The following is a 57,447-nucleotide window of genomic DNA, read 5'->3' on the forward strand; positions in this document are numbered from 1 at the left end:
GATCGGTCCTGACCTTCTTCCTGCTGACGCCCTACACAAAAATGGCACACGGCTTCTATCGGCTTGCGGCGCTGGTCCGGGACGCGCAACGGAAAAGAGAAGTGTCCGCAGTCCGTTAACAGCCCGTCGCGCCTGTGTGAGCAGAAAGAACATGCAATTGGACCAAAAATTATCTTGAAGATCTCTGCGCCGCAGAACTTCGAGTTGCGGACAACGTCCGGAATGGGCCGGTTGGTCTTGATATTTACTTAGCCGAGCTGCAGAAGCTGCAGCCGCCAATGACCTCAAGTTCCAAATGTTCTCGGGTTTTAGCAATAATAAGATTGGTCATTCTGTTTCTGACGACCTTGCCCATAAATTGATATCTTCTTCCGAACTGATTTCATCGATCTTTTTCAACTCGTCAGAACTGAAGTCGAGATTATCAACAACGCCTGCGCAGTCGACGATTTGTTCCGGCCGGGACGCACCAATCAGAGCGGTCGTCACCCGTCCGCCCCGAAGCACCCAGGCCAGAGCCATTTGCGCCAGAGTCTGACCACTTGCTTCGGCCATGTCGTTCAGAGCACGGACACTTGCCAAGGACCGCTCGTTGATCATGCCATCGAGCAACGACTTTCCTTGCGTGGCACGGCTGCCATTCGGAACATGGCGCAGATATTTTGACGTCAGAATGCCTTGTGCCAGTGGCGTGAATGCAATCGATCCTACCCCAAGATCATCCAGCGTATCGAGCAAACCGTCCCGCTCCACCCAACGGTTGAGCAGATTGTAAGAAGGCTGGTGAATCAGACAAGGTGTCCCAAGATCGTTGAGAATCTTCACCGCCTCGCGCGTGCGTTGGGAGTTGTAGCTCGAGATACCGGCGTAGAGCGCACGACCAGACCGTACGATACGATCCAACGCGCCCATCGTCTCTTCGAGCGGGGTGTCAGGGTCGAAGCGGTGGGAAAAAAGATGTCGACGTAATCAAGCCCCATGCGTGCGAGTGATTGGTCACAGGACGCGATTACATACTTGCGTGACCGCCATTCCTCGTAGGGTCCCGGCCACATGTCGTAGCCTGCTTTGGAGGAAATGATCAGCTCATCCCTGTAACTTGCGAAATCCGTTTTGAGGATCTCGCCAAATGCCTCTTCGGCTGAACCGGGAAGTGGACCGTAGTTGTTCGCCAGATCAAAGTGAGTGATCCCATGGTCGAACGCTGTACGACACATGGCGCGCTTGTTTTCGTGCGGTGAGTCTGCACCGAAATTGTGCCACAGCCCCAAGCTGACAACAGGGAGTTTAATACCGGACCGCCCACATCGCCGATACACCATCCGCTCGTAGCGGTCCGGCTCCGGGGTGTGCGGCATGGGTTTTGGCTTTGGCGGTCGTTGAGCTTTGGTCATGCGCACATATCCCGCGAAAGTCAGTCATATTGGCGGATTGAGAAATGGCGGCGGTCGTGAAACCGGCTGGGAAATCGAAACGGTAATCAATCATGCCCGGCGATTTGACCCATGCGTCAATGGTATCCCTAGTGTTTACCGAGAGTTCAAACTGAACGGGTCGCCGGGTTTGCTCTGGGTCACAGACACACTCTCGCGAACGCCGTCATCTCTGACCAAATCGCTGACGCACAGTTTCACCAAATCGCATCCGCGAAGCTTGCTGTCGATGGCCACGTTGGACAGCGCAAAGTCGCGCAGATTACGCGCCGGTTCGAGCCGCAAGTGGCTCGCCCAGACCTGTTTCGGCAGCAGCGACATTTTCTGGCCGACGGTCCGGGCCCTGTTCCAGGCTCTGCGTTTCGGGGTGACTGCGGGAAGTTGGCCTCTTGGCATATTATGTCCTCCAATCCTCCCTCCAAGCCCAGACATCAGCATCGCGCTGACACCTGACTCTAACTGGCGTTTAGAACGGCCGTTGTCCGGTTGCTTGTTCGTTGGGAAATGCCGTGGCGGCATTGGGCCGGTCTGATCCCTTATTCCCGAATGCCACACAACGTTCGAATGGCGGGTTTTTGAAAATTCTAGCAGAGCAGCGAAACGACTTGATCGGTTTCGGGCCTCCGCTTGCCAACATCAGGTAGTTGAGCGCACAGATGACGCCCGGTATTGCAGGTGCGTTCGCTGGCAGGTTTCAGCGCTCCGTTCGCCAGGGCGTCTTCAATCAGGCAAAGATGCCCGATCAAGACGCCGGCACCGGCTTTGGCCTCTTCTACCGCAAGGCTATAAAGGGAAAACCTCGGACCGCGCGTCGGATCGCTTGTGGGCGTGGCTGTTGCCTTTGACCAAACGGCCCAGTCATCTGCCCATGTCTGGTCGTGCAGAAGCACCGCTGTCTCGAACTCTGCGCCCCGTTCCAGAATCGCTGGTGCGCACACGGGAACAATCTCATCGGCACAAATCGCGACCTGATCGGGGGATCCATCCGGCACATCGAAGAAGATCGCCAGATCGAACAGTTCTCTCGACAGGCTCGGTGGGGCTTCCATGGCCGTGACCGAGAAGTTGATCATGGGGAAGTGTGCTCTGATCTTACTCAGTCTTTTCGGCAACCAAAGCTGAGCGACAGAGGGAAGGGCTGCGATGTGAAAATCCACGTCCGGTCCAAGGTTTCGCAAGGCGCGCGTTGCATCCGCCAAAGCGTCAAAGGCTGATGTGAACCTCGAGACCAGCGATGCTCCGGCCTTCGTTAGCACAACTCCTTGAGCGTTTCGGCGAAAGAGTGACGTGCCTGCCCAATCTTCAAGAGTCTTGATATGCTGAGAGATCGCACCGGGCGTGACGCAAAGCTCATCCGCAGCCGCGACAAAACTGACGTGCCGCGCAGCGGCTTCAAAAGCCCGCATGGCGTTCAGTGGTGGTCCTTTCGGACGTTTGGGGGCGACACTCATTTTTAACCTTAGTTTTTCTACGCCAAGAAATAGCAAATCTGCTTTGCGCTGTCACGCTTTGGGCGTCAGATTGGCGCAAACAGGAGGATGGTGGATGATACTTGCACAGCGAAACTGGGTTCCCGGAACGAGCGAAACTCTGGTTCAGGATATTGCCAACCAGACTGCGTCCAATACCTCGGCCGATCTTCTTGCCCGGGTTCAGGACCTCGCAGAACGGAACCGTGTGATCCACGAGGAGGAATGCTTCAACCTGAACCCGGCAACCAATGTCATGAACCCCAGGGCAGAGGCGCTCTTGTCGTCAGGTATCGGTTCGCGCCCGTCCTTGGGCTATCCCGGTGACAAGTATGAAATGGGATTGGAAGCGATCGAAGAGATCGAGGTCATCGCCGCCCAGCTGTCCGCCGAGGTGTTCGACGCCAGATTTTCTGAAGTCCGCGTGCCCTCTGGCGCGATCGCGAACCTTTACGGATTCATGGCGACGTGCAAACCGGGTGACACGATTATTGCGCCGCCTGCGTCGATTGGCGGGCATGTGACGCACCATATCGCGGGCTGTGCTGGGCTTTACGGCCTGCGAACGGTCGAGGCTCCGGTAAACGCAGATGGCTACACGGTCGATCTGGATCAGCTTCGAGTATTGGCCCGGGCCGAACGACCCAAGCTGATCACAATCGGCGGCAGTCTGAACCTGTTTGAACACCCAGTGGCCGACATCCGTACAATTGCGGACGAGGTCGATGCCAAGGTTATGTTCGACGCGGCCCATCAATGCGGGATCATCGCCGGGCGGGCATGGTCGAACCCGCTGAAGGAAGGGGCCCATTTCATGACGATGAGCACTTACAAAAGCCTTGGGGGGCCGGCTGGCGGACTGATCGTCACCAACGATGCCGAGATAGCAAAGGCGCTGGATGCCATCGCGTTTCCCGGGATGACTGCCAACTTCGATGCTGCGAAGACGGCTGCTCTGGCGGTGACCATGCTGGATTGGCGCGACTTCGGGGAAGCCTATGCCAAAGAGATGATCGCAATGTCACAAGCCTTGGCTGCGGCATTGGACTCTGAGGGGGTTTCGGTCTTCGTAGGGGCCGATGGATTTACGAACTCCCACCAGTTCGCCGTATTGGCCGAACCCTTTGGTGGCGGTCAGGCGGCGTCGAAGAAGCTGCGCCCGAATGGATTCCTTGCCTGCGGCATCGGACTGCCTGTGGCTGCGGTTGACGGCGATATGAACGGGTTGCGCATTGGCACGCCAGAACTGGTCCGTTGGGGCATGACGACGACCGATGCAAGTCAGCTTGCCGGGCTGATAAAGCGTGGCCTTAACGGCGACGATACGGGTCAGGAGGTGGCCTCATGGAGAAAAGACTTCGACACGCTCTGCTTTGTTCATTGAGACTGACAGCAGCCATTGGTGCCTTCCTGACGACAGGCGGCTTTGTCACGCATGTGAGAATTGCCGTCGAGATTTTCGCTGCGCCATGAACGAATGGCAGCGATCTCTTCCACCACGCGGCGTCCTAAACCGAGCACCTGCGGCGATTTTCGTGCTGCGCGCGCTCGCAGCGAAAATCTGAGAGATCTCCTATTGGCTCAACGCGGACCTTAGCCGCAGCGCTAGTGAATGGCCGTTGTCTATGTTGGGTCAGAATTGCTTGACGTTTGGGTCAGAATTGGATGACGCAGTTTATCCATTTGTTGAGGTTTTGGCAGTCGGTTGAGTCAGAAAACAGTGACGTTCCACAGCTTTGTCTGGCGACACATAGTTCTGCCACCAGCGACAGAACCTTGTCATTTTCGCCTCACTCCCTTTATCCAGCTTCCAGGCCGACATTATTGATCTGACTTCCTTTTGGGAAAATCAGGGCTGATTTGCAGATCAGACGCCAAAGGCGCCTGTTCCTGCTGATCTGCCACGTAGCGAACGCGGATGGGGGCGAGGCAATGCTATTCGACAATAGTGGTGCGGCCAGCAGATTATAGAAGCTGAGCTTCGTTGCGCTCTGCCTCATGAGCCAGTCGGGGTTAGTGTCGCCGTGCGCTCTTCGAATTGGAGACGCGAGAGCGCAATCCATACGGCCATGATTGGATTATGAAGTTCAGGTTTCGCGTCATAGGCCTAATATTCCCATTAGGATTGCAAATCTAACATTAATGTCAGATAATACTCTCGCCAAAAATTAAGACGCAGTGGGAGGAACTAAGACAATGCGCAGAAAGACACGACTGAAGCACCTCGCCGAAAAAGTACAAAAAGGCGAGCGTATCGTCGGCATGGAGTGCCATGACACGCCAAGTGCAGTCATGGCAGAAGAGCTCGGAATGGACCTTCTGTGCTGCGGCAGTCCAGGACCCATGGGACTTATGGGCCATCCGTCCATGGCAACGGTCGACTTCGAAGAACAACTCTACATGCTGGAAGGTGTTCTCAGAGGCGCGTCGTCCCCGTTCATCATTTGCAACATGCCGAACACAACGGCCTGTATCTCGATTGAAGAGTCAGTGCGCAACGCAGCAAAAGTCGTGAAACTTGGTGCTGACGGGGTCCACATCGAACCCTCTCTTGGAACTGTAGATCACATCCGAGCAATCGTAGATGCTGGGATACCTGTTGTTGGTCATTTTGGTGTTCAAGGTGAACGTGCTGTCATGAACTCTGGTCATTCTCCCGCAGGACGAACGGCCGAAGAAGCCGCCCAGATTGTCGAATTGGTGAAGGCTTCGATTGATGCTGGTATTTTCGCGGCGCTCTTCGAGCATACATCTGTTGAGCTTACGAAGTGGTGCTATGAAAACCTACCTGTGGCCGTGGCCAGCCTTGGATCTGGCCCTCACGCGCACGGGATTTTCCATGTATCGAGCGATATCATCGGGTGCTCGGTCTTTCCTATCCCGCCAAAGCGAGAGGTTTTCGGCGATGTATGGGGCGAGATGCAACGTGCCTACGGAGCCTACTTCGCTGCCGCAACGAACGGGCAGTTTCCTAAGCCTGATCAGAGTCATACGATGCATGAGGGCGAACATCAAAAGTTCCTCGCAATGATCAACTAGGATATGGATCACACAACGCAGCCAGGCCCCGCAGATTTCTTGCGGTGGCTTGCTGCTTTGCCCTTCAAACGAGACTTATGTGTGGAATGTGGAGCCGGTCGAGCCGAGTTTTCCGCATACTTGCAGCCAATGTTTAGCCGGGTCATCGCGACCGATTCCGCGCCGCCATGCAAGTCGTTGCAATACGTCCCCGTGCAAAAGTGCCGTGCAGAGGCGTTACCGTACTCGGCAAGCAGCGTAGATCTTCTATTTTCTATGCAAGCGGCTCACTACTTTGATCTTCAAAAACATACTCATGAGGTAAGAAGGGTCTTGCGGCCCGGCGGGATTTTCGCTGTCTTTTCATGGGGAGTGGCAGAGTTGCCAAATCAGGTAACTCAGGCCTATGCGCCCGTCTTTGAAGTGATTTCCCCATTTTGGGAGACGGAACGAAAGTGGGTTGTCAGCGGATATAAAGGTTTCAGGTTCCCGGGACTGCGCATTGAGATCCCACAGTTCCACCTCACAAAGTGGCTTACACCAGAGGGTCTTGAGACCGAAATGGCGTCATGGTCTGCGGTCCAAGCGGCCTCCAGGGGTGGCATCGAGTTTCCAGAACCACGCCTCGCGTCTTGCGGCTTGCACGAAAATACAAAATTTGAATGCAGGTGGCGTATTATCGGTCAGGTGTATCGTTACTGACTACTTCCAGACCATCGCGGCCACTGAATTGTGATGGACAACATCATTCATCGGGCAATCCGGGCAAGTCTCCGGAGCCGGAACGTTCTTGCAACCTTGGCACTTACTGACTGTCTTGGATGCTTCGACAATTTCAGACCTGAGTTCCAAAGCCTGTTGCGCTTTCTCAGAAAGCAACTCGGCAAGGTTATCCAACAACCCCCCAACAGATGATGCCGACTCATCACCGGTCTGATGTTTCAGGCGCTCTTGCGCTATTTCCGAGAGGCTGTCCAAACCGATATCCAGCAATCGCAACCGATGAATCAAGCGCGCAACCGACAAGTCGGAATCGCTGTATAGTCGCGTACCCCTTGCCGACTTTGTTGGTGCAATGATCCCAAGACTCTCGTAATGGCGCAGCATTCGCTCCGTCAAACCTGATTTTTCGACGATCTCACCGATTTTCATAGCAACGCTTCTCGTGAATGTGGGCTTGTTTATCTAACATAGTGTCAGAAAACCAGCGTTATTGCTGGTTCAATTGCTTCACCGCAGCACCGTCATGTTGTGCAAGCCTCTGCTCTGCAGACATCAGTTAAGCCCATTTCTCTCCATCGTTCGCCGCGCAGGTATTTGAGCTAAGCTCTTTATTTTGTTTGCTTCCGGCGGGAGTAGTTGCGGGAGGCTTTGGCTCTGTTTCCTCAGGTTTCCATGATGCACCACTTGCGCCGGGCGTTTTTGGTTTCGTCAAGAAACAGCCAGCCGCAATCGGAGCCGGGGCACGTCTTCACGCGAGTCAGTGCGCGCTTATCGCTCAATATCGACAACGCGGAGATTGCGATCAGCCGAATCAAAGGCCAGCGGCGCAGGCTTAATAAAGACCGGTTTGGCAAGGCTTCAAGCCTCTGCAATTGTATATCAATGTTCAGATCTATAAATTGTGCGGGGTTCAAAATTGCACTTCTCAGGTTTGATCTGAACGCACGAATTGTCTCGTTTGACGAAGAGTGAAGCGCATTGGGCAGCCCGAGTTTCTGAGCCAAAATGTCTAAATCAGCGGTCGTTCCAATTTTCTCGTTTAGGACCTGATTGTCGTTCGTCCAGTTTGCCGTGTTCAGGGAATCCAATGCCAGCCTGCCTGTAATCTGTCGAACAATGGTGTGTGTACTGTAGTTCGTGACGCTTTCTAACCACTATAAGGGTTGATCTGCATTGCGCTTTGAACCCTACCTTTACCATGGTTAGAAAAATGCTGCGCCCAAAATATGTTATGAAAACCGTAGGTTCGTCCAGACAAGGCGGGGAGTCCTGTGCGGAGCGCTGCGGTTGGCTCCAATAACCATCTTTGTAATTCCGTTTGGAGTGGGCTTTGGAGAACCGGCCATTGAAAATGGGCTAAGCGTCTTTCAGGCCGCGATGATGTAGAGATCGATGAATGGTGCGTTGATCTGATCACTATTTTGGCCGAGCGCGGGGCCCTGGACCATCTGAACCCCAAAGAACTCTCAAAGCTGAGCCAATATCCCGTTCAAGCCCATTGCTCCGTTTTCGGTTTGCGTCCGAACGACGGCCAACCGTGCATACTTAGTCAGTGAAGCAGACAGTTAGTTAAGAATATCTGCTATGGCACCTATCAGGTTCAACACCTCGTGTGTCTCTCGGTTCACCTGATACACATAGTCTCCGGCACGCACATAATAGCCGTTTCGCCGCAGTCCATATCGGCTGGGATTGTCGATACGCACATACCCATCATAGATGTAATCCCCAACCCGATACCGTTTGACTTGGCCTGGCGGTACGCATGGAACCGCTTTCTTGGCCAATCCCGGTGGGCAATGTTTTGCTTTGGATTTAACGAGAACGGGCTGCAGTGCCGTGTCTAAATCGATAATATGTTTAAGATTGTGAGAATGAGCGTCGAAGTTCGCGCTCGAAACAGGCGCGGTCTGAGCGATGAATAACGTCGCCGCGAATCCCAATGCCGTTTTCATCATTTTTTGCCTCCTTTGGCGTCATATCCCAGTTATGATCTCCGTCCGGATTTAACCAACCCATAGGCGGAGAATGGCTTGTCGATGGCAATTTGTGCTCTACCGCGTTGGTTTGTTTCGCACGACATTCTCACCTAACGACCTTCCAAATCGTCAAACCGGAAGGGGCAATAGCAAGGTCGCACGGCCAGACAATTCATTTGTTTTTGTCTCGTAAACAACATTAACCGAAGGTGAACAATGTATTCTCAATGCGTTCAACCAAGCTTGGGCATAGTGATCGAGTTGGATCGAACGACACCTAGTTCGTTTGGTGGAAACAAGGGGAATAAGATGGTCAAGCCTGCCTTTGTGACTGAGGACGACAGCAGAGCTGCTGCGATGCGAACCGCCGGTAAATCTGTTGAAGAGCGTCTGCAAACCACGATGAATTCGAGCAATGGTCGCTTCCCTCCTGTGGAAAATGCACTGACAGAGATTATTAAAAACAAGCGGCTATCCGAGGCTCACCAAAACGTCCTAAGGCGAGTAAGCTGACCCCCGAACAATTCTCGATTTCGTCCTAAATATCGGAATTGTACCTAAATCCCGTCCCATCTTGGGGCGGGATTTTCTTTGTGCGCGTCGCGATTGCCGAAAGCCAACACTTGAAGCGTCGAAAGGCCCTTGACCGTCCCGGCTTTCGGTACGCCCAAGAGTGGAGGTCAACAATGGGCAATCAGCTTCGGTTCATAGTCCAAGAAGCGATTTAACCTGCGCTTCAACCGTATCGGTGACCGGTTTGTTGGCGGCTGCTTCCAAGGCTTCACGTTCAGCCAGGTCCTGCTCTTCAACAAGCTCTGCTAGTTCTTCCACCTCTTCGACAGCTTCGTTGTAGTCAATGGCGGCTTGTCTTTCGTCATTTAGGTCCTGGGCTTCCTCGATCGAGTCGTCCAAAGCGGCCTGGGCTTCTGCCAGCTGTGCTTCGATGTCAGGATCTGTACCACCCGCGTCTTCCAAAGCCTGCTCAAGCTCTTCAACCTTGTCGCGGTTGGCTTGAACGTCGCCCAGCGCGGTTTCCAAATCATCCTCGATTTCTTGAACTGACCGGTCTGGTTGTTCCAGTCCTGCAAGAACCTCCAACTGTTCTTCCAGTTCCTCACGCAATGGCTCACCTGCCAGCACCGTGTCTCGGTACTTGGCTATTCTGCCAACCCGTGAATTGGGTGCGGCATTGGCCAGTGCAGTTGGGCTTGCATTGGCCGCGTTAAGCGCGCCCAGTTCCGAGGGATGAGCGCCAAGTAGCGCTGCAAGACGGTTGCCTTTGGTTCGGGAAACGGGGTGCTTCGACTCTTCCACAATTACAGCCTCGCGAACCGTTTTTTGCACCTTGGCCTTTTGCGCTCCACGTGTTGTCGTGGCGCCCTTGCGAGAGGAATCTGTTTTGCGGGCTTTGTTTTTCCCTTTGAACAAGTCCTTCAGAGAGAACCCTCCGCCTTTCTTCTGACCGGACCGAGCAGACTGAGACTTTGTTTTACTCTGACCGGATTTCCCGGCCTTGCTGCCGCCACGGCTTTTGTCGGCCCCTTTGCCGCTATTGCCAGCAGAGCTGCGATCTCCGCTGTCGCCCTTAGCGCCGTTGCCGTTTCCGCCCCCGTTGCCGTTTCCACCACCATTACCGTTGCCGCCGCCATTGCCATTGCCGCCGCCATTGCCGTTGCCTGGCTTGGCATAGGCAAAATCGGGAGTTGCGACAGTGGCGACAATGGCCGTTGAGCCCAACAAGGCGATTGCGATTGTCGAGGCTTTCAGCAGTCCGCAATTGGTGGTTTTCATCTCAATCTCCTCACAACTCACAGCAACGGCTGTCAGCATTCACAGCTTAGCCGCTGTATCCGGGCAGCATGATCCCTGGTCGAATCAACAAAGTTGGGCTGCATTAAACTTGAGGTCGCTTGAACGCAGGGCTAACTGCTTGTTCATCATCGGTTCATGTCCGGCCTTATAGTCTTCGTCGACTGTGTTTGAGGGTGTAATGCAAGCCAAAGTGTTATTTCTGGTTGTGGCTTTGCTGACCGTCTTGTCCGGAGGGCAAGCGGAGGCGGACGCACGTGAACTCAAACAGTCTGAACTGCGCATGGCGACGTTGTCCGGCAGCGCAATACGGCTGAACCGTGTCATCAAGGGCGTGGAAAAAGCCTTCGGTGGAACGCCAGTCGATGCGCGCGCATTCAAAACGGACAAGATTTACTATCGTATTCTGGTCAAAAAGCCGGGCGGAAAGATCGTCAGTGTGATCGTAAATGCCCAAACCGGCACAGTCGTCTCGAACCGTTCAAGTATCGGGCGCGAGATTTCCGAGGCCGCACGCAATTCAACCAAATCCAAAAGCAATAAGGGTCAGAGCGCTTCTGCCACCCGTGGAAACAGCGTAGGTCGCAGCAATGCCGGCGGCAACAGCAACGGTGGTGGCAACGGTAACAGCGGTGGCAATGGTAACGGTGGCGGCAATGGCGGTGGCAACGGTAACGGAGGCGGCAATGGCGGCGGAAACGGGGGCGGCAACGGCGGTGGAAATGGCAACGGTAATGGCGGCGGCAATGGTGGCGGAAAAGGCGGCGGTAAAAAATAGCGTGAAGCTGACGACCCTTTACCTATAGTCTCTCGATATGCGAATACTCCTTGCTGAAGACGAACCCCAGCTTTGCGAGCAAGTGAAAAAGCTGTTGGGTGCGGAAGGCCGCGTGGTCGACGTGGCAACTAATGGTACGGATGCCCTGCATCTGGGGTCGACTGAACCGTACGACATGATCATCCTCGATATTGGCCTGCCCGAGCGTGACGGTATCTCGGTCCTGCGTGAATGGCGCAACGCGGGCGTTAAAACCCCGGTTTTGATCCTGACTGCCCGAGACGGCTGGAGCGAACGTGTCGACGGCCTGGATGCCGGCGCGGATGACTATATGACCAAGCCGTTTCACATGCCCGAGCTGGCCGCGCGGGTTCGTGCCATCTTGCGACGCCAAAGCGGCCAGTTGAACCCCGTGATAGAAATGGGGGATGTCTCACTGGATACACGAAACGGTCGGGTCAGTGTAGGAGGCATTCCTGTCGATTTGACCGCGCAGGAGATCGCAGTTCTGACCTATCTGGCGCATAACATTGGTCGTATGGTGTCACGCACTGAGTTGTCCGAACATATCTACGAATATGACGGCGACAGAGATTCCAACACGATTGCCGTATTCGTTACACGCCTGCGCAAAAAACTGGGCTCCGATTTGATCACTACCGTCAGGGGGCGGGGCTACATGATCGATCCAACCTGATGCTCTCGTTGCGTCAACGGGCCTTACTCGGTGGTATCGCCTCGGGAGCTTTGTCGGTAGGCGTTGGTACGTTGGTGGTGTTTTCCTACATCAATACGCGCGTTCTGGATCAGTTCGACGGAGCGTTGCAGGACCGGCATACCCAACTTGTCGTTGGTCTCAGCGCCACCACGGATGACCCTGAAACCTTGCGACAATTGGTGTTCGACCCGGCCTATGGCACGCCTTACTCGGGACGCTATTGGCAAGTGACGGACAGTGCCGGGGCCATCTATACGTCTGCCTCGCTCTTCGATGAAACGATTGCCGAACCTCCAAGCGCAAGTGGCGAAACAACCGTTTGGAACACCATGGGCCCGGATGGTGAGGCCATTCGCAGCGTCTACCAGAAGATTACGTTCGAAGACGGGACGGAATGGGGCGTAACAGTCGCCGAAAGCAGAAGCGAACTGATCAACGAACGCAGCGCCGCACAAAGAAACTTGCTACCGGTCTTCGGCTTGGTCGGTTTGATCGGCGTGGCCAGTTCTCTTTTGCTGATGTCCGCCATTGTCGGCCCGCTCAGGAAATTGCGCGCCGATGTGGCCCATCGCTGGGATCAGGGCGATGATCTGGTTCCCAAAGACTACCCGGACGAGGTTTCCCCCTTGGTGGAAGATCTCAATAAATTGCTGCATCGAAATCGCGAAATTGTCGCCGGTTCGCGAAGGCAGGCGGCGGATCTGGCGCATGCGCTCAAAACACCGACGGCCATCTTGCGAAACGAATTGGCCGAACTGGCAGACGCCGGAGCACATACCGAGCCCGCGGAAGAGGCCCTGACCCGAATAGACGCGCAGCTTAGCCGTTCACTCGCGCGCATGCGTGCATCAAACACCGGAGAGCTGACGCATTCCAGGACAGACCTATCGAATTCGGTCGAACGGCTGTCCCGGCTGTTCTCGGTCATGGCAGAGCGCGAGGGGAAGACGCTTGTCTCGGATTGCGAGGCTGGTCTTCGCGTCCGAATGGACCCTCAGGACATCGAGGAAGTGATCGGAAACCTTCTCGACAACGCCCTTAAGTGGAGCCGGGCAACATTCCAAATCACCGCGAAACGCACGGACAGCGGTATCGAACTTTGCGTGGAAGATGACGGGCCCGGTATTCCGGAAAGTGCCCGAGATGAGGTCTTGCGTTCCGGCAGTCGGTTGGACACTTCTATAAGGGGGACAGGGTTGGGCCTGTCTATTTCCGTGGATTTGTTGGCTGCATATGGTGCGAAGCTAGAACTCGGAGCATCGAAACGTTTAGGCGGCTTGGCTTGTGAAGTGACGATTGATCTATGAGAAAAGCGTATCGTCAAATGTAGCTGGCGTCTCGGCTCTGTTCCCACACTACGCTAAAGTCTCTGGTTAATTCAAAAGTAGACCTTGTAGAAGTTGTAGGGAGAAGGGGCAACAAGGGACGCCCCTCAGTTCAAATTGGCCTGGACTATGGCTTCAGATATTTACTGATAGCCGCAATACCTGCTTCGGCGCAGATGTCTTCGAATTCCTTGCCATCTGCATCCTCACCAAGAGAACCGACAATTCCGATGCAACCGATGACGGCGCCTTCGTAAACGATCGGGATGTCCTCTGAGAGGGTAACCAGGCCGATTTAATTGAAGACAGCACCTAACGTAGGTTCATGCTCATTTTGGGCCTCAATCACCGAGGACGCTTCGCGGCGTGATGCGGCCGTGTTTGCTTTGCGGCTGTTGGTGTGAACGGTGTGGGGAAACGCGCCTTCGCGTATCAGTTGGACGCGGGGCTACGCGCGTTGGTTTGCGACCGTAACCGTGGTGGCAAATCCCATACCTGCGCAGCTTTGAGATGCGACTGTGGCCGCAGTTTGTGCCCATTCTAGGGGAATACTCATTTCCATGTACGGATCGGCCAGCGCAGCGCCGGTCAGCAAAGCCGAGGAGAAACAGGGTGTCTTGGCAAACATATTCATTTTGACGTCCTTTTCCGAGAGGTAGTTGGGCGAGTGGTTGAAAGGAAGGATCTGCACTGGCCGTCGTTTTGCAGTTTTAAACGTGGCTCTGCGAAACTAATTTGGACCAGCTCTACACACGCGTTGACGAGGTCGTGCGTTTATGCGGCGCACATCTTATGTCGCACGAACCGGCAGGTGTATTGGGGATGTTGGCAGGTCTCCTCAGCCAATGGGTAAGGCGACGCTCGGATTTGCTGGGGCTGCATTGAACAGCATGCTGGCAAGCTTTGACATGCGGCCTCAGCCCGTCGATGACTGGAGTGTACCGATCCTTGCAGCCGCCCAACAGATCGGGGTGTGAACCGTCGCTACTGCCTATCCACCCATCGGTCCCGTAGGACGCATCTGGACAGAGCCGAACCCAAATTGGCCGAGGCTGGTGTTTCGCTGCACCGGGTGAGGCGCAAGTACGATAGTGTCGCCTGGCCCCACGCAAAATCCGGCTTTTTCACTTTGAAAAAGAAAATCCCAACCATTCTGGCAAATCTGAACTTGTTGCGATGAATCGTTCCGGCGCGCGCAAACGGCGGCGACCGGGGCAAAAGAAGAACAATTATTTGCCAAAGGTACGGCGCGTCATATTTCGCTTCTAAACAGAACGTGCCGGAACGACCATGCCCATTGCCACAATCCTTCTGCCCAACCAGCTATTTACCGATCATCCGGGTTTTGCAGAGCCCCCGGAGCTGGTGGTTCTGTTCGAGGATCCATTGTTCTTTGGCGACGCGAGATATCCCGCGCGGATGCATAAGCAAAAGCTCTGGCTCCATCGGGCCAGCATGGCGCGTTACCAGCAGGATTTGATCGCCAAAGGTTTGAATGCCGAAATTTACCCTTATGAAATGCGGACAGATGCTTGCACACGTCTGTTTCAGCGGCTGGCAAGGACAGGGATTGATCGCGTCGTGATGGCGGATCTGGTGGATTTCATTGCGCGAAATCGAGTCGAAAAGGCCGCAGAGATTGTGGGTATCGCTCTGGAGATACGTCCATCGCCCGGCTTTCTGAACACAGGTGCAGATAACGCGGCGTGGATCACAGGCCGAAAACGTTGGTTCATGGCCGAGTTCTACAAAAGTCAGCGTCGTCGTCTGGATGTCTTGATGGACGGCGATCAACCAATGGGGGGCCGGTGGAGCTTTGACGGGGATAATCGCAAAAAGGTTCCAAAAGCGCTGCTTGGCAGTTTGCCGTGGATTGATTGGCCCACGCATGGCGCCGTTGACCAGACTGCAAAGGATAGCGTGATCTCTGAGTTTCCGGACGCGCCTGGGTCGCTGGACAGGCTTTACTATCCGACATCGCATGGGGCCGCAGCGGATTGGTTGCAACAATTCCTCGAACGCCGGTTTCGTCAGTTCGGCGATTTTGAAGATGCCATCGTTGAAGGGGAAGGCTGGCTTTGGCACGCTGTTCTGACACCCGCGCTGAACATCGGGCTGCTGACGCCCAAACAAGTGCTGGACGCGACGCTTGAACACGCGCAGACACGGGATATCCCCCTCAATTCGGTCGAGGGGTTTATCCGACAGATCATTGGCTGGCGAGAGTTCATGCGCGCCACCTATGAACATCTTGGCGTCGAGATGCGGACCACCAATCATTGGGGCCACAGCCGCAAGATGCCCGCCTCTTTCTACAATGGCACCACCGGCATCGACCCGATTGACGACACAATCGGGCGCATTCTGCAGACTGGCTATTGTCATCACATCGAACGGCTGATGGTTCTGGGTGGTTTTATGTTCCTGTGCGAGATCGACCCTGATGAAGTTTATCGCTGGTTCATGGAGATGTTCGTGGACAGCTATGACTGGGTCATGGTTCCAAACACCTATGCCATGAGCCAGCACGCCGATGGTGGGCTGATGACCACCAAACCCTATTTTTCGGGTTCAAACTATATCCGGAAGATGAGCCATTGGGGCAAAGGCCCTTGGGCAGAGGTTTGGGACGGCCTGTATTGGCGTTTCATTTTCAAACATCTGGACAGGCTTGCACAAAATCCGCGCTGGTCGATGATGTGTAAAACGGCAATACGGATGGATTCGGAGACCAAGAAAAAGCACCTGATCGTCGCCGAGGTTTTTCTGACTCGGCAGCAATGAAAGCGCTACCGGACATTGACCTGTTACCCGATAGAGTCTGTTACGAAGTCCGTTCCAGAATGGCCGAAACGGTGTTTCTGGCTTGTTTTCGCCAAACCAAAGAGGTTCAGGCTTTGGCTCAAGGATCTATTCGGCCACACATCCTCAGCATTTGCGGGTACGGTTGCCATCAACAGTGATATCCGGAGTAGTTGGGCAAAGGCGATCAACCTTGGCTTTAGTCAAGTTCTCGACAAGACGCATTTAGCGAAACCCATCTTCCCCGTCCGAGTGCAGTTTTGGACCGCGTTCTTCGATAGGTTCAATTGCGTTTTCAACCGTTCGATTGGGCGCCGCTTGGACATCGGTGATGCGTGTTGTGGATGGTTTTGCCCATTTCACCGCGTTGCGGAGAACCAGTCGAACAGTCTCGTCATGATACGTGGGATAGGTTTCGTGCCCTGGCCGGAAATAGAAGATGTTACCGGCCCCGCGGCGGTAGGTCAGGCCTGACCGGAAGACCTCGCCGCCCTGAAACCAACTGACAAAAACCGTTTCAAGCGGGTCCGGAACGCTGAAAGGCTCGCCGTACATTTCTTCATGCTCGAGTTCGAAATAGTTCGGCAGCCCTGACGTGATCGGGTGTCCGGGGGCTGTCACCCAAAGGCGTTCGCGCTCACCAGCTTCGCGCCAGGTTATTGAGCATGGCGTGCCCATGAGTTTTTTGAAGATTTTGGAAAAATGCGCCGAGTGTAACAGGATCAATCCCATCCCTCCCCAAACGGCATCTGAAATGCGATCTACAACCTGGTCCGAGACGCCGCCATGTGCGGCGTGCCCCCACCAAAGCAGCACGTCCGTTCCGTCCAGTCGGCTTTGGGGCAAACCATGTTCCGGTTCCTGCAAAGTTGCGGTTGTCGCTTCGATTTCCGGGTCTTGGTTGAGCGCGCCGGCGATACAGTCATGCATACCACGGGGGTAAATCGAGGCGACTACCTGATTGGTCTGTTCGTGGACGTTTTCGCCCCATACGACGGCGCGGATCATGATGAAAGGCTCCGATTAGCGGTTGTTTCGTGGCGCGGCGGTGCTTGCACGTGGGATTAGTTCGGGGGCGATAATGATCGGTTGGTCGGCCCCTTCTTCTTCGTTCAGGATCGACACGAGCTTTCGGCAAGCCAGACGTCCCCAGTCGCGGCGTGGCAGGCGTATGCTGGACAGGCCCGGGTTGAAAATGGCGGCATAGGGCATGTCATCATAGCCGATGACAGAAATATCTTCCGGCACCCGCACTCCGGCGCGCACCAGCCCGTGCAGCAATCCGGTGGCTGTTTCATCGTTGTGAACGAATACCGCAGTCGGCAGATTGCCCGATGCCAGCAATTGCTCGGCTGCCTCCAGACCATAATCGACCGAGAGCTGACCCATCAATTCACGGTCTTTTTGCAGTGGGATGCCCGCGTTTTTCAACGTCTGGTTAAAGCCGTGATAGCGGCGCTCGAACCCATTGGTGTGTAGCGGTCCACACACCTGAGCGATATCGCGGTGCCCAAGTTCTATGAGGTGCCCGGCGGCCAGACGCCCGCCTAAGACGTCATCCGTTCGCACTGTCGGCAGATCAATTTCTTTGTGCCCGCCGCAAGAAACGACCGGCGGGCCTGAATAAACGCCGTTGGCGTCGCTGGGCAACAAATCCTCGAGAAAGCCGTTTGTGTTCAGGATCAGCCCGCCAGCCTTGTTCATCAACAGCATGTCCGAGAACGCACGCTCGCTTTCGGCGTCTTCCGAGGTGTCGCCTATGAGAAGGACGTAACCATGCGCGCGCGCTTCTTCTTCGATGCCCTTGAAGAATTCGGCGAAAAAGGCATTCGTGATCTCAGAGACCAGAACGAGCAGGGTTTTACTGCGCCCACGCCGCAGGTCGCCTGCCGCCTGATTGGCCCGATAGCCCAGCCGTTTCATGATCTCGAACACGTGCTCGCGCGTTGCGGCTTTCACATCGTCCGGGCGCGACATGGCTCGACTGACGGTTGCGATCGAGACACCAGCCTCGCGAGCCACATCTTTGACGGTTGGACGCTTTGAACTCATATCTTCTTCCAACTTGATTCAGGCGGCGATCGGCCGCCCTTGGTCATTGAATTTATGGATGAATCCCGGTTGGGGTCGCAAGTGGATGGTGTCTCCTACATCTTGGTTCTGCTGACCATCAAGGCTTACGGTCAGAACACCTGCATCCGGAACCCGCACATATAGAATTGTGTCGTGGCCCAGCCGTTCCACCAGAGTCACTTTGCCTTCCCATGCGTCGTCAGCCTGACCGACGGCAAAATGCTCGGGCCGAATGCCCAAGGTTGAAGCACCTACGGCTTGAGCATAACGCCCCTTGACGAAGTTCATCTTGGGCGAACCGATGAACCCCGCGACAAACTCGGTGGCGGGGTGGTTGTACAGGTCCATTGGGCTGCCGACCTGTTCGATATAGCCGCCGTTCAGGACCACGATGCGATCCGCCATGGTCATCGCCTCGACCTGATCATGGGTGACGTAGATCATCGTTGTTGCCATACGCTGATGCAGTTCACTGATTTCCACCCGGGTTTCCGAACGAAGCGCCGCGTCAAGATTCGAAAGCGGTTCGTCCAGCAGAAAAACCTGCGGGTTGCGGACAATGGCGCGACCGATGGCCACGCGCTGCCTCTGACCACCGGATAGCTGGCCCGGTTTACGGTCAAGGAATGGGCCAAGTTTCAGCGCATCGGCTGCCTCTTGCACCTTGTTTTGGATTTCATCTTTCGAACGGCGCTCTAGATTGAGCGAGAACCCCATATTCTCGGCCACTGTCATTTGCGGGTAAAGCGCATAGGACTGGAACACCATGGCAATGTCGCGTTGGCGCGGCGACAGATCGTTGGCGCGTTTGCCGCCAATCATCAGATCGCCTCCGGTCACTTCTTCAAGGCCTGCAATCATCCTGAGCAGCGTAGATTTTCCGCATCCGGAAGGGCCGACAAAGACGATGAATTCCCCGTCTGCAATCGACAGGTTGATGTCGTGAAGCACTTCGACATTACCATAAGCCTTGGACAGGTTCCTGAGTTCAACTCCAGCCATCTCTTCCTCCCTTACCCGGCCGCCAATGGCGCACGGATGATGTTTCTTACGGTATCCAAAGACGCAGCTTGCAGCCGCCGTTCAGGGGCCCCTGACAAAATCGCTTTGACGTCATGCAGGATCATGTCTCCAATCGGGTGGCGGCCACCTTCCACGGCAGCTGCACGGTGCGGCGACCAGATGACATTGTCGACCTGTCGCAACGCGGCGCGCTTGGACACCGGTTCTTGTGGGAACACGTCGCTGGCGACGCGAATGCGGCCAGCGCTGGCGGCCTCAACAAGGGCGTCGAAATCGACGAGATGAGACCGGCTGATCACAACAACCAGCGTCCCGGGTTTCATCTTTTCGATAAGGGTTCGGGATACAAGCTGATAATTCTCGTCGGTGGGCGTTGCCGCGATGACGACAAGGCGGTTGTTGGTGGTCACTTGCTCCAAGTCGCAGAATTCGACACCGTCAAACGTTGTTCCGCTTGCTTTCAGCCACGGATCATAGGCTTCGATCTTTGGGGAAAATGGCGCAAGAAGGCGTACGCATTCCTGCGCGATGGACCCGAACCCGACAAACCCAATGCGTTGACCGTAAAGCGAGAAATCCGTGCCGATATTGTCGTTGAACCACCTTTCGGATCCGGCGCGGAAGCGTTCGTGCTCATCAACGATGCCGCGACCGCCTGCGATCATCAGACCAAGCGCCATTTCCGCGACCGAGCGTCGAAATCCCGGCGCGCAAGACAACACTTCGATACCGCGCTCGAAACACGCATCATAGTCGAGACCGGTTTGAAAGGTGCCCGAAACCTCGATCACCGCGCGTAGGTTTTTGGCAGCATCCAGGTCCTGCCGGTTCAACTCCGGCCTGGCGGCGGCGACAAACTCTGCGTCCGGCAGCCGTGCGAGAAAATCCGCCCGCGGCATCGCCCAGTTTACGCCACCATGAATGTCGCAAAGCTCGCCCAGGGCCGTGTAGGCAGACGGTCGGAATAATTCTTCCAACTGGCGAAAGTGTTGATCTAGAATGAGAAGGGGTTTCGACATGTTTCGCCTCACTTCACCGCGCCCGCGGTCATGCCGCGCACGAAGTGGCGTTGGAAGAACAGGAACAAAAGAACGACCGGGATCGCCATGATCACGGTACCGCTGGACAATCCGGTCACGTCGCGGGTCATGGTCCCCTGAAAGTTCAACAGACCCACCGACAGCGTGCGCATTTCGTCCTGGGTCAACAGAAGCAGTCGCAGCAACAGATCGTTCCAGCTCCAGAGAAACTCAAGCAGTGCGGTTGTGACCACTGCGGGTGTGGCAATCGGCATGACGACGCGGCGGTAAATCTGAAACTCGGTCGCACCGTCGATCCGGGCCGCTTCGTGCAGCGCCTTGGGGACGCCCTGAAAAAACGATGAGAACATGAAGACGAAAACCGACACGGCCAGGGCAAGGTCCGCGAAGATGACACCCAGATGGGTGTTGAGAAGGCCAAAGGACCGAACGATTTGAAAAAGCGGCAGGACAATGGCCGTCACAGGGATCATCAATCCAATCAGGAACAGGATTTGCAGCACCACCTTGCCGCGAAACTCCATGAAAACCATGGCATAGGCCGCAAGCGAGGCGATAAAGATCATGACGACAGCATCAACGACCGAGATGATCAGGGTGTTGAAGAAATACACGCTAAAGCCACCATCGGTCCAAACGCGCGCATAATGCTGGAAGGTCAGGCTGATCGGCGGATACCACGGCGGGTTCACCAATTCGGTCGTGGGCTTGAGCGATGTGAAGACCGTCAGAATGAGCGGAGAGACCATCACAACAGCGATGACGCCCAGAATGAACAGCAGAATCCAGCGTCCCATCACCGATCCTCTCTGTTCTGAATCTGCATGTAGATGATCGTTGCAATACTGACGATCACCAGCAGCGCGACGCCAATGGCCGACCCATAGCCATACTGGTTCTCCAGCGCCCCGCGTTTGTACATGTAGGTCGATAGAATTTCGCTGAACCGGATCGGGCCACCCTGAGTTGTGGCCCAGACGATGTCGAAGACCTTGAACGATTGCGTGAGTGTCAGAATAAAGACCACAGCCGTCACAGGCCTCAGGGCGGGCAAAGTGACATAGCGGAAGGATTGCAACGGATTTGCGCCATCGACCCGCGCGGCTTCGTACAGGTCCTCGTCAACGGCCTGAAGTCCGGCAAGGAAGATGATGACGCTCAACCCGATTGTCGACCAACTATGTGCCAAGGCCAGCGCGTATAACACCACATCGGGGCTGCCCAGCCAGGGGGTGGCGAAAGCCCCCAACCCGATATTCTCAAGCACCTGATTGATGACACCTGTCGGCTGATACATCCACCGCCAGATCGTGGCGACGGCCATCGGAGAGATCACGACCGGAAGAACGATGCATGTCTGGATCAGCAATCGCGCTTTCCAAACCCGCGCGAGCATAGCGGCAATCACCAGGCCAAGACCGACATTGATAACGATGATCACGCCGGACCAGACAAATGTATTCCGAAAAGCCTCCCAGAAGATCTTGTCAGAGAACAGTTTTTGATAGTTCTCCAACCCGACAAAATTCCGCTCGGGGCTGATTCCGTCCCAATCGGTAAAGGAATATTCCAGCACCGAATAGGTCGGGTAGATCGCAAAGACGATGTAGATCGTCAGCGCGGGCAGCAGAAACAGAACAGGGTTCAGGCGCTGCGCTAATTTGGAATCCGGGTCGAGAAACATGGCTCCACCTTCGACTAATGCGAGTGGTTCTTTGGGAGTGCGCCGGTCCACAGGCACGGCGCCCATGGACCGGCGTTTTGCCGAAAGGCCTTACCGTTCGGCGATGCCACCGGGCAGCATGATTTCACCGGCTTCCTTCGCGGCGGCCCATGCGGATTGCATTTCCGCAGTGAATTCTTCGGGCGTCATGACATCCAGAAGCAGGGCTTGCAGCCCATCATAAGAAACCGTGGTCAGGCTTCCCGGTGTGATGGTGTCCAGAAACGCCGGAACGGATCCGTTTGCCGCGTGATCGTCCGATGCTTTCCAGATGTCCACGGCCAACGCGGGCATCTGGGCCTCGCTCAGCGCCTGATCAAGTGGACCGACCGGAACTGTGCCGGCGTTCAGCAGCGCGACGCGACCTTCTTGCGACGCGAACATGTAGTTCATGAAGTCAATCGCGGCGTCTTTGTTGTCAGAGCTTTCGCGAATGTACCAGCCACTGCCGATAGAGTTGGTGGGGTGGATTATCTGGCCATCTTCAAGTGGCGGCACGGCGAAGACGCTAAAGTCGTCGATGCGATCACCTGCGGCCTCGGTTCCGCCTCCGATCACCCAAGGTCCGGTGAAGGTCATCGGCACTTCACCGGCCCAAAACCGGTCCATCAGTTCACCATATCCGATTGCAACCGGTGTCGGCCCGAACCAGCCCGCTTTGCCCATCTCTTGCAGTTTTGCCGAGGCAGCCACAAAGGGCTCGTCAGTCCATGCGCCGTCGCCAAATAGAACGTCCTCGATACCTTCGGGACCTGCATAGCGACCAAACATCATGGACTGCCAGTGCGACACGGGCCATTTGTCGGCAGCGCCGAGACCAATGGGTGTATCAAAGCCCGCCTCTTGCAGTTTTGCCACGGCGGCTTCCATGTCAGCCCATGTGGTGGGCACGGAAATTCCGTGTTCGTCAAAAATCGCCTTGTTGTAGAACATACCGGTCGTCTCGACCTCGTTCCCAAAGGCCCAAAGTTTACCGTCGCTTGATGTCTGCACCACGATGCCTTCGGGGATTGTCCTGCTCCAGTCATTTGCGAAATAGGCATCTGTCAGATCGGCAACGAGACCGCCTGCAATAAGGGCCGCCGGTTGACCCGGGCCGGTTCCAAACGAGAAAAGATCAGGCCCTTCGCCAGCCGAAAGGGCGGGGATCAAAGCAGGGTTAAACAGGTCGGAAGAGTTCTTGACGATTGCCACCGTAACATCCGAATTCTGCGCATTATAGGCTTCGGCGAGATCATCGTAGATATTTGTTTGCCCGGGTTCCCCGGCAACCCAAACAACCACTTCCGATTGTGCGTATGTCATTATTGGCACTAAAGAAATCGCGGTAGCGATCGCACTGGCTGTGACAAACCTTTTCATGTTTTTCCTCCCAGTTTCGATGATTCTTTGTTCAAAATGTATACGATTACATAAAAATGTAAACGAATACATTTTTGCGACACTGAAGGCCGGCTAAATGCAGGCCTTGAAATTTGAGATCGTCCGTTCTCAAACAATTGTCGGGAGTGGCGCTGAAACAGTGTGCACACACGTACTGTAAAGCGAGGCATCATCAACGTTGCTTGGATCGGCTTGGCGGTTCACAACCGCGGGGCAACGGTATCAAAACCTGCGATTCCGAGCGCCAGAAAACAAAGTTGTTTTAGCACTTATTTCGCGACGGTTTCGATGGCGAATCATTGCTTTCACGAAATGTTCGGAAAGTGCTTCTGTTGCCTTTCGGCTGCGGAAATCATCGTTGCGCTTCGGCGTTGGTCCCTGGTTCCGTCGTTTTTAGTCGTCATAAATCCGCTGCGTGGCGAACGGTCGGTAAGCAGTTGAAAATAATAAGGTAAATTTTCCAAAACGCGCGGAAAATGTTATCGGCGGGTCCTGAATATTAAATTATGAAACGTTTCATATTGACAGAAAAGCGATTCGATGGCTTCGTATAAAGACGGTGGATCGGCGTGAAAGATTGCCTTTCCGAACAAGCTGAAAACCTAGGGAGGCTCTTATGAAGCTCATGAAATTCGCTGCTGCGGCAGCGACCGGAATTCTATTGTCCGCAGGTATGGCGGCGGCTGACGATAAACCGGTCGTTGGCCTGATCATGAAGTCGCTGGCCAATGAGTTTTTTCAAAACATGCTGGTTGGGGCAGAGGCGCACGCTGTCGAGCGTGGCGACTATGAACTGATTGCCGTCGGGATGCAGAACGAGACGGATTTTGAATCCCAGATCAATGCGGTTGAGAACTTTATCACGCAGGGCGTCGATGCAATCGTCGTTGCCCCGGCAGATTCCAAGGCGATGGTCCGCCCGCTGAAACGCGCGATGGAAGCGGGAATCATTGTGGTCAATTTTGACGTCGCACTGGACGAAGGCGCAAAGGAACAGCAGGGCGTGGAACTGGCTTTTGTCGGCCCGGACAATCGCGGCGGGGCGAAACTGGCGGGTGATGCGTTGGGCAAAGCTCTGGGCGAGGGTGGCAAGGTCGTTATCATCGAAGGCAACCCCGGTGCAGACAATGCCAATCAGCGGCGCATGGGCTTCGAAGACTCGGTTGCGGAATACAAGCTTGACCTGCTCGACAGCCGCACTGCGCATTGGGAAACCGAAGAAGCCAACCAGGTTTTTTCGACCATGCTGACGGCAAACCCCGATATTCAGGGCGTGATGGCAGCCAATGACTCGATGGCCATCGGTGTGGTCAAGGCGCTGGAATCTGCGGGGCGTGACGACATTCTGGTGGTCGGATTTGACGCGATCCCGGCGGTTCTTCCGATGATCGAGGATGGTCGCTTGCTTGCGTCGGTGGATCAGTTTGGTGCCGATATGGCCGCGAACTCGATCGATCTGGCCCTCGAAGTCATCGCCGGTGGGCCGCAACTGGAAGGGTGGGTCAAGACACCTATCGAGCTGGTTACCAAATAAGGTGGAACTCTCGCGGATGCCCGTTACCCCTCCAATCGGGCATCCATCACTCTGGCTGAACAAGGTCGATCCAATGCGCGCTGATACCTCACTTCTGACTGTCAAAAACCTGAGAAAATCCTTTGGCGGCGTGCATGCTCTTGACGGGGTAAGTTTTGACCTGATCGCGGGCGAGGTCCACGCACTTGTCGGCGAGAATGGCGCCGGAAAATCGACCCTCATCAAGGTGCTTTCCGGCGTCCACCCCTTTGACGAAGGCACGGTGGAACTGGACGGGCAACCGTATAAGCCGTCAAACCCGCATGACGCAAAAGCAGCCGGAATTCAGGTGGTTCATCAGGAGTTCAATCTGCTCAACGATCTCAGCGTCGCAGAAAACATCTCGATCGAACATCTGCCGCGCAAACGGTTTGGCATTCTGGACCGGGGCGAAATGAAGCGCCGGGCTCGGCTGGCACTGGATGCAATCGGGCTAAGTGACATCGACGTTTCGACCCCCGTAAGAACACTTGGGATTGCGCATCGGCAGTTGGTTGAAATCGCCCGCGCCCTGCAAAGCGAAAGCCGCATCCTTATTCTGGACGAGCCGACAGCCACGCTCACCGAGCGCGAAACCGAGCGGTTGTTCGAGATCGTGGCCGGGATCAGGGCGAAGGGCGTAACCGTCGTGTTCGTATCGCATCATCTGGAAGAGGTCTTTGCCATTTGCGAGCGTGTCACGGTGTTCCGCAATGGTCAGACGGTCGTGACCAAAGACATATCAGACGTAACATCGGCGGACGTTGTCCGGTATATGGTCGGGCGCGAGTTGGAGGTCGACGCCTCGCATGCGCGCGAGGTCAAACAAAGCAGCGACATCGCCCTTTCGGTTCAAAACCTGCGCACCATGGCCAATCCCGGGCCCGACGGCGTTTCTTTTGATCTGCACAAGGGCGAGATTCTTGGGATTGCCGGATTGGTGGGTGCCGGACGCACCGAAGTTCTGAGGGCCATATTCGGGGCCGATCCAACTGTGTCGGGACAAGTGTTCCGCGAAGGTGCGCCGTTGAAAATCAAAGGCCCAAGGGATGGAATCTCGGCAGGGATCTGTTTCGTGACGGAAGACCGTAAAGAAGAAGGTCTGATCCTCGATATGCCGATAGCGGCAAACACGACGCTGGTTGATCTGGCCTCGGTAACAAAGCGCGGGCTTCTGGATTTTGCCGAAGAAAGACGACTGGCGACCCAAAGCGGTGCCAGACTGCATTTGAAATACGGGAAACTGTCGGATGCGGCCTCCAGCCTGTCCGGCGGCAACCAACAGAAAGTCGTTTTGGCAAAATGGCTTGCGCGGAATCCCGACATTCTATTGCTGGATGAGCCGACACGCGGTGTCGATGTTGGTGCCAAGGCAGAAATCTACTCGATCCTGCGCGATCTGGTGTCCGAAGGTATGTCCATGATCGTTGTCTCTTCGGAACTGCCCGAACTGATTACACTGGCGGACCGTATTCTCGTCATGGCCAATCACCGCATTCAGGGCAGCCTGGAACGGACGGAATTTTCACAGGAACGAATCCTCCATCTCGCCTACGGGCAGCAGAGCGACACTGAAAGGAAAACGGCATGAGCACGATTGAATCAATTCCGCCTGCATCAAGGGAGAACGCTGTGTCTTTACGATCTATCGTCAACAATGCAGGTATCGGATTGGCCCTGCTTGTGATCGTGGTTTTCTTTTCGATTGCCAGCGAACATTTTCTGTCCGCCAATAACATCACCAACATCCTGACGCAGATTACGATCAATCTGATCCTGGCCGTTGGAATGACCTTTGTGATCCTGATCGGAGGCATCGATCTGTCCGTCGGGTCCGTCATGGCCTTCGCCGCCATTGTGGCAGGCAAAGCCATCACACTGCCCGGAATTGGCGAAACAGAGCTGATCATTCTGGCCGTGTTGGCCGGTGTTCTGGCGGGAACCTTGTGTGGGGTTTTGAATGGGGCCATCAGCGCCTACTGGGCTCTGCCCTCTTTCATCATCACTTTGGGCATGCTGAACATTGCCCGGGGCGCGGCGCTTCAGATCTCGGATGCGCAAACGATCTACTCCTTTCCGTTTGCCTTCGAAGAGTTTGGTTCAAAGCTGATCTATGGCGTGCCGGTGGTCTTTCTGGTTGCGCTTGGGTTGGTCGCAGTTGCCTGGTTCGTGCTGAACCGCACCGTTTTCGGGCGTCTAATCTATGGGATCGGCAACAATGAAGAGGCCGTGCGCCTGGCCGGTCATCCCGTGTTCTGGTATAAGGTCGCAGCCTTTTCGACTTGTGGCATGACCGCCGGGATAGCAGCGATCATATATATGGCACGTCTGAACATTTCCTCTCCGATTGCAGGAATTGGGTTCGAACTGAACGCAATCGCGGCCGTCATCATTGGTGGCACCAGCCTGAGCGGTGGTCGTGGATCAGTCATCGGAACGCTTTTGGGGGCCATCATCATCGGCGTGTTGGCCAATGGTCTGATCCTGATCGGCCTGAGTGACTTTATGCGGCAGATGATTACCGGTGTTGTCATCGTCGTAGCGGTCATTCTTGATCACTATCGCGCAAAGTATTCGGCGTCGTGAAACGCGGCGTCCTCCTGAACCGGCACCTGAGCGCCCTCGTTGCCGAGCTTGGCCACCTCGATGAAGTTGTGGTGGCGGATGCAGGGCTGCCACACCCTAGGGGCGTCCCCGTTATCGACCTCGCTGTGACTGCCGGCGTGCCCGATCTGCAGCAGGTCCTGACAGCACTGGGAAGTGAGTTGATTGTGGAACACGCGATACTTACGACCGAAGCCAGCACGATAGTCACCGGCAAGATCACTGACCTGCTGACCGTCTGGCCCGCCAATCATGGGGCGGCGGTAGGACAGTCCGTCCTGCCACATGCAGAGTTCAAGGTGCGAACATCACAGGCAAAGGCAATCATTCGCACAGGTGATACGACACCTTTCGCAAATGTCATTCTGGTGTGCGGGGTGGCGTTTTGACCCGTATTTCTGTTGTAGGAAGCATCAATGTAGATCTGACATCGTATCTCGACCGCTGGCCCGGAGTCGGTGAGACGGTCGCGGCGGGCAGCACCCATATCACACTTGGCGGCAAGGGTGCCAATCAGGCAGTGGCCGCTGCAAGGCTGGGCAGTCAGGTGACGATGATCGGCGCCGTCGGCAAAGACAGTTTTGGCCACGACGCCGTTGCCGACATTCGGGCAGCGGGCGTCGAATTGCGGGTTGCTGAGCTGCCGGATCGGTCCTCGGGCATGGCATTTATCGATGTCGGACCCGATGGAGGGAATATCATTCGTCTTTCACAAGGGGCGAATGCTGTCATGGACGCGAAGATGGTTGAACGCCACGCGGATGCCCTGCGGCAAAGCACTGTTGTGCTGCTTCAAAACGAGGTTCCGATCTCTGCATCTCTGGCCGCCACGCGCATTGCGCATGAAGCCGGAGGATTGGTCATCATGGATCCCGCGCCCGCGCCCGTTCCGTTCTGGAGTGAATCGATCCTGAAGGCCTTCGACATCATCACACCCAACACGCATGAAACGCACCTTATTCTCGGAACGTTGCCAACAACACTGGATGAGGCACGCATCGCCGCACGCGCGCTGTGTCGTTCGGTGCGGCGGGGCGCGATAGTTACAATGGGCAGGCTGGGTGTCGCCTGGTGCATTGATGGCAAGGCCGGTCAGATGACCGCGCCGAATGTCCCCGCAATCGACACTGTTGCAGCGGGTGATTGCTTTAACGGTGCCCTTGCACACGGATTGGCCGCCAAAGAGACCATCGATCAGGCCATAGTAACCGCAATGGACGCAGCGGCGTTTGCGACCACGCAGCGCGGGGCGTCAACATCCGCGCCCTTCAAACACCAACTGGAAAATTTCAGGAAAAGGTCATATTCCCACTGTTTGGCAAATGGTTGAGAATACCAACTGTGGCCGTAAACCATGCGGCCAGGCTAAATCGGGTTCGGATATGGCAACAGTAAAGGATGTGGCCAGGCTTGCGGGGGTCTCGGTCGGGACGGTGTCAAAAGTTCTGTCGCATGACAGCACGGTAAAACCGGCGCGACGGGAAAAGGTTCTCAAGGCGGTCGAGGATCTTGGCTACAAGCCAAATCAGGCCGCACGCGCATTGCGCACGAAGAAGGTGAATGTGATTGGACTTGTTGTTCCGGATATCACCAACCCGTTCTTTGCAAAGCTGGCGATGAGGATCGAAAAAGAGGCGTCAGCGCGCGGCTACACCGTGATGCTGACAACAACCATGGACGATCCGGAAACAGAAGCACGTCAGATCTCGGCATTGCTTGAACAGTCGCTGCACGGGCTTGTCATTGTCGCAACAAACGATTCCAGCAACGCCACACTGGGCAACTCTGACATCCCGATCGTGTCTCTGGACCGTCGCTTTGGCACCGCGGGACTAGTGAGTATCGATCATTCCGCATCAGCCGCAAAAGCGGCCGAGTATCTGCTTGATCTTGGCCACAGACGGATAGCCTACTTGGCCGGTCCGCAAGACACCGAAGTTGGCAGGCTTAGAAAGCAGGGTTTTGTCGAAGCTGTCGAACGGTTCGCATCGAGTGCTGACGATGTGGCGCTTAGTGTATTGGAAGGCACGTTTGACTATGACAGCGGCGAGGCACTTGCGCGGCAGGTTCTCACCCAATCTGAAACGCCCAGACCAAGTGCGATAGCAACCGGAAATGATCAGATGGCAATTGGTGCGCTGCGGACAGCAAACGATCTTGGATTACGAGTGCCCGATGACCTGTCAGTGGTCGGGTTTGACGACATTGACCTTGCACTGCATGTGATCCCCCGCCTGACGACCGTTTCACAACCTGCATTGGAACTATGCCACGCCGCGGTAACCCGCCTGCTGGATGGAAAGAACGTTTCCGATGAAGATCTTATGATTGAAGGTTCTGTCGTCGTTCGAGGATCTTCAACTGCCCCTAGGTAAAATCCACAGAAAGTTTAAAACGCCTCGTGCGAAGCGACCTCAATGGAAATTCGCACGAATGGAGCTGGCCTACCCACCATTTCGCAGTTGGAGAGCGGTTGCTTTAACTTCATTGATGCGCCCACTCCGATTGACCCCAATTCACCAGATGTAGGCCGTGTACGAACACCGTCTAAACAGCGCCCAGGCAGAGCTTCTTCAACCAGATTGAAAACGGATTCCCGTGATCGGCACGGAACATCAGCGTGGCCGTCGCTTGAGGCATCGCAAACGGAGTTGGTTGGGCCGACATCCCCAAAAGCCGTGCTGTTTTCTCGAACGGCGCGCGCAATGTCGTTATGAGCGCATCTGTCTCCGAAGCAAGGTTAAGCGCAGCAGAAAAGTTTGATGCGTAGCAAACGACATGGCGATCGATGCCGTGTTTTCGAAGAATCTTTTCGACCGGCCCTTCTTGCACACCACCTAATCCAACAAGGACATGTCGAGATGCGCTCCAAACCTTTGTTGTCGGATTCCGGCTGTATTCATGCGTTTCGGGCGTGAACGTGCACCACTCGAGTGGCGCAATTCTGTGCAGAACCAGGTTCGTGTCCGATTTTTGGCGGCCAAAGCCCAAACCAATGTCTGCCTTGGAGCTTAAAACGGCCTGCCGCGCCATGTTCCCTTCAAGGAACTCAACGGAAGCGAGCGGAGCCGCGTTCGCGATGTCGCCGATGAAATCCGTGAACAGCGACGTGCAAAGATCCGGCGTCGCAACACGAATGCGGCGTGTGGTCGTAGCAGGGTCAAACTCGAAATCGGTTGTGAACATCAGTTTTGCGGCTTCGGCCGCGGCTGTTACACGGGGATGCAACTCTTCGGCGAATGGAGTGAGCCGCATCGCCCATCCGTCACGAACAAGAATCGGATCGCGAAAATGGTCGCGCAATCTCGCAAGGCTGTGCGACATTGCAGACTGTGTGCGACCTACGGCGTAAGCTGCGTCCGAAACGGATCGTCGGTCCAGAAGCGCATCCAATGCGGTGATCAGGTTCAAGTCGAGGGCTGCGAGGCTTCCATTAATCTTGCTCATGCAAGCATTGTATTCATCGATTTGATTCATGTCATCTGCTCTGTCAGCGTTGCAGTATCATGAGCCGAGAGGGGATAAGACTGTGAAACTGGCCTCGAAAACACTTTGCCTCCTTGCTGCCAGTGTACTGGCCACACCTGCCCTGGCACAGGATAGAGCGTTTGATCTTAACGGGACTTGGGAAAGCATTGCTTGCGAACTGCGCCCACAGGTCGGGCAGGATGGCGTCGCACCTTGGTACCTTAAGCGTTCGATCACGTTTGCACCCGGCCGCATCGATGCGCATTTCACCACTTATTCCGATGCCAACTGTTCCGCACCGCTTCTGGAGTTGAAGTTTGGCGGTGACGTCAACATCCTAGGGGCATCCGAAGTGGCGCAGGGCGCACTTAATGTTGATCTGATCGTCAACGACTATCTGACCATCACGCCGCAGTTGGAAGGCTTCGCGGGGTTTCTGAACTCAGCCGAGACGGGCGCTTGTGGACCTGAAGAGTGGTCCGTCGGCAATGAGCAGGACGTGTTTGAAACCGGATGCTCAGTCATGGGGATAGCGGCGAATGCGCCTACCACAGAATATGAGGTGCTCTATGTCTCAGCCGGCCATCTCTACTTTGGCGCGCGGCCTGTTGACGGCATGCCGCTGGCCCAACCCGACGACCGTCCGACAGCTTTGCAGATGCCACTCAGGCGATTGAAGGGAGGAAAGACCCAGAAAGTAGGTGCGGATGATCTGCGTGTGCCGAAACATGTTGAGATCGTGTTGTTTGAACAAGCCGACGGCGCAGACCCCACGGATGTTCGATCGTTTTTTGAGACCATCACGCAAAAAATGAACCAGAACGACACGCTCCTCTACCGTACCGTGGGCCAAGGTGAAAACGGTATTTGGCTTTGCGTAAACTATTGGACCAATCGCCCTGATATGGAGACCCTGAACGCGCAAGCACAAAGCTGGGCGGACGAGTTCGCGGCCATGGGCGAACTGGTCAAACCAAACAGCTTTCGACTGACCAGCTACGACACGGGGCTCTAGCGATGCAGTGTTCATCTCGCTTCAGCCTGACCGTTCGCTTTCACCAAACGAACGGTCGTTCCGTCTCGCCGTCCTGACCTCTTCCGCAACCTAAATCGATCAAGCGGAGCGAATGCCCTTGTTGCGGATTGCGCGGGCAACGTTAGCGAGCAAGATCGAACGGCCGCTTTGGGCCGTCCACAAACTTCTCGATATCGCTGTAGAGTTTCAAGACTGTCTCCGCCAAATCGACCTGAAGAGGTCGAAGCACGCTATCCGCATGCCGCCCTACATAGCCTCCAGCGTGTGTGCGAGACCGTTGCGGATGTGATCTTCCAACAGCTTCTTGGCGGTGCCAGCGTCTCGGGCCAATGCCGCATCGAACATGCCCTTGTGCTCTTTGACGGCCTCTTCGCCGCGATAGGTCAGCACAAGCATCTGATACCGCAAATACTTGTCGTAGATGATCGAGTGCAGAGAAAGTAGGTTCCTGGAGTTGCAGGCCGCGATCATCGCCTGGTGAAACTCCCAGTCATATCGTTTCCAGGTTTCTTTCTCGGACTCGTCGCCCTTGAGTAGCTGCTGTTCCATCAGGTGCAGTTTGTGATGAGCGGCAACAAGGTTGCCTTCCCAATCCGTATCACCGTTCGCAATGGACAACTCCAAAGCGTGGCATTCCAACAGGACCCGAAGCTCTGAAATCTCGGTCAGGTCTTCGCGAGAGACCGGCGTGACCAGGAAACCCCGTTGTTCGGGGGCTTCGACAAATCCGTCGCTGGCAAGCCTGTTCAGGGTTTCCCGAAGAGTCGACAGGCTTGCCGAATAGCGTTCCTTCAAGGCGTCCAGCTTCAGTTTGGAGCCGGGCTGCAGCTCTCCGAAGATGATATCCCGCTTGATGCGCTGATAGGTGCTTGCACCTATCGTAGACGGCTGCTTCGCCATGCGTTTCACCCGATATTCTTGGTTTCTTCGCTCAATTAGCATTTTTCAGGGGTATCAGCAATCCAAACTGATGTATGGTAAAAATAAAAATATCATACATTATTGCGGAATCGCAAAAACCCCAATACGGTCGCGGTCAAGTTGGGCAACGCTGCTCGGTTGAACATTCAGGTTTCGGAGATGTCCGAACCCTCCGGAAGGAAACACAGTGTCTCAGAACTTTCGCATTGCCATTATTGGCATTGGCCTTGTTGGACGCCGCCACGCGGACGCGATCCGGGCGTTGCGTCATGTCGATCTTGTGGCGGTCGTCGATCCCAGCGACGAGGGCCGTGCCTATGCCGCCGAGCATGGTGTCGCGTGTTACAAGACCTTTGAGGATATGTTTGCCCACCAATCACCGGACGGCGCTGTGCTTGCGACCCCGACGACGTTGCATGTTGAGCAGGGGCTGACATGCGTCCGACACGGGTGCCCTGTTCTGGTCGAAAAACCGATTGCTGTCGAAGCCAATGCAGCGCTTGAGCTGGTACAAGAGGCCGCGAAGGCAGATGTGCCGCTCATGGTCGGGCATCATCGACGGTACAACCCTTTGATCAAGTCCGCCAAGGAAGCGATTGCAGACGGGAAGATCGGCGATGTTCGCGCGGTTCATGCGAATTGCTGGTTTTACAAGCCAGACGCGTATTTTGAGTCCGCGCCCTGGCGCAAGAAACCCGGGGCGGGGCCCATCTCGGTCAATCTGGTCCATGACGTCGATCTTCTGCGCTATCTGGCCGGAGAGGTCGTGACCGTACAGGCGCAGTCCATCGCGTCGCAACGCGGGTATGACAACGAAGATGTGGCCGGGGCGTTGCTGACATTCGAGGGTGGCGCGATCGGGACAATAACCGTGTCCGACAGCATCGTTGCCCCGTGGAGTTGGGAGATGACGTCCCAGGAATATCCGATTTACCCATCAACCACGGAAAGCAGTTATATGATCGGAGGCTCTCATGGATCCTTGTCCGTCCCTGACCTTCGGCTTTGGAATTATCCGGGCGGGCAACGGGATTGGTGGACTCCGATCTCGTCAACGGCTCTGAAAAAGGGGGCTTCGGACCCTTTGGTCAATCAGCTCAGGCATTTTGTTGACGTGGCGCGCCACAAGGCAGAGCCGATTGTCTCTGGGTGGGAGGGGCTGAGAACGCTTCAAGTCATTGAAGCAATACAAAATTCCTGCCGGACGGGGGAAACCGTTAGGATAGAAAGCTATCAGCAGTCACCGAAGGCTCAGGTCACGGTAGTTTAAAATATCAGATATTTTGTAAAAAATCTTGCAAAATGTCCAAAATAGGTCAAAACTCGGAATCGTCAAAAAAACATCATGATGTCTCAGGGAGGAGCAAAGTGATTACCAAACTTACCCGCCGGGCTGCTGTATCAGCCCTGGTCGCAACCGGTGTTCTGTTCAGCGCAACAAGTGGTGCGCTGGCAGAAGACAAAGTGCAACTTCGAATGGCAACGTCGGGATCGGAGACCGACCAGCGCTCGGTCGCCATGGTCGAGGTTTTTGCGCCCATGGTCGCCGATTTCGCAAGTTACGAGCCCAGCTATAACGGCACCATCTTCGCGCAAGGCACCGAGCTGGACGCCATCAGCCGTGGCAATCTGGAGATGTCGATCACCTCGGCGCAGGAACTGGCACAGTTCTTCCCCGAGTTTTCGATCTTTACCGCCGGCTATGTCCATCAGGACGCGGCGCATCAGGTGGCCGTCTTCAACGATCCCCTTATGGATGCCTTCAAGCAAAAGGCTGAAGACGAGTTGGGCGTCAAACTACTGTCGGTCATGTATCTGGGTCGTCGTCAGGTGAACCTGCGCCAGCCCAAGGATGAGTTGACGGTCACAACCCCGGCCGATCTGGAAGGCGTGAACTTGCGGATGCCGGGTACTGATGCGTGGCAGTTCCTTGGCAAGGCGCTGGGTGCTGCGCCAACTCCGATGGCGTTCTCCGAGGTCTATACTGCGCTGTCCACCGGCGCTGTTGACGGCCAGGACAACCCGCTGCCGACCGTGGTGGATGCCAAGTTCTACGAAGTGACCAATCAGATAATCCTGACGTCCCACTTGGTCGACCTGAACTACATCGCCATCGGCAAAGAGGTCTGGGACGGGTTGACGCCGGAACAACAGGCCAAGGTTCAGGAAGCTGCGGATGCAGCGGCTGAATCGGGTCGCCAGAAGCAGCTTCAGAAGGAAGAGGATCTGGTCAGCTTCCTGAAAGAGCAGGGCATGGAAGTCTATGAGCCCGATCTGGCCGCGTTCCGCGATCAGGTTCAGTCCATGTATCTTGAAAGCGAGTTTGCGGGGTCGTGGCCGGACGGCGTTCTGGAACAGATCAACGCGCTGGGCAACTAAGACCAATCACGGAAGGGAGAACCACCATGAAAGGCTTCATAAAGGGGTTCTCCCGACTGACCGAAGCGATTGCCGGCGGGATGCTGGCGGCAATCTTCCTGATCTTCCTTCTGCAAATTCTGTTGCGGTACTTCTTTACCCCCGCCGGATGGACGCTTGAACTGATCGGCATCCTCTGGGTCTGGGTGATCTTTTTCAGCTGCGCCTTCATCGTACGTGAACGGGATCATGTGAAGTTCGACATCATCTACCTGTCGGTGCCCCGACGTGTCCGTCAGGTCTTTGCGATGCTCGCAGCCGCCGCCATCGTCATTGGGATGCTCTACAGCTTTCTGCCGACCTGGGACTACATCGACTGGATGAAAATCCGCAAGACCGCGACGGTTCGCAACCCGTTCTCGGGCGAGAAGGTACCGCTGCGCACGGTGTTTTCGATCTATGCCGTGTTCATGCTGGTCGTAGCCGCACGCTATGCATGGCTGTTCTTCGACATCATGCGCAACGGCCCACCAAAAACTGAACTTGAAATGGTCGTGGGATTTAACGTGGTCGACGATCATCCCCGCGTTGACGTGGAAGACGACGAGGACGCAAGCAAATGAGCTTTGAACTTCTTTCCTGCCTGCTGACCCTTTTTGTTCTGGCAGGCATCGGGACACCTATCGGCTATTCCATCCTGTTGGCGTCACTGATGTATCTGGGTGTCGCTGGTCTGGACGTCGCGCTTGCGGGTGAGAAGATCCTGCAAGGCTTCTACAAAAGCACGATCCTGCTTGCCGTGCCGTTGTTCATCGTCGCCGCCAATATCATGAATGCGGGGTCGATCACGGACCGTCTGCTGAACTTCTGCGTCGCTGCGGTCGGGCGGTTCAAGGGCGGTCTTGGGCATGTCAACGTGGTGGCGTCATTGATCTTTTCGGGCATGTCCGGCTCGGCAGTTGCGGATGCGGCAGGGATCGGCAAGATCATCATTGAGATGATGACCAAGGATGGCCGCTACAGCAGAGGTTATGCCGCTGCTATTACCGCGGCGTCGGCGACGATCGGCCCGATCATTCCGCCCTCGATTCCAATGGTCCTTTACGCGCTGGTGTCGAAAGCCTCTATTGGCTCGCTGTTTTTGGCCGGTATTCTGCCGGGCCTGATTATGGGCGTCGTCCTCATGGCGATGAACTACTATCTTGCCGGCAAGCGGAACTTTGCCTTGGAAGAACCTGTTCCACTGCGTGAGTTGCCCGCAAAAACCGCCAATGCGTTCCCGGCACTGCTGATGCCCGCGATCCTGCTCTATGGCATATATGGCGGCGTCACCACGCCGACCGAGGCCGCCGCCGTGGCTGCATTCTACGCCCTGCTGCTGGCCGCGTTGTTCTACCGCGCACTGACCTTCCGTGGTCTTTATCAGGTGTTCGTCGACAGCGCGCGGTCTTCCGCAGCCGTTGGGGTGGTCATTGGTGGTGCGTTCATCCTGAACTTCATCGTCATTCAGGAACAGATTCCACAGTCGATCTCGGCCCTGCTGGAGGGTTCGGATGTCAGCCCGATTGTGTTCCTGATCCTGGTTAACCTGCTGATCCTTGCGCTGGGATGCGTGCTGGACGCAACAACGATCATTCTGGTGATCGTGCCCCTGTTCATCCCAACCTGCGAGGCGCTTGGGATCGATCTGGTGCATTTCGGAGTGCTGGTCGTCGTGAACTCGATGATCGGTCTGATCACGCCGCCCTATGGCATTCTGCTCTTTGTGATCAACGCCGTGACGGACATTCCGCTGCGTGAAATCATCTCGGAAATCTGGGCCTTTCTGGCTGTACTCATCTTCGCCCTAGTGATCATGATGTTGATGCCCGATCTGGTCCTGTGGTTGCCGCGTCTGTTCGGGTATCAGGGGTAATGTGCCTGTCGGTTCCGACAACCTCCATACCCGGCGATCTGGCAGAGAAGCTGCACGCCATCGCCGGGGCTGGATTTGACGGCGTCGAGTTGCACGAACCTGACCTGACCGCGTTTGACGGGCCGCCTTCGCACATCCGCGATATTGCGTCGGACCTCGGCCTGAAGATTTGCCTGCTGCAGCCGTTCCATAACCTCGAAGGTCAGACCGGCTCGGGGCGGGAACGCGCCTTTGACCGGCTAAAGCGTAAATTCGATCTGATGGATGCGTTGGGCACAGATCTTTTGCTTGTGGGGTCCGCGTTCGAAGTTGGCACTGATGCCACCGAAGAACAGGTGATCGCGGACCTTGGCGAGGCGACCGAGATCGCCAAGCATATGGGCCTGCGTCTGGCCTATATGGGCTTGCCATGGTCCGATCTTGTTCACTCGGATGAGCAGGCGTTAAGCATTGTCGAGGCGATTGACAGCCCTCATTTCGGGTTGGCCCTGAACTCATTTTTCTCGCTTGCCGACGGGTCCAAACCAGCCCGCCTTCGGGACATCCCCGGAGAGCGGCTGTTCCATGTACAACTGTCCGACGCCCCCCGGCTTGAGATGGATATTCGCAGGCTCAAACGGCATTTCGGGCTTCTGCCGGGGCTTGGGGCGCTGAACCTTGCGGGCTTTGTGCGGGTGTTGTCCCGCGCCGGGTACAAGGGGCCTTGGTCCATTGCCCGCGTCAACGAGGCGGCCCCCCAACCCGGTGGCCGAACACTGGCCCGCGACAGTTACAGGTCGCTGGTGAACCTTCTGGATGAGGTATCCCGAACCGAGCCGGGAACCGATTTCGGCATCCCTGACCTGCCCGAACGCGTTTATGCGTCAGGCTTTGAGTTCGTCGAATTCACGGCCGACGAGGTAAGCGGCGCGCAGCTGGCAGATATGCTGTCAGCCATGTGTTTTCGAATGGAGCGAAAACACGTCACCAAGTCCGTCGAGCTGTGGCGGCAGGGTGCGATCAACATCGTTGTGAATACCGAAAATGAAGGTTTCGCCCATTCAGCCTTGCTGGGCCACGGCCCCTCGGTCTGTGACATGGGATTGCGCGTCAAGGATGCCGATCAGACGGTGCAGCGCGCCACCGCGCTGGGGGCACCGGATTTCTCGCAACCGGTGGGGACCGGAGAGCTGGATATCCCGGCCATTCGGGGCGTCGGCGGCAATGTCGTCCATTTCATCGATGAGAAATCCGATCTGCATCGGGTCTGGGATATCGAGTTCGAGCCGGTTGCGAAAACCAAAGCGACCCAGCCCGCCGGTCTGCGCCGTATCGACCATTTGGCCCAGACCATGCGCCATGATGAGATGCAAAGCTGGCTGCTCTACTACATTTCGACCTTTGAGATGGCAAAGTCGCCCATCGTGAACGTTGCCGACCCGTCCGGCGTTGTGCAAAGCCAGGCCATCGAAAGCCCTGAGGGCGAAGTGCGTCTAAACCTGAACGGGGCCGTTGGGCGCCGGACTCTGGCGGCGTCATTCCTTGAAGACGGTTTCGGAGCGGGCGTTCAGCACATCGCCTTTCAGTCGGACGACATATTTGAAACCTCGGCGCAATTGCGCAAGTCCGGCTTTCCCAGCCTGACGATTCCGGAAAACTACTACGCCGATCTGCAAGCGACTTTCGGGTTGGATGACGATCTGATCGCCCAGATGCGTCAGGGCAACATCCTTTACGACCGGGCAGTGGGTGCCGAATATTTTCAGATCTACAGCCGCCCCATCTTTAACGGCTTCTTCTTTGAAATTGTTGAACGCCGCGCGGGCTATGCCGGGTATGGCGCGCGCAACGCGCCCATTCGCCTTGCTGCACAGAGCAAAAGCCAAGCGGTGAAAGAGGTGCAGACGCAATGACCACACAGATGACAAATGATGAGCGCGCGGTCCGCGATTGGTGGCGAACCTCGATCATCGACATGAAACCCGGCCAGATCGCTTTTCGTGGCTATCCTATCGAGGACCTGATCGGGAACGTCTCGTTCCCGCAGATGATCTGGCTGATGGTGCGGGGCGATCTGCCCAGCGACGCGCAGGCGCGTTTGTTCGAGGCTGCATTGGTCGCAGGCGTGGATCACGGCCCACAGGCCCCGTCGATCGCGGCGGCGCGTATGGCTGCGACCTGCGGGGTTGGTCTCAACAACGCGATGGCGACTGCGGTGAACATGCTGGGCGATGTACATGGCGGGGCAGGGGAGCAATGCGCCGAGCTGTATTATGATATCGCCGCCCGCATGGATGCGGGGGCTGCGTTGAATGACGCGGTTCGGGACGGTCTGGACAGCTGGCGCGAGACCTACGGCAAGATCGTATCGGGCTTTGGCCACAGATTTCACAAACCCGTCGATCCACGCGCCCCCCGGCTGATGCAGCTTGTTCGTGACGCGGCGGCAGAAGGCACAGTATCCGGCCGCTTTGCCGATATCGGAGAAGAGGTTCAGGCCGAGCTTGGTCGCCAACGCGGCGGTCGGCCCATCGCCATGAATATCGACGGTGCAACGGCGGTGATCTTTTGCGAACTTGGCTTTCCCGCGCCCCTGTCGCGAGGGCTGTTCTGCCTGTCCCGCTCGGTTGGAATACTCGCCCACGCCTGGGAACAGATGGGGCAGGGCGGGCGCAACAAAGGGCCCATGCCCCCGAATTACTTACCCTTCTACGAAGACAGGAATGATGACAATTGAGACATCGAAATCCTTCCGGGTCGGCCTTATCGGCTGTGGTCGTATCAGCGATATCTATCTAAAAACACTATCAAAATTTTCGAACGTCCAGGTCGTGGCCTGCGCCAGCCTCGATCCTTTGGAAAGCCGCGCCAAGGCGGATCAATACGGCATCTCCAGGGCCTGCACGCCAGATGACGTGTTCGAAGATCCAACGATTGACTGCGTTCTGAACCTGACAATACCAGCCGCCCATGCCGAAATCAGCCTGCGCGCGCTGGAGGCGGGCAAGCACGTCTATTCCGAGAAGCCACTGGTCATGAACCGAACGGATGGAAGGGCGATCCTGCACATGGCCTCGGAAAAGGGGCTGCTGGTCGGCTGCGCGCCCGACACGTTTCTGGGCGGTCGTTGGCAGACCGTTCGTCGGTTGATCGATGAAGGCGCGATTGGGAATCCAACAGGGGTTTTCGCCCATGTCGGTACCCACGGGACAGAACGCCACCATCCCAACCCGGATTTCTACTACAAGGCGGGTGGCGGGCCCTTGCTGGACCTTGGGCCATACTACCTGACTGCCATGATCTGTTGCCTTGGTCCCGTTGACCGCGTCGCAGGAATGGCGCGACGCACGTTCGACAAAAGGATGATCGAAAATGGCCCGCGCAACGGCGAATGGATGGATGTCGAGGTCGACACACACTCCCTGAGCCTGCTGCAGTTCTCATCCGGCGCAATCGGGTCGATGACCATGAGCTTCGACATCTGGGACAGCGAAGCGCCCCGGTTCGAGATTTATGGTGAAGACGGGACCATCAGCATCCCCGACCCTGACCCGGTTCATGGTGCCAATATCTTTCAAGGGGATGTCTGGCTGAAAACGCGGGAGACCTCGCGCTGGTCTCATCAGCCTCGTCCAACCGGTCGCGAAGACTGGCAGGTGGTCGAAAACAAACACGGGTTTAACGAAGACAGCCGTGGCCTCGGCCTGTTGGATCTTGCCCTGGCGGCACAAGAAGGACGCCAACCCCGTGCAAGTGGTGCGCTGGCCTACCACGTGTTCGAGGTCATGGACGCGATTGAACGGGCACCGAAATTCGGTGCCTACCAGACAATAGAAAGCCGATGCGAAGCGCCTGCACCTCTGCCGTTCGATTTCCTGAACGATGAGAGGAAGGAGCTGGTCCATGCCGATTGAGACACTCGACTTTGCACAGCCATTCTTTCGCGTCCAGCACATCACTGATGAAAACAGAGTATCTGTCGAGGGTCGTGCCATTGTTCTGAACCTCGGGGGAAGGGACCTCGCGGTCGAGGATCAGACCGTTGCGCCGCTTTCGTCGGTGATCGTGCAGAACAGCACCGTCCAAAACGTGGAACGTGCGGTCATTGTTCATGGTTTCGACGCCCACGCCGATGACAATGCGCTGTTCGCATGGGTGAAGGGTACATGGCCTTCAGCCTTTGATGTTCGCCAGGAAGAGCGTCTGCGCGGTGTCAGCCACTACATGTCGCCAAAGGTCTTCGTGGGTAACGTTGGACTGACCATGTACCACTCGGGCTCAGTTCCACTGAATGTCGGATTGCATAAGGATCATCCGTTCTGCCCGGTTCCGGGGTTTCGCGAAGTGCATACGCAAATCGTAGGCTTTGGCAAAATGCAGCAATGCCGCGAACGGGACGTTGAAACCCTTTATCTCGAAGAATTCATGGCCCCCGGCACGACGCACAAGCCGATGTATGACGCCGAAGGCAACTATCCCTGGCATCAGTACGAGACGATCACCCCCAGCATCTTCATGGCGGTTGAAATCCTGCCCGAAGGCGCACGGGCCCCGGACATGGAGGTTCAGAATGGCTGAGCGACTGCTACCCGAAACCCTGAATTTTGACGGTCCTTTCCCCCGCTTGTCTCGCCGTTTGCGGCTGGGCGTTGTTGGCGGTGGGCGTATCTCGGTCACGCAGGCAACGGCGGCCCGGATGACTGACCGGTGGGAGGTCGCCGCAGGTGCGCTCAGTTCTGACGCTGCGCGCAGCAAGGCGCGCGGGGCTGAGTGGTTCCTGCCAGCAGACAGGTGCTATGCGTCGTTCGACGAGATGGCGCAGGCCGAGGCGGCACGGCCTGATGGTGTGGACGCGGTGATGATCACCACCCCGAACCACGTTCATTTCGACGCGGCCAAAGCCTTTCTGGAGGTGGGTATTGACGTGCTGTGCGACAAGCCCCTGACCAATGAAGTCGCCGAGGCAGAGGGGCTTGAGGAGATCACCGCGCGCACGGGGCAGGTTTTTGCCGTCGGCTATGCGATGTCATGTTTTCCGGTCATCCGGCAGGCCAAACAAATCGTGGCCGAAGGCGGCATCGGCAAGATCAACCAGATCCATGTTGAGTTCATGCAAGACTGGATGACACCCGAAGATGTGGCCGATGCGCCTCATGTCAAATGGCGGCTGGACCCCAAGATTTCAGGTCCGACCAGCTGTGTCGGCGATATCGGCACCCACGCCGCGCATCTTGCCAGTTTTGTCTCGGGCCTGCCCATGACCGATCTGCGGGCCGAGTTCCATGTCTGCGGCGCGCCCAAGCCTTTGGAAGACACGGTATTCATGTTCACCCGCTATCAAAACGAGGTTCCGGGAACCTTGATGGCAACGCGCCTTGCCCCCGGAAACCGGGGCGGGTTGCGGTTGCGGGTCTTCGGCAGCGAAGGGGGCTTGGAGTGGGACCTTGAGAACTCGGAACGGCTGAAGTTCAATCGGTTTGGTGAGCCGGACCGTATCCTCAGTCGAGGTCACGGGCACGGCATCGGCCCCGGTGCGGAACGTCTGGTCCGGACCGCGCGTGGCTTCCCCGAAGGGATTATCGAAGCCTGGGCCAACCTTTATACGGAATTTGCCATGGCAGTGGCCGCGCGCCGGGATGGCGTCGCGATCCCGGCCGATTGGCTGACCTATCCCAGTGTCAATCAAGGCGCAGACGGTGTCCGATTCATTGATGCCTCTGTGCGCTCTCACCTGTCCGGAGGTGACTGGGTCACCATCTAAAGCCCTGCCAGCACAAAGATTAAACACGCCCGGGCCGTTGCCCGGGCGTTTCCATCTCCTGCTCAGCATTAAAAGTTGATATTTTTAAAAATATCAGATATTTTTTACTACGTGTGATGAATTTTAGATTCGCAGACACGTGGAGCTGTCGTTCATGGTGAAACCCGAAGAGGCTGGCGCAGGCCCCTCTCTCTATTCCTTGGCGCATCTGACGCTGATCGGCTGTACGCCGCCCGAGCTGGTCTATATCGCCGCGCGGGCCGGATACGATGCCGTCAGCCCCCGCTTCATTCCGATGCATGTGCCAGGTGAATTCACTCAATCCCCGATCGACAAGGCGCAGGTGCAGGCCACCAAAACGGCGCTTGCGACCACTGGCCTGAAGGTTCTGGATGTCGAGATTGCGCGCATCACCGAAGATGTTGACCCGCGCAGTTTTGAATCTTCTTTGGAGATCGGCGGGGAACTGGGCGCCAAGCGCATGATCATGAGCGCGTGGACCAACACCCGCGATGATCGAGACTTTCTGATCGACGTCTATTCTGAAACCTGCGAACTGGCCGCACCCTATGGGCTGACCGTAGACCTTGAGTTTCCAAGCTTTTCCCGCCTGCGTACCTTGGACGAGGCACTTGATATTGTCCGCGCTTCCGATCAACCCAACGGCGGCATTCTGGTCGATACGCTCTATCTGCACCTCAGCCGTGTGGATCTGGGAGAGCTGTTGCACGTCCCCTCAGACCTGTTTCACTTCCTGCATATCTCCGACTGCCTGCCCGGTATCGCCGATACGCGCGAGGGCATGATCCAGCTGGCCCGCGATGCGCGGCTTTATCCCGGAGAGGGATGGATCGATTTCACCGGCATCATCGAACGGATGCCACTCGTCGACTATTCCATCGAACTGCCCAACCAAAGCCGCGTTGCCGAGTTGGGATATGAAGAACACGCGCGTCGCTGTCTCAGCCACGCCAAGCGAACATTCGGCGAGGCGCGGTCACAGCGCCGTATGCCCGATGCAGAAATTCTAAAACACCAAGAGGATCACCATGGGCAAAGAGCTCACTGAAAACGACCGCAACATGGCGGGTGACATGCTGGCCCGCGCCCGCGCTGCCATGGCCGAGATCGAGGATTGGGATCAGGACAGGCTGGACCGCCTGTCTCAGGCCATTGCGTGGTATGCGGGGAACGAGAAAACCTTCACGCGTCTGGCCCAGCAAGGCGTGGACGAAAGCGGTATCGGAGATCGCGAAGGGCGTCCTGCGAAGCGGTTCAAAATCCATATGGTACTGCGTGATGTCCTGCGCACGCCGTCGACCGGGATTGTAGAGGTGGACGAGGAAAAGGGCCTGGTGAAGTACGCCAAACCCGCCGGTGTGATCGCATCCCTGATCCCGATGACCAACCCGGCAATGACTCCACCGGTGACCGGCGTGTCCGCCGCGAACGCCCGGAATGCGGTCATCTTCAGCCCGCACCCGCGAACCGCCCATACCACCTTTGAAATGGTCGAGGTCATGCGCGCGGCCTGTCGAGCAGCAGGCGCGCCCGAAGACCTGTTTCAATCCATTCGCAAACCGTCGATTCCGCTGACGCAGCACCTGATGGAAATCTGCGACCTGACGCTGGCAACCGGCGGTAAGCCCATGGTCAAAGCGGCCTACAGTTCCGGACGTCCGGCCTATGGCGTCGGCGCCGGCAATTCATCCATCGTAATCGATGAGACAGCCGATCTGGACATCGCCGCGCAGAATACGCGTATTTCAAAGACGTCCGACTTCGGGTCGGGCTGTTCGGCCGACGGCAACATCATCATCCAGCGCTCGGTTTACGACGATATGGTCAAGGCGCTTCAAGCCGAGGGCGGGTACCTGTGTTCGGATGAAGAGAAGGCCATGCTAGAAGCGGCCATGTGGGACGAAAAGGGCAACCGCACGTTCCCGACTATCGCCTGTCCGCCTCAGCAAACGGCCAAGGTCGCCGGGTTCTCGATCCCCGAAGATCGCAAGTTTCTGATGGTCGAAAATCAGGGGCAAATCGGGCCGCAGCACAAGTTCTCTAAGGAGAAACTGACAACTCTGATGGCGCTTTACCATTTCGACACGTTCGATGATGCGCTGGATACAGTCCGCCAGATCTACAACACCGGGGGCAAGGGCCATTCCTGCGGCATCTACAGCCACAATGACGATCACATCGACCGGCTCGCGCGTCTGGCTCCGGTCAGCCGCATGATGGTGCGGCAGCCTCAGTCCAAGGCCAACGCCGGTGCATGGACCAACGGTATGCCCATGACCAGCAGCCTTGGTTGCGGCATCTGGGGCGGCAACATCACCAATGAAAACGTCACCATGAAACATATGATGAATTACACCTGGGTCAGCCGTCCGATCCCCGAGGATCGCCCCTCGGAGCCGGACCTGTTCGGTGAGTTCTACGGGCAGGAGGTCGCATGATGGACGGAGCGAAACTGGACGGCAAAACCGTCGCCGAACATATCGTTGATTTCCTCGAACGCCGTGACGTCAAGCATGTGTTCGGGCTTTGTGGCCACACGAACATCGCGGTTTTGGCCGCGTTGGCCGAAAGCCCGATTGATTTCGTCACGGTGCGCCATGAACAAATCGCCAGCCACGCGGCGGATGCATATGCCCGCGTGACGGGCAAGGCCTCGGTGGTTTTGTCACACCTCTCCCCAGGTTTGACAAACTGTGCCACCGGGGTCGCCAATGCCGCGCTGGACTGTATCCCGATGGTTGTGATCGCAGGCGACATTCCGACGCATTACTACGGCAAGCATCCGCATCAAGAGGTGAACCTGCACGCAGACGCCGCCCAGTGGGAGATCTATCGCCCCTTTGTCAAACGTGCCTGGCGGGTGGATCGCGCGGACCTGATGGCCGAAATCTTGGAAAAGGCGTTCCATCTGGCCGAAAGTGGCCAGCCCGGGCCGGTGCTGGTCAATGTGCCGATGGACATCTTCTCCGAGGTGATCCCCTCGGACAGTTTCGACCGTATCCGCGACAACACGCGCGCGCTCAAGAAACCGTCGATTGACGATGAAACAGCGCGAGAGACTGTCGAAGCACTGGCGAAGGCCGAAAACCCGGTCGCTTATGTCGGCGGCGGTATCCTGTTGGCACAGGCTAGCGAGGAGTTGCGCGAGTTTGTTGAACATATGGGCCTGCCCGTCGCGCATTCCCTGATGGGCAAGGGCGCATTGCGGGACGACCATCCGCTGGTGCTGGGTATGACCGGGTTTTGGGGCACCGAGTTGGTGAACCAGTCCTGCCTGAATGCGGATTACATCTTTGCCGTAGGAACAAGGTTCAAAGAGGCTGATTGTTCCAGCTGGTATCCCGGCTATACGTTCAACATTCCCGGCTCAAAGGTCATTCATATCGACATCGAACCGCAGGAGATCGGCCGGAATTATCCCACCGAGATCGGCGTGGTCGCAGATGCCAAAGCCGCGCTGCGCGTTCTGACCCGCGTTGCCCGCGAGATGTATCCCGACGGCTTCAACCGTCCCGTGCTGGAACAGAAGATCGCTGACTTCCGAACGGAGTTCAAAGCGCGCAACGTGGAAATGGCGACCTCAGCAGCCTTCCCGATGATGCCCGAGCGTATTCTGGCAGACACCCGCAAGGCTCTGCCCGAGGATGCCATCATCACCACGGATGTTGGATGGAATAAAAACGGGGTAGGGCAGCAATTCGATATTTTGAGCCCCGGTTCGATCCTGACCCCGGGCGGGTTCGCGACGATGGGATTTGGCCCCCCGGGCGCAATCGGCGCGAAGCTGGCAGCACCCGATCGCGTGGTGATCAGCCTGGTTGGCGATGGTGGTTTCGGCCAAAACCCCTCGATGCTGGCGACGGCGGTCGAACTTGATCTGGGCATCATCTGGCTGGTGATGAACAACAACGCCTTCGGCACCATCGCAGGTCTGCAAAAGGCGCATTACGGTCTGACCTATGGAACAACCTTCCCCGGATCAGCTGCCGCACCCGCCAACGGACCGGGCTATGCCGAGATCGCGCGGGCCTATGGTGCGGAAGGGCATAGGCTAAGCGCCGCTGATGAGTTGCAGCCCGCATTGGAAGCAGCAATCGCCGGCGGCAAGCCAACCGTGCTCGATGTGCCAATGATCAACAACCCGACGCCAACGACCGGGCACTGGAACATCTTGGACATATACTCGCCTGACAAGGATGTGTCGCACGTCGCGACGTGAGGTAACTGGGCGCGTTCAGACGCGCCCAGTTTCTTATGCCAAGCTCATCCGTGTTTGGCTAAATTTCAATCGCTTTTGCGATTGCAAGTGCATCTTCAAGTTTGACGCCAAAGTAGCGAAGGCATAGCGAACGTCGGCTTCCTGCGATCTGGCCCGTCTACGGATCATCCAACCGGCTTATAAACAACCGCGTCGATCTCGACTTTCGCATCGACCATGATTTGCGAGCGGACAGTGGATCGGGCGGGGCCGCCATTGGGGAAATAGCTCGCGTAGACCTTGTTGAAGGTCCAGAAGTCACGCGGGTCGTCCAGCCAGACGCCGACCTTGGCGATGTCCTCCAGGGTGCAATCGGCAAGCGCCAGAGCGGCGATCAGGTTTTCCATGGTTTTTCGGGTTTGCGCCTCGATGCCGCCGGGTTCGATTTCGCCGTTTTCCTTCATCGCGACCTGGCCCGAGATGAACACGAAATCTCCGGCGCGTACTGCGGGCGCAAAGGGCAGCGGCTGGCCGCCTGCTCCGGTTCTGTCATCGCCAAGGTGTTGGATTTTCTTGTCAGCCATTAGAGTGAGTTCCTTCTGTTAGGTCTTTTCGGAATGGGATAGGGTCCACGGCGCCAAAGCCCGTGGTCGACAGTGCGGCCCCGCAGTTGGCAAGTTCGGCGGATGTCAGTGCGTTTTTGGTGCGCAGATAGGTGGACAGGAAAATGCCGTTAAAACAGTCACCGGCACCGGTGGCGTCCACGGCATCGACCTTTAATCCGGGCAAACTGTGGATGCCGTCGCCTTGTGACAGTGCGACGCCGTCCGACCCCAGTGTAAGGGCCACGATTTCAGCCCCCAGATCATGGTAGAAATCGATAATCTCAGAGGGGCTGTGAAGACCCGTCAATTGCCGTGCGTCGTCCAGTCCGGGTAACGCGATCCGGCAGTTTCGCATTGCGTCATGCGTGACCGCGCGCGCCTGTTCCAGCGGCCACAGGGCTGTGCGCAGATTGGGATCGATGGCAACCGGGACGCCAGCGGCGCGCGCGGTGCGGATGGCGTGCTGCGTTGCCGCGCGCAGCTCGTTGCTCACCCCGAGACTGATGCCGGAGGTATAGAACATCCCGGCATTTGCGATGGCTTCCTCGGGCACGTCGCGCGGGGTCATCCGGCTCGCGGCAGAACCCTTTCGGCGATAGACGAACCAGTGTCCGCCTTCGTCGTGGAAGACAAAGTACATACCGGTCTCACCATCAGGGACCTGCGCCACATGGGTATGATCCACCCCTTCGCGTGACCATAAATCCTTTAGTTGCTCGCCAAAGTGATCAGCCCCAACGCTTGAGATCAGTGCGCTTTTAGTACCCTGCCGGGCCGCCGCCACCGCCACGTTCGAGACATCGCCACCAAAGCCGCTTTGGAACGTGCCGTCCGGTTGGGCGTTCAGTTCAAACAGGGGCTCGCCCAGACAGATCAGGTCACTCATCGCGCCGTCCCCAACGCATCACTGCACTTTCCCCCGTGCGACGACCGGCAAAGGACCAAGGTGGCTGTTGCCGCGAACGGATTCGACCTGATCCACCATATTGGTCACCACGCAGGCGTGGTTCGGGATGATCCAAAGGCGGTCGCCAACCTTGAGGTTGATCTTGTCGGCTTTCAAAACGCCGTGCTCTTCGGACAGGCCCTGAACCAGAATGTCTGGTCGGCCCAAAACATATCCGTGCCCCTCCAACCCCAGCAGATCGGATGTCAGCACTTTGGACCCGGCATCGATCACGGCGCGGTCAGGCGCAGGAACCGAGATCACAGTGGTCAGAACGCTCAGGGCGCACTCATCCCAAGTACAAATACCCCGCGCCTGCAACGAGCGGTCGTTGTAGACATAGGTGCCGATCCGGTATTCGGTCGCAACCGGTACGTCCTGCGCCCGCCACATTCCCGGAGAGCCGCCGTTCGAGATCACGCTGACCGTCAGCCCGGCCTGTTCGATCCGGGTTTTTGCGGTGCTGAGCCAGTCCTGAACCGCGCCTTCCTGCCCAACCGGCGGATAGGTCATGAGACCTCGGAACGTCAGGCCGGGCTTGTTCTCGATGTAACGGGCCAGTTCACACGCCTGCGCGGGCGAGGTCACGCCGCAGCGTGCGGCACCCGTGTCGCATTCCACCAGCACGCCCAATGGCTTGGAGGTATCCGCGAAAAACCGCGACAGCCCGTCTACCGTTTCCGTGTTGTCGGCCACAACGGTTAGGCGCGTCTTCTCGGCCAGCGCGCGCAGGCGGGACAGTTTCATATCGCCGAGGATGTTGTAGGTGATCAACACATCGTCAATGCCGCCTTCGCAGATCATCGCCTCGGCCTCGCTGACTTTCTGGCAGGTGATGCCGATGGCCCCAGCCTGCATTTGCCGTTTGGCCAGCGCCGGCAGCTTATGCGTTTTGATATGGGGTCGCACGGCCAGCCCGTATTTCGCGCAATGGACCTGAAAGCGGTCGATATTGGCCTCGGCGATGTCCAGATCAATCAGAACCGCCGGAGTGTCGATTTCGGGAAAGATCATTCTGCGGCCTCCTTGTGAGGGTCGTTGACAATCGGCCAGATCGCGCGTGTCAGATTTTTGTAGGGCGTTTTGGTTGGATCATTCGGATAGGGGCCTTCGACGGCGGCATAGGTGATTTCAATTGCGACGTCGGAAAATGCGCCGTGGAAATGGTTTGTCGATTTCACCACCAGCACCTTCTTTTGCGAGATGTCGATGCCCAGATTGGTGAACAGATCGGGCGAAAATGCCTGACTGCGGTTCGAATTCAGAACGACCACAATCCCGCCCAGTTGAATGACTGAACAATCGCCCATCGGAACAACCGATGCGCCAAAGCTTTGAACCGCGTTGCGCTGGTTGCGCAGGACCCTGACCGTGGCGTCAATTGGATTGCCCGCCAACGCCGAGGTTTTTCCGCCAAAGCGCAGATCGAACTCCGCGCCTTCACCTGCGGCATGACACAGGCGCACGGCCATCGGGTCCCAGATCGTGCCAAAAGCGATCGAGGTCATATTGCGTGCGATGGCCTCTTCGAGGATCAGGGTTGAATCGCCTGCCACGCCGCCGCCGGGGTTGTCCCAGACATCGGCCACAACGACAGGACCGCGCGGGGCCTGAGCCGCTTTGGACAGGGCCTCGGCAGGGGTAAGGTAGTCTGGCTTGGTCTGACCCCGAAAGGAAAACAGCTCTGCCCCCAGATTGCGGGCGATACGATCTGCCTTGGACGGGTCATTGTCGGTTAGCACGATGATCTTGGCCCCCAAATCCGGCGAGTCCCCGGCCATGAAGCCATGAATGACCGAGGCCGACAGAACCTCGCCTTCGGTCTCCATCCGCTTGATCCGGTCCACGAAACTGCGCATGGGTTCCTGACTGGTCGGCAGGACATCCAGCATCCGAACGTCATAAACCGAAATGACGGGCCGGATTTCGCCCTTGATCGCGCGCAGGGTCAGGTCGACGCAGGATTCGCCTGCTTCGACAAAATCGGTGTGGGGGAACTCCTTGAACACGGTGATGACATCCGCATTGTCGACCCGTTTCCGGCTGAGATGGCTGTGCGGGTCGAAACTGGCTCCGATGACCGTATCCGGCCCGACAATATCCCGAATGGCTTCGATCAGCACACCTTCGCAATCCAGACACCCTTCGGCGATCATCGCGCCATGCAGCCCCAGAACGACCCCGTCCAAGGGCAGCGCGGCTTTGACCTGATCCAGCACTTCCTGCTTTAGCCGCTGCCATGTTTCCTTGTTCAGCAAACCGCCGGGCTCGGCCCAGGTGGCGGTGCCTTCGATCAGCTCCAGCCCACCGGATTGCGCCCGTTTCCGCAATGCCGGGAACACGGCACTGCACAGGGTTGGCGTCTCGGGGTGTTGGCCGGGTGGTGCGTAAAAGCTCTGCTCAAAATCCGAGAAATCCGTGCGCAGGGGGGAAAACGTATTTGTTTCGGTCGCAAGGGACGCACAAAAGACGCGCATGTTCATTCCAATTCGCTGGTGAGGTCGGAGGCCGTATCGCGGCCTCCGACGTAAGGTGCTGCCGGTTGTCTCCGGCAGTCTGGGAGGATCAGTCGAGATACGAGGCGCTGTTGGCGCCATCGACCGCAGCCTTGAAGCTGGTCAGCAACTCATTGGCCTTTTCGTCGAGGTTTTCCTGAACATGCGCCTCGAACGCGGGCTGCGTTGCTGCGGCCATCGCGGCGCGCTGTTCGTCATTCAGCGCGGTCACCTGAATCTGGTCCATCAGCCCCGCAAGCCCGCGGTCCGACGCTTCGATGATGCGCGACAGGCCACGGCTGGCGGTGACGCAGTTTTCGGCGGCGGTGCGGATCGTGGCCTGTTCAGCCTCGGACAGGCTTTCAAAGAACGCGCGGTTAATCATGAAAGTATAGGGCGAGAACAGGTGGTTGGTCAGTGTCAGGTATTGCTGCACCTCGGCGAAGTTGGCGAAAGAGATGATCGGAACCGGGTTCATTTGTCCGTCGATCACGCCGGTCTGAAGCCCGGAATAGACCTCGCCCCAGGACAGCGGATAAGCCTCGGCCCCCAGCGCCTGCACGATCTTCTGGTGTGACGGCAGGGTCATGGTGCGGATACGGATGCCGTCGAAATCCTTCAGGTCCGCGATCGGCCGTTGCGAGTTGGTGACGGCAAAGAAACCTCCGGTATCCGGGAAACCCAGCACGACAACATCGCCCAGTTCGGCCTCGATATCGGCGGCCAGAGCTTCGCCGAATTCGCCATCGAACACCTCATAGGTCGCGGCATTGCCGTTGAAGGCAAACGGCAGGTTCAGCACATCGATGCGCGGGTAGTAACTGGCCAACGCACCGGTCGAGGTCAGCGTCGCCTGAATGATCCCGTCGCGCACCTGCTGCACATGCTCGGCTGCCGATCCCAGCTGGTTCGACCCAAACACCTCAACCGACACGCTGCCATTGGTGCCCGAGGTCACGAGGTTCGAAAACACCGCCGTACAGGCATGTGCCGGGTTTTCAAACGGGTCGGTCTTGTTGTCATGGCCGAACTTGATGACACCACCTTCGGCCAGCGCCGTGCTGGCCATCATGGTCGCTGTTATCGCGACGGTTGTGAGCAGTTTCTTCATGTTACTTCTCCTGTTGGTTTGGTTTTGATGAGTTCGTCACTGGGCAAAGCCCAACATCCGGGGCAGCCACAGGGCCGCGTCTTCCCAGAAGGCAAAGACAAAGAGGATGCCAATTTCCGCGATCAGAAACGGGAAGAGTTTCAGCGATATCCGTTCCAGCCGTTCACCCGTGACCGAGGACAACACGAACAGGCAGGCCCCCACAGGTGGCGTCATCAGCGAGATATTCAGGGCCAGCACGAAAATGATCCCGGCATGGATCGGCTCGAGCCCGACCTGCTGTGTCAGCGGCACCAGAACCGGGGCGAGGATGATCAGGATCGCGGTGATATCCATCACCATGCCGACGATCAGCAACAGCCCGATGATGATGGCGATGACGGCATACCGGTTGTCGGACAGGCCCAGAACGGTTTCGGCGATCAGTTGCGGGATGCGCTCAAAGCTCATCCACCAGCCCAGAATGCCCGCGAAGGCGATAATGACAAAGATCACACCGGTGATACGCGCCGTGCGCACCAGCATCCGGTAAAAGCCTTTGAACGTCAGCGTCCGGTAAACAAAGATACCGATGAACAGCGCGTAGGCGACGGCGATCGAGGCAGCTTCGGTTGGAGTAACAATACCGCCCAATATGCCGCCCAGAATGATCACCGGCATCGCCAGAGCGGTCAGCGAAGATACGAACGTCTCCCAGACCTCGCGCGGGGTGGCACCGCGCAGGGCTTTGGGCAGGTTCTCGCGCTTGCCGCCGATGGCGATTACAGCCATGCACACAAGGCAGATCACCAGTCCGGGCAAGACCCCGGCAGCGAACAGACCGGCAATCGACACACCCATAAGCGAGCCATAGACCACCATCAGCCCCGAGGGCGGAATGGTCGGGCCAATGATCGACCCCGCTGCCGTGACGGCGCAGGCATAGTCGCGCCTGTAGCCCTCTTTCACCATGGCAGGCACCAGCGTCCGGCCAAAGGCCGCCGCATCCGCCGTGGCCGAACCTGTCAGACCCGCGAAGAACACCGATGCCAGCATGTTCGTATGGGCCAGCCCGCCGCGAAACCGACCCACTAGAACCTGCGCCAGCTTCACAAGGCGGCTGGTGATCCCGATGTCGTTCATGATCTCGCCCGCCAGAATGAAAAAGGGCATGGCGAGAAAGGGAAAGATGTTGAGCCCGTTGAAGACCTTGCTGGGCCCGATGGCCAGAAACTGGGTGCCGCCCATGTCGATCAGGCCCACGACCCCGGCCAGGCCAATGGCGAACCCGATGGGCATTCCAAACAGGATTAGGGCGACAAATGTGACGGCGACGATCACGACATATCCTCCACCTCATGGGGAAAAGGTGGTTCGTCGATCTGAGTGCCCAGATCCCGAAACAGGACCAGCACCAGTTGCACCGCCGACAGGGCCGCTGACGCAGGAATGGCTGCATAGAACGGGGCAAGGCTTGCGCCAAAGATCATGGCCTGCCTCGGCGCTCCGCTTTGGGCAAAGCTGATGCCGAACCAGGCGACATACAGGAACAGGGCCAGCGCCAGAATGTCCATCACGATCAGAAGGACACGCCGAACCGGGCGCGGCAGCACCATGACAAACGCCGTAAGCCCGATGTGATCGCGCCGCGCAATCCCCGAGGACACCGCCAGCAGCGCCGCCCAGATCATCAGGTACCGCGCCAACACCTCGGGCCACGGCAATTGCCAGTGAAAGTAATAGCGGTCGATGACACCCAGCCAGACATCCAGAACCAGGGCTAGCATCAGCGCGGCAACGATCCCCTCGATGACAGAGTTTATCCGCGCGCTTGCGTCGGCAAACCAGTTGGACATTCGCATCCCTCCCAAGATCGCGAATCTGTAACTGAGTTTCAGTTTGCGTGTGATTTGACGTCAAATCAACGAAAAAATGTTACTGAGTTACGAAATATGACCAAAGAAGTGCCAGCGTTCCGGCCTTTCTTGTTTGCTCACAAGAAATTGTGTAACTAAGTTTCATGAAAATGCAGAAAGGCCAAACCGTGCCGAACGACGACCAACCCTCCGGCCAGAACGAATTCCCGCCCCACAAAGGGCGCTCGGGCGCTGTGGATTTGATCTCGGCCCTGCACAGCGGTCAGATCAAACTGGCCGTTCAGGAACAGAAAGTCGCGGACTATGTCAAAGAGCACCTGAACGACATCAGCGCCATGGCGATTGGCGATCTGGCCGAGCAATGCGCGGTCAGCAAGCCAACGGTCGTCCGGTTCTGCCGCAGCCTTGGCTGCGAAGGGTTTCGGGACTTCAAACTGCGTCTGGCGCAGAACATCGCGGTCAGCGCGCAATACCTGTTTGGCAATCCCGGCAACGCAGGATCGGACGCGGATACCGCCATAGATCAGGTGCTTGGTGCCATGTTCACAACCATGGAGACCATGCGCCGTCAGGTCGATACAAACGCATTGGAAGCGGCCCGAGACACCTGTCTGGACAAGCGCCAGATCCTGTTTTCCGGCATCGGCGGCGGGTCATCCTTTGTTGCGCAGGAAGCGTCCAACCGGTTTTTCCGGCTGGGCATCCCGTCCTTTTTCACCAATGACAGCTATGTCCTGCAAATGCGAGCCGCGTCTCTGCGGGCCGAGGATGTGCTTTTTCTAGTCTCAGCCAGCGGCGAAGCGGACGCAATCGTAGCCGCGGCCGAAGTCGCCAACGGTTATGGGGCAACAACGATCTGCATCACCCGGCCAAATACGCGACTGGCCAATACCTCAAAGATCGCCCTGCTGACCGACCTGCCGGAAGACAGCGACATCTACAAACCAACCGCGTCCCGATACGCCCATCTTGCAATCGTCGATGCACTAGCAATGACCGTGGCGCAAGAGATGACGGACGAGACCAAAGAGAACCTGCGGAGGATCAGGGCATCCCTCACCGCTTATCATGGACGAACAGGCCCGCAGCCGCTGGGGGATTGATCCAGCGTGGAACAGTACCACGTTCTTCCGTTTGTGTTTAAGGCGCTGACTTCCCCCACGGGCGACCCTAATAGACTGCACCTTGTCCTAAGCTGCGCCTGCTTGCCGCACCACCATTGTTGAATAGCGTTGCCTCGCCCCATTCCCACGTTCGCTACGCGGTAGCCTACCGAGAACAGGCGGCTTCGCCGTCTGAACAGAAAGTCTGCGTAGGTGCTGGATGAAAGACGTGAGGCGAAAATGGCGAGGTGTTACCTTTTTTGCGACTAAAAGGTCTTTCATCTGATCAGGGCGGTTCGATAACCGCCACAGCTTCAACGTCAGTCATTGTGCCGCTTCTGAAAACCAGATCACCAGGATCGGTGCAGCAGGTCGAATGTCTCAGCTATCATCGGGCTATCCTTGTGCCGTTCCAACGCCACGAAACACAGGCAAGCAGGAACTGACACGGAATTGCAGACAGCAAGTCCGAAGGATTGTTTTTGATGGAGCGCGATGGAGTCGCGGCAGAGGCTCAGGCCAATGCCGGATCTTACCATTTCAAGCATCGAAGCTTCTTGATCCACCAAGGCGACCACGTTCGGGCGGCTGTCCTGACTTTCGAAAACCTTGGCCAGAAGGCGATGGTGGACAGAGGCTTCGGGGGTGCCAATCCAAGGCAGGGCTGCAAGCGAAGACCAGTCGGAGCTTTCCACCTGCTTCTGCCAACCAGCAGGCCCGATCACGCGATAGGTGAAATCGGCCAGCTTTATGGCGTGCACCGGATCGCCTCCGTCCAACTCGATGCTGGAAAGGTCATCGGGTCCACACAGGTAGAACCCCGCATCGACCCGACCCCGCCTGAGCCATGTCAGGATGTCTCCGCTGACCCCATGTACCAGTTCGGTTTCGATGCCCGGATGCTCGGCGCGCAGATGTGCCAACAGACGGCCCAACCGAATGAACTCCGGGTCGACGATCGTGCCGATTGTCAGTTTTCCACTCAGGCGACCGACGCGCTGGCGGGCGCTGCGGTGGAAGTCACTGACTGCATCGAGAACTCTTTGCGCCTTCGCTAGGACCGCCGCTCCGTCATGGGTAATCTGCAACCCGGTCGGCGTTCGGTTGAACAGCGTAAGCCCCGTCTCTTCACCAAGACGCTTGATCTGATGGCTGATGGCCGGTTGGGTCAGGTTCAACACCTCGGCTGCGCGTGAAACGCTGCCTTCACGAGCCACCGTCACAAAGGCCAGAATGGTGTTAATATTCGAAAACCGGTCCATATAAAATTTACTAATATGGCATTGTGCGAATTGTCATTAGCTTTTTCTGTAAGCGCGCTTCAGAAATCATCAAAACCGGCTTGCCTTAGGTCACCACGAACCAAGACGGTTCATCGCTCCGCCTGCGGCACAGTTGGCAATGAAACGACAGAACAGGTGGAAGACGAACATGTCTGACGGCGCTAACAGGTTCGACTATATCGTGATTGGTGGCGGATCAGCCGGATGCCTGATGGCCAACAGGCTGAGTGCTGACCCGAAGAACCGGGTATTGCTGCTTGAGGCGGGCAAGCCCGATACCTATCCGTGGATACACATCCCGGTTGGCTATCTCTACTGCATTGGCAACCCGCGCGCAGACTGGATGTACAAGACCCAGCCAGCCAAAGGTTTGAACGGACGCAGCCTGCTTTACCCGCGCGGGAAGACGCTCGGCGGGTGCTCCTCGATCAACGGGATGATCTATATGCGGGGCCAAGCCCGCGACTATGACAACTGGGCCAAGCTTACCGGTGAAGAGGCCTGGAGTTGGGAAAACTCGCTGGCCGACTTTAAGGCTCATGAGAACCACTACAAGCTGGACGATGGCGCCGACCCGCACACCGGCGACAACAGCCGGTTTTCCGACCTGCATGGACATGGCGGTGAATGGCGGGTCGAAAAACAGCGTCTGCGCTGGGATGTTCTGGACAGTTTTGCCGATGCTGCGGTCGAAAACGGCATTCCAAAGACCGATGATTTCAACGCAGGCGACAATGCCGGGGTGGGCTATTTCGACGTCAACCAGCGCGCGGGGTGGCGATGGAATACCTCCAAGGCGTTTCTGCGCCCCGCCAAGTCGCGTCAGAACCTGACAATATGGACCGAGGCGCAGGTCGAGAAGCTGACCTTTGAAAAAGGCGAAGACGGTCGATTGCATTGCACCGGAGCGGTCGTTCACCACAAAGGACAACCCATTGC

General features: G+C 56.8%; 54 protein-coding genes and 1 pseudogene (1 of these 55 only partly in view). 30 read left to right on the forward strand and 25 right to left on the reverse strand.

All coding sequences use genetic code 11. The features are described from left to right. Positions 1–327: 327 nt before the first annotated feature. The 3 genes and pseudogenes from mgrA to ACR0KX_RS00015 all read right to left on the reverse strand — a co-directional run bounded on the left by mgrA (position 328) and on the right by ACR0KX_RS00015 (position 2,884). Positions 328–1,358, reverse strand: a pseudogene (mgrA, locus tag ACR0KX_RS00005) (L-glyceraldehyde 3-phosphate reductase). A 171-nt stretch (positions 1,359–1,529) separates the two neighbouring features. Then, complete coding sequence (locus ACR0KX_RS00010) at positions 1,530–1,754, reverse strand: site-specific integrase (protein ID WP_480707653.1); 225 nt, start codon at positions 1,752–1,754, stop codon at positions 1,530–1,532. A gap of 263 nt (positions 1,755–2,017) precedes the next feature. Then, positions 2,018–2,884, reverse strand: coding sequence for a LysR family transcriptional regulator (locus tag ACR0KX_RS00015; protein WP_170622687.1), 867 nt, complete (start codon positions 2,882–2,884; stop codon positions 2,018–2,020). A 94-nt stretch (positions 2,885–2,978) separates the two neighbouring features. Between ACR0KX_RS00015 and ACR0KX_RS00020 the strand changes: the two genes are divergently transcribed. The 3 genes from ACR0KX_RS00020 (at position 2,979) to ACR0KX_RS00030 (ending at position 6,622) form a co-directional block, all read left to right on the forward strand. Then, positions 2,979–4,286: an aminotransferase class I/II-fold pyridoxal phosphate-dependent enzyme gene (locus tag ACR0KX_RS00020; RefSeq protein ID WP_170456599.1), complete on the forward strand. Its 1,308-nt coding sequence runs from the start codon at positions 2,979–2,981 to the stop codon at positions 4,284–4,286. 812 nt (positions 4,287–5,098) lie between these two features. Next, entirely contained in the window at positions 5,099–5,941 is an 843-nt protein-coding gene (locus ACR0KX_RS00025) for a 3-methyl-2-oxobutanoate hydroxymethyltransferase (protein ID WP_170456597.1), read from the forward strand. Between the two features lie 3 nt (positions 5,942–5,944). After that, positions 5,945–6,622 (forward strand): class I SAM-dependent methyltransferase, encoded by a 678-nt coding sequence (locus tag ACR0KX_RS00030; RefSeq protein ID WP_170622688.1) that lies wholly within the window; start codon positions 5,945–5,947, stop codon positions 6,620–6,622. Here the strand turns inward: ACR0KX_RS00030 and ACR0KX_RS00035 are convergent, their stop codons facing one another. From ACR0KX_RS00035 to ACR0KX_RS00045, 3 genes are all read right to left on the reverse strand, one after another. Further along, positions 6,623–7,072: a MerR family transcriptional regulator gene (locus tag ACR0KX_RS00035; protein ID WP_170456592.1), complete on the reverse strand. Its 450-nt coding sequence runs from the start codon at positions 7,070–7,072 to the stop codon at positions 6,623–6,625. A gap of 233 nt (positions 7,073–7,305) precedes the next feature. Beyond that, positions 7,306–7,731 carry a CGNR zinc finger domain-containing protein gene (locus ACR0KX_RS00040; RefSeq protein WP_170622689.1) on the reverse strand — a complete coding sequence of 142 codons (426 nt, stop codon included), beginning with the start codon at positions 7,729–7,731 and terminating at the stop codon, positions 7,306–7,308. Positions 7,732–8,208: 477 nt separating this feature from the next. Next, a complete protein-coding gene (locus ACR0KX_RS00045; RefSeq protein WP_480707655.1) occupies positions 8,209–8,601 on the reverse strand; it encodes a hypothetical protein in 393 nt (130 codons plus the stop codon). 330 nt (positions 8,602–8,931) lie between these two features. Between ACR0KX_RS00045 and ACR0KX_RS00050 the strand changes: the two genes are divergently transcribed. Then, a complete protein-coding gene (locus tag ACR0KX_RS00050) occupies positions 8,932–9,135 on the forward strand; it encodes a hypothetical protein (protein ID WP_170521425.1) in 204 nt (67 codons plus the stop codon). A gap of 192 nt (positions 9,136–9,327) precedes the next feature. Here the strand turns inward: ACR0KX_RS00050 and ACR0KX_RS00055 are convergent, their stop codons facing one another. After that, positions 9,328–10,413 carry a hypothetical protein gene (locus ACR0KX_RS00055; protein ID WP_480707657.1) on the reverse strand — a complete coding sequence of 362 codons (1,086 nt, stop codon included), beginning with the start codon at positions 10,411–10,413 and terminating at the stop codon, positions 9,328–9,330. Positions 10,414–10,612: 199 nt separating this feature from the next. On the opposite strand from ACR0KX_RS00055, the gene ACR0KX_RS00060 reads away from it, so the two are divergent. The 3 genes from ACR0KX_RS00060 to ACR0KX_RS00070 are packed head-to-tail and all read left to right on the forward strand — an operon-like array spanning position 10,613 to position 13,234. Continuing rightward, entirely contained in the window at positions 10,613–11,209 is a 597-nt protein-coding gene (locus ACR0KX_RS00060) for a PepSY domain-containing protein (protein ID WP_480707659.1), read from the forward strand. Positions 11,210–11,246: 37 nt separating this feature from the next. After that, positions 11,247–11,906 (forward strand): response regulator transcription factor, encoded by a 660-nt coding sequence (locus ACR0KX_RS00065; RefSeq protein WP_170521427.1) that lies wholly within the window; start codon positions 11,247–11,249, stop codon positions 11,904–11,906. A 50-nt stretch (positions 11,907–11,956) separates the two neighbouring features. Further along, the gene (locus ACR0KX_RS00070) at positions 11,957–13,234 is read left to right on the forward strand and encodes a sensor histidine kinase (RefSeq protein ID WP_170622691.1); all 1,278 of its coding nucleotides are present in this window, start codon (positions 11,957–11,959) and stop codon (positions 13,232–13,234) included. A gap of 466 nt (positions 13,235–13,700) precedes the next feature. Here ACR0KX_RS00070 and ACR0KX_RS00075 read toward each other — a convergent pair whose 3' ends face one another. Then, entirely contained in the window at positions 13,701–13,943 is a 243-nt protein-coding gene (locus tag ACR0KX_RS00075; protein ID WP_480707661.1) for a hypothetical protein, read from the reverse strand. A gap of 154 nt (positions 13,944–14,097) precedes the next feature. Between ACR0KX_RS00075 and ACR0KX_RS00080 the strand changes: the two genes are divergently transcribed. Both ACR0KX_RS00080 and ACR0KX_RS00085 read left to right on the forward strand, forming a co-directional pair. Further along, a complete protein-coding gene (locus ACR0KX_RS00080) occupies positions 14,098–14,229 on the forward strand; it encodes a hypothetical protein (RefSeq protein ID WP_480707663.1) in 132 nt (43 codons plus the stop codon). A 313-nt stretch (positions 14,230–14,542) separates the two neighbouring features. Beyond that, positions 14,543–16,036, forward strand: coding sequence for a cryptochrome/photolyase family protein (locus ACR0KX_RS00085; protein WP_170622692.1), 1,494 nt, complete (start codon positions 14,543–14,545; stop codon positions 16,034–16,036). A 243-nt stretch (positions 16,037–16,279) separates the two neighbouring features. Here the strand turns inward: ACR0KX_RS00085 and ACR0KX_RS00090 are convergent, their stop codons facing one another. From ACR0KX_RS00090 to ACR0KX_RS00120, 7 genes are all read right to left on the reverse strand, one after another. Then, entirely contained in the window at positions 16,280–17,062 is a 783-nt protein-coding gene (locus ACR0KX_RS00090; protein ID WP_480626434.1) for a ThuA domain-containing protein, read from the reverse strand. Between the two features lie 15 nt (positions 17,063–17,077). Next, the gene (locus ACR0KX_RS00095) at positions 17,078–18,106 is read right to left on the reverse strand and encodes a LacI family DNA-binding transcriptional regulator (protein WP_170456576.1); all 1,029 of its coding nucleotides are present in this window, start codon (positions 18,104–18,106) and stop codon (positions 17,078–17,080) included. Positions 18,107–18,124: 18 nt separating this feature from the next. Next, the gene (locus ACR0KX_RS00100) at positions 18,125–19,129 is read right to left on the reverse strand and encodes an ATP-binding cassette domain-containing protein (RefSeq protein WP_170622693.1); all 1,005 of its coding nucleotides are present in this window, start codon (positions 19,127–19,129) and stop codon (positions 18,125–18,127) included. 11 nt (positions 19,130–19,140) lie between these two features. After that, the gene (locus ACR0KX_RS00105; RefSeq protein ID WP_170456572.1) at positions 19,141–20,169 is read right to left on the reverse strand and encodes an NAD(P)-dependent oxidoreductase; all 1,029 of its coding nucleotides are present in this window, start codon (positions 20,167–20,169) and stop codon (positions 19,141–19,143) included. Positions 20,170–20,177: 8 nt separating this feature from the next. Further along, on the reverse strand, positions 20,178–20,987 hold the full coding sequence (locus tag ACR0KX_RS00110) for a carbohydrate ABC transporter permease (protein WP_480582933.1): 810 nt from the start codon (positions 20,985–20,987) through the stop codon (positions 20,178–20,180). After that, positions 20,987–21,874, reverse strand: a complete 888-nt coding sequence (locus tag ACR0KX_RS00115) for a carbohydrate ABC transporter permease (protein ID WP_170622694.1) — start codon at positions 21,872–21,874, stop codon at positions 20,987–20,989. The genes ACR0KX_RS00110 and ACR0KX_RS00115 overlap by 1 nt, the downstream gene beginning before the upstream one ends. Before the next feature lie 90 nt (positions 21,875–21,964). Then, positions 21,965–23,218: an extracellular solute-binding protein gene (locus ACR0KX_RS00120; RefSeq protein ID WP_170456566.1), complete on the reverse strand. Its 1,254-nt coding sequence runs from the start codon at positions 23,216–23,218 to the stop codon at positions 21,965–21,967. 694 nt (positions 23,219–23,912) lie between these two features. Here ACR0KX_RS00120 and ACR0KX_RS00125 point away from each other — a divergent pair. From ACR0KX_RS00125 to ACR0KX_RS00150, 6 genes are all read left to right on the forward strand, one after another. Further along, complete coding sequence (locus tag ACR0KX_RS00125) at positions 23,913–24,830, forward strand: substrate-binding domain-containing protein (protein WP_480626433.1); 918 nt, start codon at positions 23,913–23,915, stop codon at positions 24,828–24,830. 73 nt (positions 24,831–24,903) lie between these two features. Further along, the gene (locus ACR0KX_RS00130) at positions 24,904–26,439 is read left to right on the forward strand and encodes a sugar ABC transporter ATP-binding protein (RefSeq protein ID WP_170622695.1); all 1,536 of its coding nucleotides are present in this window, start codon (positions 24,904–24,906) and stop codon (positions 26,437–26,439) included. A 41-nt stretch (positions 26,440–26,480) separates the two neighbouring features. Then, entirely contained in the window at positions 26,481–27,434 is a 954-nt protein-coding gene (locus ACR0KX_RS00135) for an ABC transporter permease (RefSeq protein WP_480707666.1), read from the forward strand. Continuing rightward, positions 27,431–27,841: a D-ribose pyranase gene (gene rbsD, locus ACR0KX_RS00140; protein ID WP_170622697.1), complete on the forward strand. Its 411-nt coding sequence runs from the start codon at positions 27,431–27,433 to the stop codon at positions 27,839–27,841. The genes ACR0KX_RS00135 and rbsD overlap by 4 nt, the downstream gene beginning before the upstream one ends. Then, positions 27,838–28,782 (forward strand): ribokinase, encoded by a 945-nt coding sequence (locus ACR0KX_RS00145; RefSeq protein WP_170622698.1) that lies wholly within the window; start codon positions 27,838–27,840, stop codon positions 28,780–28,782. The genes rbsD and ACR0KX_RS00145 overlap by 4 nt, the downstream gene beginning before the upstream one ends. Next, positions 28,775–29,827: a LacI family DNA-binding transcriptional regulator gene (locus ACR0KX_RS00150; protein WP_480707668.1), complete on the forward strand. Its 1,053-nt coding sequence runs from the start codon at positions 28,775–28,777 to the stop codon at positions 29,825–29,827. The genes ACR0KX_RS00145 and ACR0KX_RS00150 overlap by 8 nt, the downstream gene beginning before the upstream one ends. A 172-nt stretch (positions 29,828–29,999) precedes the next feature. On the opposite strand, the gene ACR0KX_RS00155 is transcribed toward ACR0KX_RS00150, so the two are convergent. Then, positions 30,000–30,929, reverse strand: a complete 930-nt coding sequence (locus ACR0KX_RS00155) for a LysR family transcriptional regulator (RefSeq protein WP_170622699.1) — start codon at positions 30,927–30,929, stop codon at positions 30,000–30,002. Positions 30,930–30,981: 52 nt separating this feature from the next. On the opposite strand from ACR0KX_RS00155, the gene ACR0KX_RS00160 reads away from it, so the two are divergent. Then, positions 30,982–31,935 (forward strand): hypothetical protein, encoded by a 954-nt coding sequence (locus tag ACR0KX_RS00160; protein WP_170456548.1) that lies wholly within the window; start codon positions 30,982–30,984, stop codon positions 31,933–31,935. A 267-nt stretch (positions 31,936–32,202) separates the two neighbouring features. On the opposite strand, the gene ACR0KX_RS00165 is transcribed toward ACR0KX_RS00160, so the two are convergent. Continuing rightward, on the reverse strand, positions 32,203–32,856 hold the full coding sequence (locus tag ACR0KX_RS00165; RefSeq protein ID WP_170622700.1) for a GntR family transcriptional regulator: 654 nt from the start codon (positions 32,854–32,856) through the stop codon (positions 32,203–32,205). Between the two features lie 208 nt (positions 32,857–33,064). Between ACR0KX_RS00165 and ACR0KX_RS00170 the strand changes: the two genes are divergently transcribed. From ACR0KX_RS00170 to ACR0KX_RS00225, 12 genes are all read left to right on the forward strand, one after another. Further along, on the forward strand, positions 33,065–34,147 hold the full coding sequence (locus tag ACR0KX_RS00170; RefSeq protein ID WP_170622701.1) for a Gfo/Idh/MocA family protein: 1,083 nt from the start codon (positions 33,065–33,067) through the stop codon (positions 34,145–34,147). Between the two features lie 98 nt (positions 34,148–34,245). Beyond that, positions 34,246–35,256, forward strand: coding sequence for a TRAP transporter substrate-binding protein DctP (gene dctP / locus ACR0KX_RS00175; RefSeq protein WP_170622702.1), 1,011 nt, complete (start codon positions 34,246–34,248; stop codon positions 35,254–35,256). A 26-nt stretch (positions 35,257–35,282) separates the two neighbouring features. Continuing rightward, positions 35,283–35,858 (forward strand): TRAP transporter small permease subunit, encoded by a 576-nt coding sequence (locus tag ACR0KX_RS00180; protein WP_170521464.1) that lies wholly within the window; start codon positions 35,283–35,285, stop codon positions 35,856–35,858. Further along, a complete protein-coding gene (locus ACR0KX_RS00185; protein WP_170622703.1) occupies positions 35,855–37,150 on the forward strand; it encodes a TRAP transporter large permease in 1,296 nt (431 codons plus the stop codon). The genes ACR0KX_RS00180 and ACR0KX_RS00185 overlap by 4 nt, the downstream gene beginning before the upstream one ends. After that, positions 37,150–39,042: a TIM barrel protein gene (locus ACR0KX_RS00190; RefSeq protein WP_170622704.1), complete on the forward strand. Its 1,893-nt coding sequence runs from the start codon at positions 37,150–37,152 to the stop codon at positions 39,040–39,042. The genes ACR0KX_RS00185 and ACR0KX_RS00190 overlap by 1 nt, the downstream gene beginning before the upstream one ends. A gap of 8 nt (positions 39,043–39,050) precedes the next feature. Beyond that, positions 39,051–39,866 (forward strand): citryl-CoA lyase, encoded by an 816-nt coding sequence (locus tag ACR0KX_RS00195; protein ID WP_170623144.1) that lies wholly within the window; start codon positions 39,051–39,053, stop codon positions 39,864–39,866. Continuing rightward, positions 39,856–41,043 (forward strand): Gfo/Idh/MocA family protein, encoded by a 1,188-nt coding sequence (locus ACR0KX_RS00200; RefSeq protein ID WP_480707671.1) that lies wholly within the window; start codon positions 39,856–39,858, stop codon positions 41,041–41,043. The genes ACR0KX_RS00195 and ACR0KX_RS00200 overlap by 11 nt, the downstream gene beginning before the upstream one ends. Further along, the gene (locus ACR0KX_RS00205) at positions 41,033–41,707 is read left to right on the forward strand and encodes a hypothetical protein (protein ID WP_170622706.1); all 675 of its coding nucleotides are present in this window, start codon (positions 41,033–41,035) and stop codon (positions 41,705–41,707) included. The genes ACR0KX_RS00200 and ACR0KX_RS00205 overlap by 11 nt, the downstream gene beginning before the upstream one ends. Further along, the gene (locus tag ACR0KX_RS00210) at positions 41,700–42,890 is read left to right on the forward strand and encodes a Gfo/Idh/MocA family protein (protein ID WP_480707673.1); all 1,191 of its coding nucleotides are present in this window, start codon (positions 41,700–41,702) and stop codon (positions 42,888–42,890) included. Before ACR0KX_RS00205 ends, ACR0KX_RS00210 begins: the two co-directional genes overlap by 8 nt. Positions 42,891–43,029: 139 nt before the next feature. After that, positions 43,030–43,959, forward strand: coding sequence for a sugar phosphate isomerase/epimerase family protein (locus tag ACR0KX_RS00215; RefSeq protein ID WP_480707675.1), 930 nt, complete (start codon positions 43,030–43,032; stop codon positions 43,957–43,959). After that, complete coding sequence (locus ACR0KX_RS00220; RefSeq protein ID WP_480707677.1) at positions 43,940–45,349, forward strand: aldehyde dehydrogenase family protein; 1,410 nt, start codon at positions 43,940–43,942, stop codon at positions 45,347–45,349. Before ACR0KX_RS00215 ends, ACR0KX_RS00220 begins: the two co-directional genes overlap by 20 nt. After that, complete coding sequence (locus ACR0KX_RS00225; protein WP_480707679.1) at positions 45,349–47,130, forward strand: thiamine pyrophosphate-binding protein; 1,782 nt, start codon at positions 45,349–45,351, stop codon at positions 47,128–47,130. Before ACR0KX_RS00220 ends, ACR0KX_RS00225 begins: the two co-directional genes overlap by 1 nt. Before the next feature lie 164 nt (positions 47,131–47,294). Here ACR0KX_RS00225 and ACR0KX_RS00230 read toward each other — a convergent pair whose 3' ends face one another. The 7 genes from ACR0KX_RS00230 to ACR0KX_RS00260 form a co-directional block, all read right to left on the reverse strand. Next, entirely contained in the window at positions 47,295–47,693 is a 399-nt protein-coding gene (locus tag ACR0KX_RS00230) for a RidA family protein (protein ID WP_170622712.1), read from the reverse strand. Continuing rightward, positions 47,686–48,600, reverse strand: coding sequence for a sugar kinase (locus ACR0KX_RS00235; RefSeq protein ID WP_170622714.1), 915 nt, complete (start codon positions 48,598–48,600; stop codon positions 47,686–47,688). Before ACR0KX_RS00235 ends, ACR0KX_RS00230 begins: the two co-directional genes overlap by 8 nt. An 18-nt stretch (positions 48,601–48,618) precedes the next feature. Continuing rightward, positions 48,619–49,674 carry a D-TA family PLP-dependent enzyme gene (locus tag ACR0KX_RS00240; protein WP_170622717.1) on the reverse strand — a complete coding sequence of 352 codons (1,056 nt, stop codon included), beginning with the start codon at positions 49,672–49,674 and terminating at the stop codon, positions 48,619–48,621. After that, positions 49,671–51,137, reverse strand: coding sequence for a M81 family metallopeptidase (locus tag ACR0KX_RS00245; RefSeq protein WP_170622719.1), 1,467 nt, complete (start codon positions 51,135–51,137; stop codon positions 49,671–49,673). The genes ACR0KX_RS00240 and ACR0KX_RS00245 overlap by 4 nt, the downstream gene beginning before the upstream one ends. A gap of 88 nt (positions 51,138–51,225) precedes the next feature. Continuing rightward, complete coding sequence (locus tag ACR0KX_RS00250; RefSeq protein WP_480707681.1) at positions 51,226–52,266, reverse strand: TRAP transporter substrate-binding protein; 1,041 nt, start codon at positions 52,264–52,266, stop codon at positions 51,226–51,228. Between the two features lie 36 nt (positions 52,267–52,302). Continuing rightward, the gene (locus ACR0KX_RS00255; RefSeq protein WP_170452965.1) at positions 52,303–53,586 is read right to left on the reverse strand and encodes a TRAP transporter large permease; all 1,284 of its coding nucleotides are present in this window, start codon (positions 53,584–53,586) and stop codon (positions 52,303–52,305) included. Beyond that, positions 53,583–54,101: a TRAP transporter small permease gene (locus ACR0KX_RS00260; protein WP_170452963.1), complete on the reverse strand. Its 519-nt coding sequence runs from the start codon at positions 54,099–54,101 to the stop codon at positions 53,583–53,585. Before ACR0KX_RS00260 ends, ACR0KX_RS00255 begins: the two co-directional genes overlap by 4 nt. A gap of 164 nt (positions 54,102–54,265) precedes the next feature. On the opposite strand from ACR0KX_RS00260, the gene ACR0KX_RS00265 reads away from it, so the two are divergent. Next, the gene (locus tag ACR0KX_RS00265) at positions 54,266–55,225 is read left to right on the forward strand and encodes a MurR/RpiR family transcriptional regulator (protein WP_480707683.1); all 960 of its coding nucleotides are present in this window, start codon (positions 54,266–54,268) and stop codon (positions 55,223–55,225) included. A gap of 350 nt (positions 55,226–55,575) precedes the next feature. On the opposite strand, the gene ACR0KX_RS00270 is transcribed toward ACR0KX_RS00265, so the two are convergent. Then, on the reverse strand, positions 55,576–56,487 hold the full coding sequence (locus ACR0KX_RS00270) for a LysR family transcriptional regulator (protein WP_170452961.1): 912 nt from the start codon (positions 56,485–56,487) through the stop codon (positions 55,576–55,578). A 169-nt stretch (positions 56,488–56,656) separates the two neighbouring features. Here ACR0KX_RS00270 and ACR0KX_RS00275 point away from each other — a divergent pair, with 169 nt between their 5' ends. Then, positions 56,657–57,447, forward strand: the start of a protein-coding gene (locus tag ACR0KX_RS00275) for a GMC family oxidoreductase N-terminal domain-containing protein (RefSeq protein ID WP_170622721.1). Its footprint extends 877 nt past the window's final position; only the first 791 of its 1,668 coding nucleotides appear in the window; the start codon lies at positions 56,657–56,659; the stop codon falls past the right edge of the window.

Source organism: Ruegeria sp. BG5 (genome assembly GCF_056538425.1).

Excerpts from the sequence above, each read along its gene's own strand:
- ACR0KX_RS00010 (WP_480707653.1), bottom strand. The coding sequence starts at position 1,754 with ATGTCGCTGCTGCCGAAACAGGTCTGGGCGAGCCACTTGCGGCTCGAA.
- ACR0KX_RS00015 (WP_170622687.1), bottom strand. The coding sequence starts at position 2,884 with ATGAGTGTCGCCCCCAAACGTCCGAAAGGACCACCACTGAACGCCATG.
- ACR0KX_RS00020 (WP_170456599.1), top strand. The coding sequence starts at position 2,979 with ATGATACTTGCACAGCGAAACTGGGTTCCCGGAACGAGCGAAACTCTG.
- ACR0KX_RS00025 (WP_170456597.1), top strand. The coding sequence starts at position 5,099 with ATGCGCAGAAAGACACGACTGAAGCACCTCGCCGAAAAAGTACAAAAA.
- ACR0KX_RS00030 (WP_170622688.1), top strand. The coding sequence starts at position 5,945 with ATGGATCACACAACGCAGCCAGGCCCCGCAGATTTCTTGCGGTGGCTT.
- ACR0KX_RS00035 (WP_170456592.1), bottom strand. The coding sequence starts at position 7,072 with ATGAAAATCGGTGAGATCGTCGAAAAATCAGGTTTGACGGAGCGAATG.
- ACR0KX_RS00045 (WP_480707655.1), bottom strand. The coding sequence starts at position 8,601 with ATGATGAAAACGGCATTGGGATTCGCGGCGACGTTATTCATCGCTCAG.
- ACR0KX_RS00050 (WP_170521425.1), top strand. The coding sequence starts at position 8,932 with ATGGTCAAGCCTGCCTTTGTGACTGAGGACGACAGCAGAGCTGCTGCG.
- ACR0KX_RS00055 (WP_480707657.1), bottom strand. The coding sequence starts at position 10,413 with ATGAAAACCACCAATTGCGGACTGCTGAAAGCCTCGACAATCGCAATC.
- ACR0KX_RS00060 (WP_480707659.1), top strand. The coding sequence starts at position 10,613 with ATGCAAGCCAAAGTGTTATTTCTGGTTGTGGCTTTGCTGACCGTCTTG.
- ACR0KX_RS00065 (WP_170521427.1), top strand. The coding sequence starts at position 11,247 with ATGCGAATACTCCTTGCTGAAGACGAACCCCAGCTTTGCGAGCAAGTG.
- ACR0KX_RS00080 (WP_480707663.1), top strand. The coding sequence starts at position 14,098 with ATGGGTAAGGCGACGCTCGGATTTGCTGGGGCTGCATTGAACAGCATG.
- ACR0KX_RS00085 (WP_170622692.1), top strand. The coding sequence starts at position 14,543 with ATGCCCATTGCCACAATCCTTCTGCCCAACCAGCTATTTACCGATCAT.
- ACR0KX_RS00090 (WP_480626434.1), bottom strand. The coding sequence starts at position 17,062 with ATGATCCGCGCCGTCGTATGGGGCGAAAACGTCCACGAACAGACCAAT.
- ACR0KX_RS00095 (WP_170456576.1), bottom strand. The coding sequence starts at position 18,106 with ATGAGTTCAAAGCGTCCAACCGTCAAAGATGTGGCTCGCGAGGCTGGT.
- ACR0KX_RS00100 (WP_170622693.1), bottom strand. The coding sequence starts at position 19,129 with ATGGCTGGAGTTGAACTCAGGAACCTGTCCAAGGCTTATGGTAATGTC.
- ACR0KX_RS00105 (WP_170456572.1), bottom strand. The coding sequence starts at position 20,169 with ATGTCGAAACCCCTTCTCATTCTAGATCAACACTTTCGCCAGTTGGAA.
- ACR0KX_RS00110 (WP_480582933.1), bottom strand. The coding sequence starts at position 20,987 with ATGGGACGCTGGATTCTGCTGTTCATTCTGGGCGTCATCGCTGTTGTG.
- ACR0KX_RS00115 (WP_170622694.1), bottom strand. The coding sequence starts at position 21,874 with ATGTTTCTCGACCCGGATTCCAAATTAGCGCAGCGCCTGAACCCTGTT.
- ACR0KX_RS00120 (WP_170456566.1), bottom strand. The coding sequence starts at position 23,218 with ATGACATACGCACAATCGGAAGTGGTTGTTTGGGTTGCCGGGGAACCC.
- ACR0KX_RS00125 (WP_480626433.1), top strand. The coding sequence starts at position 23,913 with ATGAAGCTCATGAAATTCGCTGCTGCGGCAGCGACCGGAATTCTATTG.
- ACR0KX_RS00130 (WP_170622695.1), top strand. The coding sequence starts at position 24,904 with ATGCGCGCTGATACCTCACTTCTGACTGTCAAAAACCTGAGAAAATCC.
- ACR0KX_RS00150 (WP_480707668.1), top strand. The coding sequence starts at position 28,775 with ATGGTTGAGAATACCAACTGTGGCCGTAAACCATGCGGCCAGGCTAAA.
- ACR0KX_RS00155 (WP_170622699.1), bottom strand. The coding sequence starts at position 30,929 with ATGAATCAAATCGATGAATACAATGCTTGCATGAGCAAGATTAATGGA.
- ACR0KX_RS00165 (WP_170622700.1), bottom strand. The coding sequence starts at position 32,856 with ATGGCGAAGCAGCCGTCTACGATAGGTGCAAGCACCTATCAGCGCATC.
- ACR0KX_RS00180 (WP_170521464.1), top strand. The coding sequence starts at position 35,283 with ATGAAAGGCTTCATAAAGGGGTTCTCCCGACTGACCGAAGCGATTGCC.
- ACR0KX_RS00185 (WP_170622703.1), top strand. The coding sequence starts at position 35,855 with ATGAGCTTTGAACTTCTTTCCTGCCTGCTGACCCTTTTTGTTCTGGCA.
- ACR0KX_RS00190 (WP_170622704.1), top strand. The coding sequence starts at position 37,150 with ATGTGCCTGTCGGTTCCGACAACCTCCATACCCGGCGATCTGGCAGAG.
- ACR0KX_RS00195 (WP_170623144.1), top strand. The coding sequence starts at position 39,051 with ATGACAAATGATGAGCGCGCGGTCCGCGATTGGTGGCGAACCTCGATC.
- ACR0KX_RS00200 (WP_480707671.1), top strand. The coding sequence starts at position 39,856 with ATGACAATTGAGACATCGAAATCCTTCCGGGTCGGCCTTATCGGCTGT.
- ACR0KX_RS00205 (WP_170622706.1), top strand. The coding sequence starts at position 41,033 with ATGCCGATTGAGACACTCGACTTTGCACAGCCATTCTTTCGCGTCCAG.
- ACR0KX_RS00210 (WP_480707673.1), top strand. The coding sequence starts at position 41,700 with ATGGCTGAGCGACTGCTACCCGAAACCCTGAATTTTGACGGTCCTTTC.
- ACR0KX_RS00220 (WP_480707677.1), top strand. The coding sequence starts at position 43,940 with ATGGGCAAAGAGCTCACTGAAAACGACCGCAACATGGCGGGTGACATG.
- ACR0KX_RS00225 (WP_480707679.1), top strand. The coding sequence starts at position 45,349 with ATGGACGGAGCGAAACTGGACGGCAAAACCGTCGCCGAACATATCGTT.
- ACR0KX_RS00230 (WP_170622712.1), bottom strand. The coding sequence starts at position 47,693 with ATGGCTGACAAGAAAATCCAACACCTTGGCGATGACAGAACCGGAGCA.
- ACR0KX_RS00235 (WP_170622714.1), bottom strand. The coding sequence starts at position 48,600 with ATGAGTGACCTGATCTGTCTGGGCGAGCCCCTGTTTGAACTGAACGCC.
- ACR0KX_RS00240 (WP_170622717.1), bottom strand. The coding sequence starts at position 49,674 with ATGATCTTTCCCGAAATCGACACTCCGGCGGTTCTGATTGATCTGGAC.
- ACR0KX_RS00245 (WP_170622719.1), bottom strand. The coding sequence starts at position 51,137 with ATGCGCGTCTTTTGTGCGTCCCTTGCGACCGAAACAAATACGTTTTCC.
- ACR0KX_RS00250 (WP_480707681.1), bottom strand. The coding sequence starts at position 52,266 with ATGAAGAAACTGCTCACAACCGTCGCGATAACAGCGACCATGATGGCC.
- ACR0KX_RS00260 (WP_170452963.1), bottom strand. The coding sequence starts at position 54,101 with ATGTCCAACTGGTTTGCCGACGCAAGCGCGCGGATAAACTCTGTCATC.
- ACR0KX_RS00265 (WP_480707683.1), top strand. The coding sequence starts at position 54,266 with ATGAAAATGCAGAAAGGCCAAACCGTGCCGAACGACGACCAACCCTCC.
- ACR0KX_RS00270 (WP_170452961.1), bottom strand. The coding sequence starts at position 56,487 with ATGGACCGGTTTTCGAATATTAACACCATTCTGGCCTTTGTGACGGTG.